The sequence below is a fragment of the Bradyrhizobium sp. CCBAU 45394 genome (assembly GCF_028128655.1).
Lineage (GTDB): Bacteria > Pseudomonadota > Alphaproteobacteria > Rhizobiales > Xanthobacteraceae > Bradyrhizobium > Bradyrhizobium diazoefficiens.
Genome location: NZ_LBIX01000175.1, coordinates 1 through 56,394, shown reverse-complemented (window position 1 = coordinate 56,394; position 56,394 = coordinate 1). Strand labels below are relative to the sequence as shown.

Genomic DNA, 56,394 nt, shown 5'->3' with positions numbered 1-56,394 from the left:
GCGCCCGGAAACAACTCCGCCGACAGCCACGTCGTGGAGACGCAGATCGGGGTGCGGTCGGCTAGGCGTATCGCCTCGATCCGCACCAGCGGGGCGCCGACCTTCAGGCCCAGCTCGCGCGCCAGCTCGCGCGTCGCGACGTCGTCGGACGCCTCGATCAACTGCCCGCGCGGCTCACGGCCGCCGGCACCGACGATCTCCGAGAAGCGCGTGCGCGAGCGCAGCGGATAGGCGATGCGCTGCGCCTCGACATAGGTGCCGCTGCCACGTTCGGCGCGCACCAGGCCGCGCTCGGCAAGGGCTGCCAGCGCCCGCCGCACGGTGTGGCGATTCACGCGATAGGTCTCGGCGATCTCCATCTCGCCCGGCAGCTTGTCGCCGGCGGCGAAGCGGCCGTCGGCGATGCCGCGCTCGATGCCGTCGGCAACGAGGCGCCATAGCGCGACGCCCGTGGAGGCGGTGTCCTGCATGCTCATATCGCCGGTCAGCCTAGCCCGAAAATCACACGCTTGTCACGAAACAGTCATGGCGCTTCCGTATGAAGTTGTCTACTATCATAGACAACTTGAGTTCGGCAAGTTCGGTGGATCGGGTGACGCGGCACAACAATCAGCAAGCCCAGCGCAAGGCCGCGATGGCCGTGCTGGCGCACGCGGAGGCGGGCGAGATCGCCGCTCGCCTCCGCGCTTTCGCCCTCCCGGCCCATCAGGATCTGCGCGCGCCGGAAAACGGCCTCGTCATGCTGCGCGGCCGGGTCGGCGGCGACGGCGCCCCGTTCAACCTCGGCGAAGCCACGGTGTCGCGTGCCGCGGTGCGGCTCGCGAGCGGCGAGGTCGGCTTCGGCTACACGCTCGGACGCGACGGTGAGAAGGCGCGGCTGATCGCTCTGTGCGATGCGCTGGTGCAGTCGCGGGATTTTTCCGCATCGGTCGAGCGGGACGTTATCGCACCGTTGCGCGAGCAGCTTACGATCCGGCGCAAGCAGGCGGCGGCCGAGACCGCCGCGACGAAGGTTGATTTCTACACCATGGTGCGCGGTGAGGGGTGAGATCATGACCACGATTGCGGAACTGCCGCCGGGGTTCGCCGACAAGGTGCTGTCGGCGCAATCGACCTTTCGCTCGGTCATGGACGCGATGGCGCGGCCGGGTTCGGTCCAGCGCATCGTGCCGATGGCGGGCACACCCGGGCCGATGATGCGCGGCGCCGCCGCGATCGCGCTGACGCTGTTCGATCACGACACGCCGCTCTGGCTCGATGCGCGGATGTCGGAAAGCTCGGAAGTCGTGAAATGGCTCAAGTTCCACACCGGCGCGCCGGTGATTCAGGACTCCTCGATCGCGAGCTTTGCCCTGATCAGCGATGGCGCCTTGCTTCCGGCGCTCGAGCGCTTCGCGCTCGGCACCAGCGAATACCCGGACCGGTCGACCACGTTGATCCTCCAGGTCGATAGCCTTGACGCGGGGCGGGGCTTCGAGCTGCGCGGCCCCGGCATCGATGGCGTCGCGACGCTCCGGGCCTCGATCAAGCCCGCCGACTTGTTCGAGCGGCTGCGCGTCAACGAGGCGCTGTTTCCGCGCGGCATCGACGTGGTGCTGGTCGCCGATGATGCCGTGGTTGCGATCCCGCGCACCACGCGCGTCGCGAACAAGGGAAGTGAATAGCATGTATGTCGCAGTGAAAGGCGGCGAACGCGCCATCGAGAACGCCCATCGGCTGCTCGCCAATGCGCGGCGCGGCGATCAAAGCGTGCCGGAAGTCACGCTCGACCAGATCTCGGAGCAGCTTGGTCTGGCCGTGGACCGCGTCATGAGCGAAGGCTCGCTTTATGACCGTGAGCTCGCAGCGCTCGCGATCAAGCAGGCGCGCGGCGATCTGATCGAGGCGATTTTCCTGGTTCGCGCCTTCCGCGCCACCCTGCCGCGCTTCGGCGCGAGTGAGCCGGTCGACACCGGCGCCATGCGGGTGCAGCGGCGGGTGTCCTCGACCTTCAAGGACATTCCCGGCGGCCAGATCCTCGGGCCGACCTTCGACTATACGCACCGCCTGCTCGATCCCTCGCTCGCGGAGGGATTTGTGCCGGACGCGCCGGCGACGGCCGAAGCCTCGACCGCGCCGACGCCGCGCGTGACCGATATCCTGGGCCGCGATGGGCTGATCGAATCCTCGCCGCAGGCCGAGGCCGGCGCCAGCGTCGGCGATCTCACGCGCGAGCCGCTGAACTTCCCGGCCGACCGCGACCTGCGCCTGCAAAATCTCGCGCGCGGCGACGAAGGCTTCCTGCTGGCGATGGGCTATTCCACCCAGCGCGGCTACGGCCGCAACCATCCCTTCGCCGGCGAGATCCGCTTCGGCGAGGTCGAGGTCGAATTCTCCGCCGAGGATGTCGGCTTCGCCGTGCCGCTCGGCTCGATCGAGCTCACCGAGTGCCAGATGGTCAACCAGTTCAAGGGTTCTGCCACGGAAGCACCCTGCTTCACCCGCGGCTATGGCCTCGCCTTCGGCCAGAGCGAGCGCAAGACCATGTCGATGGCGCTGGTCGATCGCGCGCTGCGTGCCCGCGAGCTCGGCGAAGAGGCGCTCGCGCCGGCGCAGGATGAAGAATTCGTGATGTCGCATTCGGACAATGTCCAGGCGACCGGTTTCGTCGAGCATCTGAAGCTGCCGCATTATGTCGACTTCCAGTCCGAGCTCGGCCTGCTGCGCAAGCTGCGTCAGGAGTTTGCCGAGGCCAATGCGCCCGATGCCATGAAGGAGGCCGCGGAATGAACGCGCCCGCCTACAATTTCGCCTATCTCGACGAACAGACCAAGCGAATGATCCGCCGCGCCATCCTGAAGGCGATCGCGATCCCAGGCTATCAGGTGCCGTTCGCCAGTCGCGAAATGCCGATGCCCTATGGCTGGGGCACCGGCGGCGTGCAGGTGACGGCGGCGATCCTCGGTCCTGAGGACGTGCTGAAGGTGATCGACCAGGGTTCCGACGACACCACCAACGCGATCTCGATCCGAAAATTCTTCGCCAAGACCGCCGGCGTCGCCACCACGACGGCGACGGAGGAGGCGACCGTGATCCAGACCCGTCACCGCATCCCGGAGGCCGCGCTGAACGAGAACCAGGTGCTGGTCTATCAGGTGCCGATCCCGGAACCGCTGCGGTTCCTCGAGCCACGCGAGACCGAGACGCGGCGCATGCATGCGCTCGCCGAATACGGCCTGATGCATGTGAAGCTCTATGAGGACATCGCCCGCTTCGGCCACATCGCGACCGCCTACGCCTATCCGGTCAAGGTCAACGCGCGCTATGTGATGGACCCGTCGCCGACGCCGAAATTCGACAATCCCAAGATGGACAATTGCCCGGCGCTGCAATTGTTCGGCGCCGGCCGCGAGAAGCGCATCTACGCGATCCCGCCCTATACGCAAGTTGTGTCGCTCGATTTCGAGGATCACCCCTTTGAGCCGTATCGCTTCAACGCGCCTTGCGCGCTGTGCGGCGCGGATAACTCCTATCTCGACGAGATCGTCACCGACGACAAGGGCGGCCGCATGTTCGTCTGCTCCGACACCGATTATTGCGAGGGCCGCCAGGCCGCCGGCCATCACGAGCGCTGCGCCGTACAAGGAGAAGGCGCAGGAGACATCTAATGGCTGATCACGACATGCTGGACAACGATGAGCCGCTGCTGGTTGCGAATTCGCTCAGCAAGTCCTACGGCCGCATCGCCGCGTGCCGCGACGTGTCGTTCTCGCTCTATTCCGGCGAGGTGCTGGCGATCGTCGGCGAATCCGGCTCGGGCAAGTCGACGCTGCTGCAACTGCTGTCGGGCCAGCTCGCGGCCAGCGGCGGGCACGTCACCTACCGGATGCGCGACGGCGTCACCCGCGATCTCGCCACGCTCGGCGAAGCCGAGCGGCGCTTCCTGTTCCGCACCGACTGGGGCTTCGTGCACCAGGATCCCGCGCAGGGCCTGCGCATGGCGGTCTCGGCCGGCGCCAATGTCGGCGAGCGGCTGATGGCGGTGGGCTGGAATCACTACGGTCGCATCCGCGACACCGCGTCCGACTGGCTCACCCGCGTCGAGATCGACACGGCTCGAATCGACGACGCGCCGCGGACCTATTCCGGCGGCATGCGCCAGCGTCTCCAGATCGCCCGCAATCTCGTCACCGAGCCACGGCTGGTGTTCATGGACGAGCCCACCGGCGGCCTTGATGTGTCCGTGCAGGCGCGCCTGCTCGATCTCTTGCGCAGCCTCGTTGCCGAGCTCAACCTCGCCGTCGTCATCGTCACCCACGACCTTGCGGTCGCGCGGCTATTGTCGCACCGCGTGATGGTGATGAAGGGCGGCCGCGTGATCGAGACCGGTCTCACCGACCAGGTGCTCGACGATCCCCGTGAGCCCTATACTCAGCTCCTCGTTTCCTCGATTCTGCCGCCATGAGCCCACTGATGACCGCCATGATCGACGTCACTGATGCCAAGAAGACTTTTACGATGCACCTGCAGGGCGGCATCGAGCTGCCTGTCGTCAGCGGCGTGACCTTCCACGTCGACCCCGGCGAATGCGTCGTGCTGTCGGGCCCGTCCGGCGCCGGCAAGTCGTCGATCCTGAAGATGATCTTCGGCAACTACCGCTGCGATTCCGGCCGCATCGGCATCCGCCATCGCGGCGCGCTGATTGATCTGGCCACCGCCGAGCCGCGGCAGGTGCTCAACGTCCGCCGCGCGACCATCGGCTATGTCAGCCAGTTCCTGCGCGCGGTGCCACGGGTCGCCACGATCGACGTCGTCGCCGAGCCGCTGATCGTGAACGGCATGGCCCGAGCCGAGGCGCAGCAGAGGGCGGGTACCCTGCTGCACCGCCTCAACATCCCTGAGCGGCTCTGGCAGCTTCCGCCCGCGACCTTCTCCGGCGGTGAACAGCAGCGCGTCAACATCGCGCGCGGCTTCATCTCCGACCTGCCGATCCTGTTGCTGGACGAACCGACCGCCTCGCTCGATGCCGCCAACCGCGCCGTCGTGGTCGAGCTGATCGCCGAGAAAAAGCGCCAGGGCGTCGCCATGGTCGCCATTGTCCATGACGACGAAATCCGCCATTTGATTGCCGACCGTATTGTTGACGTTACCAGCTTTGCCGCCGCCGCCTGAAGGAAATTGAAATGAACGCCAAGCCGAAGGACACCGTGATCGCCAACGCCAGGATCGTCCTGGCTGACCGGGTGATCGAGCAGGGCTGGCTGGCTCTTGCGGATGGGCGCATCGCCGAGATCGGCCAGGGCAGGGCGCCGGCGGGCGCTGAGGATGCTGGCGGCGACCTCATCATGCCCGGACTGATCGAGCTCCACACCGATCACCTCGAAGCGCATTACGTACCGCGGCCGAAGGTGTTCTGGAATCCGGTCGCCGCCGTCGTCTCCTATGACGGCCAGCTCGCGACCTCGGGCATCACGACCGTGTTCGACTCGCTCCGGGTCTGGCGTGAGGACGGCGCTGAGGAAGTCGACGGCCGCGCCGGCGTGCTCGCCGCCGCGATCACGACCGCGCGCGATGCTGATTTGTTGCGCGCCGACCACTTCCTGCATCTGCGCTGCGAAATCCCGATGCCGAGCGTGGTCGAGGAGGCCAAGGAGCTGATCGACCGTCCCGACGTGAAGCTGATGTCGCTGATGGACCATACGCCCGGCCAGCGCCAGTTCCGCGACGAGGGCAAGCTGCGCGACTATTACCGCGGCAAGAACGGCGGCAAGACCGATGCCCAGCTCGACGAGCTGTTCGCAAAGCGCTTCGAGTATCAAAAGGCTTATGCGGCGACCAACATGCGCGAGATCGTGGCGCTGGCGCATCAATACAACATTCCGCTGGCGAGCCATGACGACACCACCGAGGAGAATGTCGCGGACGCCGTGCGCGATCGCGTCTCGGTGGCGGAATTCCCGACCACGCTCGAGGCCGCGCGCGGCCTGCATCAGGCCGGCATCGACATCCTGATGGGCGCGCCCAACGTCGTGCGCGGCGGCTCGCACTCCGGCAATATCGCCGCGGTCGATCTTGCCCGCGAGGGCCTGCTCGACATTCTCTCGTCGGACTACATTCCATCGAGCCTTCTGATGGCCGCGCTGCAATTGCCTGAACATGTGCCCGCGATCAGCCTTCCGGCGGCGGTTCGAACCGTAACGAAAGCGCCGGCCGAGGCGGTTGGTCTCTTCGACCGCGGTGAGATTGCGGTCGGCAAGCGCGCCGACCTGATCCGGGTGCACATCGCGGGCAGCGTTCCCGTCGTCCGCAGCGTCTGGCGCGAAGGAGGCCGGGTCGCATGAGCGAGACCGCGACCATGGCGCAAGGCGAGGCGGGTGCGATCGGCCCTGGCCGGCTCGTGCTCGTGGTCGGTCCCAGCGGCGCCGGCAAGGACACCTTGCTGCAGCTGGCGCAGGCGGCCTGCATCGACGATCACGACGTCGTCTTTCCGCGTCGCGTCGTGACGCGTGAGTCCTCCGCGGCTGAGGACAACATTGCCATGAGCCCGGATGAATTCCGGCGCGGGATCGATCACGGCGATTTCGCCGTGCATTGGGACGCGCATGGGCATTCCTACGCGCTACCGCTCGAAATCAACGACGACATCCGCGCCGGCCGCGCCGTCGTCGTCAACGTCTCGCGCACCGTGATTGCCGCGCTGCGTCAGGCCTATGCCAATGTCGTCGTGGTCGCCATCACGGCGCCGCCGGACGTGCTGGCGCAGCGGCTTGCCGCCCGCGCCCGGCACAGCGACGGCAATATCGCGGAACGGCTGTCCCGCAGCGTCGAGGACGCATCGGCGCAGGCCGATGTCACCATCCTCAACGCCGGCAGCGCGGATTATCACAGCCGCCAGCTCGTGCGCGTGATCAGGAACGAAGGCTGGCGCGAGTAACCGCCGGCGCAAAGGAGAGTGGAAGAATGTCGGTGATCGAAACGGTCGAACAGCTAGAGGCCATCTACGGCGCCACCAACGATGCCTCGACCGTGAAAGTCGCCGACCATGTCACGCCGCTCTATCGCGTCTTCATCGAGAAGGCGCCGTTCGCGGCGCTCGCCACCATCGGGCCCGAGGGCATCGACTGCTCGCCGCGCGGCGATCTGCCCGGCTTCGTTCGCATTCACGACCCCAAGACGCTGATGCTGCCGGATCGTCGCGGCAACAACCGGGTCGATTCCCTGCGCAACATCGTGCGCGACCCGCGCGTGTCCCTGATGTTCCTGGTCCCCGGCTCCGGCAATGCGGTCCGCGCCAATGGCCGCGCGCATCTGTCGATCGATCCCGAGTTGCTGGCGTCCTTCAAGGTCGAAGGCAAGGCGCCGCGCAGCGTCATGGTGATGAATGTGGACGAGATCTACTTCCAGTGCGCCCGCGCCATCGTCCGCTCCGATCTCTGGAACCCCGACAAGCGCATCGACCCGAAGACGCTGCCGACGCCCGGCCAGATCCTCGCCGAGATGAGCCAGAACAAGGTCGGCGGCGAGGAGTACGATCGCGGCTGGGCGGCGCGTGCCGCAGCGACGATGTGGTAGCGTCCGCGCTCTCGTCTCCCTCGCCCCGCTCTTGCGGGGAGAGGGCGGGGTGAGGGGCCTCTCTCCGCACGTGAGATCGCTGTGGGGACCTGTACCCCCTCACCCGGATCGCGCCGGACGATGCTTCGCATCGCCGGGGGCGATCCGACCTCTCCCCGCAAGCGGGGAGAGGTGAAGAGGGCGCCAGTGCTGAACTCATCGCGAGATGAATCTGCCTGCGGGCGCTTGCGGCGGGAGAAGCGGCCGAACGTGTCGCTCGTAAATATGGATAGCCATTTCATTGACCAATCGCGCCGATCGCTCGATATTTACAGCATCGAAACTGCTCCTCGAGCCGAAGCCGCAACATGAGAACCGATCACCAGCGTAATCCGGACGACATGCACCCGTGCATGACGCGGCGCTGTTTCTCGGCGGCGACCGGCACCTGTTGTTGTTGCTGACCGCGACCCTCTCAGCACCTCACATCACAAATCTTAAGCCAGGAACGCCGAGAAATCCGGCGAGCGAGCAGTCATGTCCCAAGCCCAATTCGAAGCCCAGTCCAACGCCTACATCATCGAAATCCACGACCGCGCCGCCGGCATCATCACCCGAGACGCGCGCGGCTTCCGCTTCTTTTCCTCCGAGCGCCTGTTCGACAGCCTCGAAGGCCGCCAGTTCCGCTCGGCGCGCGAAGCCGAGCGGGCCGCACGTGCGGTGTTCTCCGAGCGGAGCCGGCGCGCGAATTCGCAACTCTTCGCCAACTGATCCCACCGAAAGGACCGCGATATGATTACTCGACGACACATACTCGCAACGACACTCCTGCTCGCGACAGCCCTGGCTGCACCCGTGCACGCGGAGGACAAGCCGGCGGAAATCCGCATCGGCACCCAGAAGGGCGGCTTCTTCCCGGCGGTGCGCCAGCGCCAGACGCTCGAAAACGCCTTCAGGCCGCTCGGCATCGAGATCAAGTGGATCGACTTCCAGTTCGGTCCACCGCTGCTGGAGGCGATCAATGTCGGCAGCGTCGATTTCGGCTATGTCGGCGACTCCCCGCCGATCTTCGCGCAGGCGGGCGGCGCAAAGATCCGCTACGTCGCCGCGGTGAAATCGGACGGCAACACCCAGGCGATCGTCGTGCCTAAGGACTCGCCGATTCACGCACTGGCCGATCTCAGGGGCAAGCGCGTCGCCTTCGGCAAGGGATCGAGCGCGCATAATCTGCTAGTCGCGGCGCTCGAGAAGGCCGGCCTGTCCTGGTCCGACATCACGCCTGCGCCGCTCGCGCCGGCCGATGCGACGGCGGCCTTCGTGAAGGGCTCGGTCGACGCCTGGTCGATCTGGGATCCCTATCTCGCGCTTGCCGAGCTGAAGGAGAATGCGCGCGTCATCGCCTTCGACAAGGACGTGCACAAGCCGAACGCCTTCTACATCGCCGGCGCCGATTTCGTGGAGAAGTATCCCTCGCTCGTTGCGAAGCTCAACACGGCCTTCGCGTCCGAAGGCGTATGGGCGGATTCGCACCACGAAGACGTGGCGAAGGCCCAGGCCGAGGCGACCGGCGTCGACATCGAGGCGATCCGCCGCTTCGTCGCCCGCTCCAATTATCGCGTGGTGCCGATCGATGCCGAGGTGGTCAAGAGCCAGCAGGTGGTTGCCGACCGCTTCGCAAAGCTCGGCCTGATCCCGAAGCCGGTCAATGTCTCCGACATCGTCTGGAAATGGACGCCGGGGTCTTGAGCCGGGCTCAGCCTTTCAGCGCGGCCAGCAACTCATCCGGGCGCTCGGCCATGATCATGTGGCCGGCGCCCGGCACCACGACGGTCTTCGCATGCGGGATCGCGGCCGCGAGCGCCTTGCCCGCCTTCGCCGGTGTCATCATGTCGCGCTCGCCGAGGATGAGCGTCGCAGGCACCTTGACGCTCGCGGCGGCGGTGAGCGCATTCGCGTAAGCATTGCAGGCCGACAGATCCCTGAACAGCACGCCCGGCTCGCAAGCCTTCAGCACCGCCTGCGCGCCGCCATGCATCCACAGGCCCGGCGCGAGGCTGCCGCCGAGCTCGGCGTTGAAGCCGAGGCCCCAGATCGACACCATGTCGTTGGCGTCCTGCGAGTTGGCTTCGGCCGCCTTCAAGAGATCCGGGCCGACCGTCATGGTCGCGGCGGTGCCGATCAGGCTCAGTGCGGAAACCTTGTCGGGGTGACGTGCCGCGGTCTCCAGCGAGATCAGCGATCCCATGGAGTGCCCGATCAGATGCGCCTTCGCAGCTCCTGCCGCATCGAGCAGCGCCGCCGTCCAGTCGGCCATCTCGGCGATGCTCGAGAGCGAGGGGCCGGCCGAGCGGCCGTGACCGGGAAGGTCCGGTGCCAGCACGGAAAACCCGTGATGGGCGAACCAGCGCGTATGCAGCGCCCAGGTCGAATGGTCGAAGCCGGCGCCGTGGATGAAGACCACCGCGGGCAGGGACTTGTCGAATTCGCGGCCGCCGGTCGCGACAAATACCTCGGCCCCGTTGACGGAAAGCTTCATGGTGTCAGACCTTTTGCGAGATGCGCAGTGCTTGATTGAGGTCGTCGATGATGTCGGAGGCGGTCTCGATGCCGACCGACAGCCGCACCAGCTCCTCGCCGATGCCGGCGGCCTTGAGCTGCTCGGCGTCCATCTGCTGATGCGTGGTCGAGGCGGGGTGAATCACCAGCGTCTTGGCGTCGCCGACATTGGCGAGATGGCTGATCATGCGCAATGACTCGATGAACTTGCGGCCGGCGGGGCGGCCGCCCTTGATGCCGAAGGAGACGATCGAGCCGGCGCCGCGCGGCAGCAGCTGCTTTGCAAGCTGGTAGTCCGTGTGGTCTTCAAGCGAGGGATGCAGGACCCAGTCCACCGCCTTGTTGGACTTCAGCGCCTCCAGCACCAGATGCGTGTTCTGCATATGCCGGTCCATGCGGACGCCCAGCGTCTCCACGCCCTGCAGGAGCTGGAACGCGTTGGTCGGCGAGAGGCAGGCGCCGAAATCGCGCAGGCCCTCGGTGCGCGCGCGCATGATGAACGCCGCGGTGCCGAACTGCTCGTCGAAGACGATGCCGTGATAGCCGCCATAGGGCTCGGTCAGCACGCCGAACTTGCCGGAGCCGCGCCAGTCAAAGCGGCCACCGTCGATGATGGCGCCGCCGATCGCGATGCCGTGGCCGCCGATCCATTTGGTCGCCGAGTGCATCACGATGTCGGCGCCAAGCTCGATCGGCCGGCTGAGATAGGGCGTCGCAAAGGTGTTGTCGATCAGCAGCGGAATTTTTGCCTCATGCGCGATCGCCGCGACCTTCGGGATGTCGAGCACCTCGAGCCCGGGATTGCCGATGGTCTCGCCGATCACGAGCTTGGTGTTCGGCTTGATGGCGCTGCGGAACGCATCGAGATCGCGCGGCTTCACAAATGTCGTGGTGATGCCGAAGCGCGGCAGCGTATGCGCCAAAAGGTTGATGGTGCCGCCATAGAGCGAGCTCGACGCCACGATGTGGTCGCCGGCGTTGAGCAGCGTCGCGATGGCCAGATGCAGCGCGGCCATGCCGCTCGCCGTGCAGATCGCGCCGACGCCGCCTTCGAGCGCGGCGAGCCGCTCCTCCAGCACGCCGGTGGTCGGATTGGAGATGCGCGTGTAGATGTGGCCGGCGCGCTCCAGGTTGAACAGCGCGGCGGCGTGATCGGAATCCTGGAACACGTAGGACGTGGTCTGGTAGATCGGCACCGCGCGGGCGCCGGTCGCGGGATCCGGATGCTGGCCCGCATGCAGGCTCAGGGTCTCGAAGGCAGGCGGTTTTGGCGCGGGCATGCGTGGCCTCGTTGCTCGGTCGGCGATGGCGGCCCTTGTGCCACAAAACGGCGTGCCAAGTCAGCCCATTGACAGCGCCGTGGGATGGCGCACAGCGGTGACATGATTGAGGCGAGCTCTGTCCGCATCGCCGGTGGGCTCCCTCGCCCCGTTCTTACGGGGAGAGGGTTGGGGTGAGGGGCTCCATCCGAGATCACGGTGACAGTCGGACTCGCGGAGAGTCCCCCTCACCCGGATTGCATCTTCGATGCAATCCAGCTTCTCCCCGCAAGCGGGGAGAGGCGAACGGCGCCGCCTTCAGTTAGCCAACATTGCCCCGGATCGCCTGCTCGATGATCCGCGCCTCCCGCAGCAGGATCTCCGCGACCTCCTGCTCGCGGCGCGGGCCGAGCCTCGTCCGAACGGCGGAGACGGTCATCGCAGCAGTGGGCTGTCCGTCCGGGGTCTTGATCCAGGTCGAGATCGACTTGGTGCCCTGCACCAGGCCGATCTCTCTCATGTTGTAGCCTCGCTTCCGCGCGACGATGACCTGGCTCATCACGGCTGCGACGTCGGTCTGGTAGGCCTCGAACCGCTTCTCGTTGGCTGCGACGATTTTTCGCGCGTCCTGCGCCGGCATCGCGGCGAGGATGGCAACTCCGGCGCTGGAGACGCCGAGCGGCCGGCGCGCGCCGACCTCGATCGACAGCACCTGGATCGGATAGACGCCGATCCTGCGATCGACGCACAGCGTGTCGTTGCCGGTCCGCACCGTCAGGAACAGCGTGTCGCCGATCTCGGCGGAGGCGCGCCGCAGCGACGGATTTGCCGCGACCAGCAGGCTTGACGGCCGCGGCCGTGCCAGCGCCAGCTCGGGCACCTGGTTGCCGATCGCGTAGCGGCCGGTGCGATCGTGCCGCTCGACGATGCCTTCCTCGATCAGCACGTGGACGATGCGATGCACGGTCGGACGGGTAAGGCCGGTCGCCCGCACGACCTCGGCCAGCGGCACGCCGTCCTCGCGGCCTGCGGCAAGAATGCGCAGCACCGCGAGCGCGCGCCGGATCGCCTGCGCGCCCTGTCGAGGTTCCAGCGCGCTGCGCGTGGCTTTCGGAGAAGGTCTCTTGTCCATAATATGGACAAGAACGCCACAATTCACTCGACAGGTAAAGCGCGCATCTGGAGATTGCGCGGCGATCGAGCGCCGTGCGCAACGTCAAGGCGTTCGAAGTGAATTGGAAGCGCCGCCGGGAGGTTAACATGAGATTAATCGCGATTGCCATAGCCGCTGTCACGACGATGCTGGCGGGGCCCGCATCGGCCCAGCAATGGCCGGCGCGCAGCGTCAAGCTGATCGTGCCCTATCCGGCCGGCGGCAATGTCGACAGCGCCGCGCGCATCGTCGCCGACAAGCTCCAGGAAAAGCTCGGCCAGCCCTTCATCATCGAGAACAAGGCCGGCGCCGGCGGCATGATCGCGGGCGAGGCTTTCGCGAAATCGGCGCCCGACGGCTATACGCTGTTCGTCGGCGCCAACGGCCCGGTGTTGTTCGCGACCGAGATCAACAAGCGCGATGCCTATAGCTGGAAGAAGGATTTCCTGCCGATCTCGACCATCTCGATGACGCCGCTGGTGCTCGAGGTGCATCCCTCCGTCCAGGCCAACAATTTCAAGGAATTCATCGACCTCGCCAAGCGCGAGCCCGGTAAGCTGACGATGGCCTCGCCCGGCCCCGGCACCACCAATCATCTGCTCAGCGAATTGATGCAGTCGAATCTCGACCTGCAATGGGTCACCGCGCACTACCGCGGCAACGCGCCGGCCATCAACGATCTGCTCGGCGGCCAGGTGCAGTTCGCGTTCGACCAGCTCACGGTCAGCCTCCAGCACATCAAGGCCGGCCTGTTCCGCGCGCTCGCGGTCACCAGCCCGCACCGCCTGAAGTCGCTGCCTGATGTCCCGACCTTCACCGAGCTCGGCTACAAGGATTTCGACGGCCAGACTTTCACCGGCCTGTTCGCGCCCGCGGGCACGCCGGCGCCTGTTGTCGACAAGCTGCACGAGACGCTGGTTGCGATCCTGAAAGACCCGGGTGTGGTGGACAAGTTCGAAAAGCTGGGCGGGGAAGCCGTCGCGATGACGCCGGACGAGTTCAGGGCCTATCTCGAGCGCGAGGACGCCAAGTGGATTCCGGTCGTGCGCAAGGCCAACATCAAGGCGGACTGAGTGATGCGGATCGATCCCACCGAGCTCGGCGCGGAGCGCATCTACCGGCTGATGACCGGCATCGTGGTGCCGCGCCCGATCGCCTGGGTGACGAGCCTGTCGCGCTCCGGGGTGCTCAACCTCGCGCCCTTCAGCGCCTTCACCTTCGTCTCGCAGAAGCCGCCGATGCTCGCCATCAGCGTCGGCCGCAAGGGCGCGGACTACAAGGACACCGCGCACAACATCCTCGACACCGAGGAATACGTCATCCACATCGCCGATACCCCGCTGATGTCTGCGGTGCACGACAGCTCGATCGAGCACCCGCCTGAAGTCAGCGAGGTCGCGGAGCTTGGCCTGGAGACGCTTAGCTGCGAGCGCATCAAGGTGCCGCGGCTCGCGGCCGCACCTGTCGCGATGGAGTGCCGCTTCCGGCAGTGCCTCGAATTCGGCGACGCGCGCAGCCGGCTGATCGTCGGCGAGGTCGTGATGTTCCACATTCGCGACGGCCTCGTGGAAAACGGCAAGGTCGAGACCCGGGCGCTCGATCCGATCGCGCGCATCGGCGGGCCGCGCTACGCCCGCCTCGGCGAGATCGTGACGCTGAACACCGTCTTTCAAACTCCCAAATCGACCGACTGAGCGCGCGGCCCATCGCGGCCCTTGTGCCCAAGACCATTGGAGAAAACCACAATGCGACTCCTGAGCTATCTCTCGGACGGCGAGGCGCGCTACGGCGCGGCCGTCGCGGGCGGCGTGGTCGATCTGACCCGGCGGATCGGCCGCGACTTCTCCGACGTGAAGGCGCTGATCGCGGCCAATGCGCTGGCGGACGCGCAGGAAGTGATCGCCGATCAGCAACCGGACTACGCGCTCGATGATCTCGTCCTGCTGCCGCCGGTGCTGGCGCCCGAAAAGCTCTGGTGCATCGGCGTCAACTACGCCGAGCGCAACGCCGAATATAAAGACAATTCGGACCTGCCCAAATATCCGAGCCTGTTCGTGCGCAGCATGTCGTCGATGACAGGCTCCGGCCAGCCGCTGGAGAAGCCCAAAGTCTCGGATCAGCTCGACTATGAAGGCGAGCTCGTGATCGTGATCGGGCAGGAAGGCCGCCACATCCCGCGCGAGAAGGCGTGGTCGCACATCTTCGGCATGACGCTGTGCAACGAAGGCACGATCCGCGACTGGCTGCGCCACGGCAAGTTCAACGTCACGCAAGGCAAGAATTTCGACCGCTCCGGCAGCATCGGCCCGTGGATCGTCACGGCGGACGAGCTCGACCCGCGCGGGCCTCATGACATCACCACGCGCGTCAACGGCGAGGTGCGGCAGCAGGACACCACCGAGCGGCTGATGTTCCCGTTCGACTTCCTGATCTCCTATCTCTCCACCTTCGCCACCCTGAAGCCCGGCGACATGATCGTGACGGGTACGCCGACCGGGGCGGGCGCGCGCTTCGATCCGCCGCGCTGGCTGAAAGTCGGCGACGTCGTCGAGGTCGAGTCGAGCCGCATCGGCGTGCTGCGCAACACCGTGGCTGCGGAGCAATAGACCATGCTGGATGCCGCCACGATCGAACGCCTTGCCGCGCGCCTGGACGAGGCCGAGCGCACCAAGGCGCTGATCCCGATGTTCTCGAAAGAATATCCCGGCCTCACGATCGAGGACGCCTACGCCATCCAGCGCGCCTGGACGAAACTCCAGCTCGGGCGCGGCCGCGTCATCAAGGGCCACAAGATCGGCCTGACCTCGAAGGCGATGCAGAACGCGGTCGGCATCTCCGAGCCCGACTACGGCGTGCTGTTCGCCGACATGTTCTATGCCGACGCCACGCCTATCCCGTTCGATCGCTTTCACGCGCCACGAATCGAGGTCGAGCTCGCCTTCGTGCTGAAGGCGCCGCTGCGCGGGCCCGACTGCACCATCTTCGACGTGCTCAACGCCACCGACTACGTGACGCCGGCGCTGGAGATTCTGGAGACGCGGATGCACCGCGTCGACCCTGAAACGGGCAAGACGCGAAAGGTCATGGACACTATCTCGGACAACGCCGCGAACGCCGCGCTGGTGCTCGGCGGCCGACCGTTCCGCCCGATGGATGCGGATCTGCGCTGGATCGGCGCGCTGCTGTTCCGCAACGGCGAGGTCGAGGAGACCGGGCTTGCCGCCGGCGTGCTCAATCATCCCGCCAACGGCATCGCCTGGCTCGCCAACCGGCTCGCGCCGCATGACGAATATCTCAGGGCCTGCGAGGTGGTGCTGGCGGGATCGTTCACGCGGCCGGTGGACATCCGCCGCGGCGACACGTTCCACGCCGACTACGGCGCGTTCGGCTCGGTGTCGTGCCAGTTCGTCTGAACCAACACACAAGAGGGAGCGCACCATGACACGGCGCAAGAGCATCCACATCGGCGGCTTCAAGCACGCCAATCCGATTCCGAACGCTTGCCGCATCGGCAATCTCGTGATGTCGGGCGTCATCCTTGGCCGCGATGCGGCCGGCGCGATGCCCGTGAGTCTCGACGCGCAATGCGCCAACATGTTCGCGCACATGAAGGCGACGGTGGAGGCCGCCGGCGGCACCACCGACGACATCATCAAGATGACGGTGTGGCTGAAGGACCGCTCGCAGCGCGGGCCCGTCAATGTCGAGTGGCTGAAGATGTTTCCGGACGAGCATTCGCGCCCGGCGCGCCACGCGCTGCCGATGGACAACATGGACGGCGGCGCGCTGGTGCAGTGCGACTTCACCGCCGTGATCGACTGAAGGAGATTTGCGCATGCCGACTTATCTGCCGTTCGACCCCAACCCGCGCCGCCCGGTCAAGGCGCCGCCACTGAGGACCATCGACAGCCAGTTCCACGTGCTGGGGCCCATCGAGAAATATCCGGAGCGCCCCGGCGCGGCCTATCGGATGCCGACCGCGACCTGGGAAGCGGCGTTGCGTATGCACAAGACGCTCGGCATCGAGCGCGGCATCATCGTGCAGACCACGACCTATGGCGCAGATCATGCCGTCGTGCTCGACGGCCTCGCGGCGATGGGTCCGAACTACCGCGGCTGCGCCAACGCACTGGTGTTTGCCGAGGCGAACGATTCCTATCTCGCAAAGCTGCATGACGCCGGCGTCCGCGGCGCGCGCTTCAGCTTCCGCCAGGAGCTCGGCGCCGTGCTGTCGGATGCCGATTTCGCCCGCGCCATCGCCCGCATCCGCGAGCTCGGCTGGTACGTCAAGATCCAGCCAGAGAAGGACGGCATCGTCTCCAGCGTCGCGAAGTACGAGAATCTCGACGTTCCCGTGCTGATCGACCACATGGCGCGCCCCGATCCGCAAGCCGGCAAGGACGATCCGAACCTGCGCAAGATGCTGGAGCTGCTCAAGAAGGGCAATTTCTGGGTGATGCTGTCGCTCGGCGAGAAGACCTCGAAGGCCGGCCCGCCCTACGACGACGTGATCCCGATCGCGCGCGCCTATATCGAGGCAGCAAGCGACCGCTGCGTCTGGGCCAGCGACTGGCCGCATCCGGTCTCCGTCAAGCAGCCGCCCAACGATGCCGACCTGCTCGAGCTGATGTACCGCTACGCGGCGGACCAGGCGGAGCTGGAAAAGATCCTGGTGCACAATCCGGCAAAGCTGTTCGGCTTTGCCGACTGATCGACTCCGGTCGCGATCGGGCCTGGCACCTCAGGGCGAGATGATCCGGTCGCGCATGGCGATCATCACGGCCTGCGTGCGGGTGGCTGCGCCGAGCTTCTTGCAGCAGCTCTTGATGTGCGCCTTCACTGTGCGTCCCGTGATGGCCAGGGCGTCGGCGATCTCATCGCTGGATCGTCCGACGGCCGCCAGCGTCAGCACCTCGCGCTCGCGCAAGGACAGTGCGTGCTGCGGAGCCGCGGGCAGGCCGCGCAGCTTCAGCACCCGGTCGAAGGCGTAAAGCGCCATGAGGTGGAGCGCCGGGAGATCGCGCTCCGGCAGATCGATCTCGGCGCCGCCGAACCACACCTGGCCGGTGCGGCCCGTCGGCGAGATGACCGGGATCACCACGCCATCCACCATGCCGAAGTCGCGGGCGCGTCGCACGAGCTCGACGGCGCGCGGCTCCCGTTCCGGATCGTACGGCGCTTCCCTGAACCAGCGGAACGGCTGAAGTGTTGTCCTGCAATAACGCAGCGCGGGATCGTGCCACACATACTGCGCCTCGGAATACATATCGAGAAAGCCGGCCGGCAACCGTTCGGCGAGAACCGCCTCGCGCGGCGATTCGGTCGACAGCGGGGCGACATAGGAGCTGCAGAAATAGTCGAAGCCGTGCTGGCCGAGCGTGCGGCTCATCGCATCCAGAATGCTCGCGACATCAGGAAGCTGCCGCACCGTCTCGACGAAATCGAATGCTCGACTGCGGACCACGTCCATCGGCGGCCTACGATCAGTCCTTGAGGGATCGGCGCTACGCTACCCTTCCAGGCACCGAGTGTAGGACGTCAATGCTGTAACTGCAACCTGCGCGAAACTCGCCAGCTTCATGAACGCGATCCGCGAGGCGTGAGGATCGGCCATACCTGGCTCGGCCGTGTGATGCCTTGATCACCGGGCCGGTTGCGCCGCCAGCCGGCCGCGCACCTCGGCCGCGATCTCGAACGAGCGTAGCCGGGCGGCGTGGTCGTAGATCTGGCCGGTGGTCATCAATTCGTCCGCGCCGGTCTCGGCGATCAGCGCCTTCAGCTTCTCTTCGACCTCGGTGGGCGAGCCGACCGCGGAGCAGGACAGCGACTGGCCGACCATGGCCTTCTCCGCCGGCGACCACAGCGCGTCCATGTCGTCGACCGGCGGCGGCAGCGGGCCGGGCGTGCCGCGGCGCAGATTGATGAACTGCTGCTGCAGCGAGGAGAACATGCGCTGCGCCTCGGCGTCGCTCTCCGCCGCGAACACGTTGACACCGACCATCGCATAGGGCCTGTCGAGCTGCGCCGAGGGCTCGAAACGCGCGCGATACTCGCGCAGCGCCGGCATCATCATCTGTGGCGCGAAATGCGAGGCGAAGGCGAAGGGCAGGCCGAGCATCGCCGCGAGCTGCGCGCCAAACGTGCTCGAGCCGAGGATCCACAGCGGCACCTTGGTCCCCACGCCGGGCACGGCGCGGATCGTCTGGTTCGGTTGCACATCGCCGAGCAACGCCTGCAATTCCAGCACGTCATGCGGAAAATTCTCGGACGTGGTGGCGAGGTCACGCCGCAGCGCCCTTGCTGTGAACTGGTCGGTGCCCGGCGCCCGCCCGAGCCCGAGATCGATCCGTCCCGGATAGAGCGACTCCAGCGTGCCGAACTGCTCGGCGATGACCAGCGGCGAATGGTTCGGCAGCATGACGCCGCCGGAGCCGACGCGGATCGTCTTCGTGCCGCCCGCGACATGCCCGATCACGACAGAGGTCGCCGCGCTGGCGATGCCCGTCATGTTGTGATGCTCGGCCAGCCAGAACCGCTTGTAGCCCCAGGCCTCGGCGTGCTGGGCAAGATCAAGCGAATTGCGAAACGCCTGCGCGGCGTCGCCACCCTGGCGGATGGGAGCGAGGTCGAGCACGGAGAAGGGGATCATGCGTGGGGGTCCGGGTGGAGGGCGATATGCGCCGGGGCTCCATATGTAGTACCTGCCAGCCCGAATGTTAGCGTTGCAGTGTCGATCGGACACCGGCGCAACGATGCCATTCGGAATTGTCGCGGGTGACCGGCGAACTGCCAGATAGCGTTTTTGACCCAGCGGACTCCCAGCGCAGGTTTGATTTACGTCAACATTCAAAACCTGGCTTCATTTTCACTTCCGACATTGGTTGCTTCGATTTCCTTCCTGGAGAGGTACGATGGCCGATCCGACCAAGCTCTCGGTTGAGAAAGCGCTCGAAAAGATACGTCAGCGCGACGAGCCGAAATCAGAGAATTCACGCCTTGATGAAAAAACCGACGCTCTCAATGAAGAGATAAAACGTATGAGAGCACAAAGGCTCCGCCTTGAACGACAAAAGGGCAAGCGTGGCTGAATAGCGCGTAGGATGGGTAGAGCACTTGCGAAACCCCATCATGTTTCGTCGTCGAACAAAGCCTCGATGGGTTTCGCTTCGCTCAACCCATCCCACGAGGCTGTCTGAGCGGCCTGCGCCTCCGTTCACAACACTGTTATTGCGACCTATGGCGCCCTTTGTCGCAACTGGGCGTCTCGTGCGTGTTGTTGTATGCTTGGCAGAGCCACTGAACGGTCGCCAGGAGGAATCGACATGACCATGGTCGTACTCAGCCGCCGCAACCTCCTCGTCGCCGGCGGCTCCGTTCTCGCAACCGGGGTTTTGACAGCCGGCGTTCCCGGGCTCCTGCTGCCGGCCCGCGCGGACGGACTCGCGCCGACCGAGACGATGTCGGGCGGGGCGAACAACTACCGCAAGGGCGCGGCGATCGTGGATCGCATCGGCAAGGGCGGCTTCTGGATGAGCGGCACCGTCCGCCGAGCCGGCGACGGCGCTCCGCTTGCCGGGCAGCGCATCCAGATCTGGGCGCACACGGTCGAAGGACAGGAGCACGAGCCGCAGAGCCATGGCGCCACGCTCACCGACAAGGACGGCAAGTTCCGGCTCGAGATGCCGCAGATCATTCCGATCTTCGGCCAGCCGCATGGTCACCTCGCCTATGACAGCGGTGAATTCATGACCGTCTTCCTGCGGCCGGTGATGCGGAGCGCAAAGGAAACCAGCCTCGAGGCGCACTTCGTTCTGCAGCCGGCCTGAGCGAATTGCGAACGACGGGGTGGAAACTGGCCCGGGTGATCCTGATCTGGGGCGCCTTGGCTTCGGCCATTGGCGTGCCGATCGCTGCTGCCGCAGGAAGCGAGCAGCTCGCATGGCGCGGTCCGGTCTATATCCTTGCCGGGTTTGCGGGGATTATCGCGCTGGGTCTCGTGCTCGTGCAGCCCCTGCTGATCGGCGGATATCTGCCGGGACTGTCGGCCTATCGCGGACGGCGCGCGCATCACTGGATCGGTGGGGCGCTTGCTCTGGCGATCGTGATCCATGTCGCCGGCCTCTGGATCACCAGTCCCCCCGACATGATCGACGCCCTGACTTTCTCGTCGCCGACGCCGTTCTCGCCTTTCGGCGTGATCGCCATGTGGGCCATCTTCATCGTCGCGCTCCTGGCTCTACTGCGCCGGCGCTTGGGACTGCGGCCGCGAACGTGGCGTTTCGTTCATATGCCTCTCGCGATCGTCATCGTCGCAGGCAGCGCGGTCCATTGCCTGCTGATCGAGGGAACGATGGAGACGATCTCGAAGGCGGCGCTTTGCGCGCTCGTCCTCGCGGCAACCGTGAAAGCCATGGTTGACCTTCAGGTTTGGCGAAAGCGAAGGACGCTGCGCGGCGAGAGCATTGCGCGGCAGTGAGCCGCGATCTGCAGGCCGCTTTGTTTCAACACGTTCGGCGTCGTCTGCTCTGCTTGCCGCAGAAGGCAACGAAGCTTATCCTCGCGCGATGGTTGCCCGTGCCCCCGATCTGAAAGCGTTCCTGCTCGCGACGCCGTTCTTCGGCGGTCTTTCGGACACAGGTCTCGACCTCCTGATGTCGATGCTGGTCGAGTGCCGCTTCGAAGCCGGCGCGACTGTCGTGGCGGAAGGCGAGCCGGGACGCTCGATGTTCATCGTCAGATCCGGCCGGCTGGCGGTGAGCAAACGGGCGACTTCGGGAAGCGTCATCCCGATTTCCATTCTGGAGCGAGGGGATTTCTTCGGCGAGATGACGCTGATCGAAATGCAAAACCGCTCCGCCACTGTGGTCGCGGAGAGCTCGACGGTGCTGTACGAGCTGACGGCTCAAAAACTCTACGCCTGCTACAAGGCCGATATCCACGCCTACGTGATCGTCCTGCAGAACATCAACCGCGAGCTTTGCCGCCGGCTGCGCCGTGCGGATGATCGCTTTGCTGGGCATCAGGTGGGTGAAGACAGCTGATCATGCGTAGGATGGGTAGAGCACTTGCGAAACCCATCATGCTTCGTCTGAACAAGATCTCGATGGGTTTCGCTTCGCTCTACCCATCCTACGATCCGGCTCGCTGGTGCGGCTAGAGCAGCGCCATTGAGTGCAGCGAGTTTCTATGAAAGCCGAAGGCAACCAAGCCGGACAGAAGCAGCACAGTCCCAGTCACGATCAGGCAACACGCAAACACTATCGGAGCCTCGGGTTCGTTATGAATGACAAAGACGATAATAGATAAAACTTTACCGACAATCGAAAGGCACAATTAGCCTTACTGGCGCGGACCAACAGGTAAGAACCTCGGCATCAGGTCTGCGGAGTGTCGTCGGGCTTGTGTCTCCGTGCTCGCCAATTTGCCCGTCGGGCAAAACACCCGCCTCCCGCAAAAATCCGTCAACCCTCCTTTGCAAAAATATTCCGCTTTACCGAAATTCGGGTTTGCGGCATTCTCTCGCCATCCCGGTCCTCGGAGAGGGGCGATCGTACGTCGTAACGAACGTGGATCGGGGTGCGGTGGACGCGGCTGCGTCGGGCACGCGAATGCGGGACCAGGGCGAGATGAACCTCGTGAGGTCCTTGCTCGGTGCGGACGGACGGCGCCGAAGTCCGGCGAAGCTGTTAAAGCGAAGCCGGATGAGCTGCGTACGGCAAAAGCGCGTGGTCCTGACCGTCGTTGCTACGGTCAAACCTTGCGGAGATGAATCGGGGCTCGACCGGGTCTCGGGCATCGCCAATTCGCAAGGTGACGGAGGCCAGAAGGAACTCGGCTCCGGGGAGAGCGCGCATACGCCGTCAGCCCATCGCGCAGGGAAGGCCGGGTGTTTTCCGGCCCACCTGTTGTCCCGCCTGCGCATTTGCGTGTGCAAATTCTTCGCGCAGCGGATCGTGGGTGCCAGCCGGCACCCGGCCTTCCCTGCGCCCTCTTCGCTTAAAGAGGGTCAAGGTGAGAACAAAACTCGGGCACTACCTGCCGCGAGAATGCTGATCTGTGCGTGATTTGACCCAGAGAATGGTGCTGCCAGACAGGATTGAACTGTCGACCTCTCCATTACCAATGGAGTGCTCTACCACTGAGCTACGGCAGCATGTGCTGGGATCTAGAATCGGCCGCCACGAGGGGCCTACCAAGCGGGCCGATATCTGCCACAAGCCCCCCTCCTGTGCAAGCTTGCAAGCCCTGCCAAAATGAGAAAATCGGGCCGATATCGGGGTCAAAAGGGCTGTTTTTGCTCGAAACGACCGACTTTCCGTCGATTCGGGTTCCGATTTCCCCACCCAACTGGCCAGTTGGCCGGGCTACCGGATTCGCCTCATTTTGGAGTTTCGCACGATCGGATCGCGCGGGCCTCTTGAGCTGCCACGTTCATAGGGCATGTTATCGCCGACCGCTGCAATGGACCGGTGATGGCTGACGAGAACGACAAAAGCACGAGGCCGGCGAGGGCGTCCCGGGACGACCGGTTGAAATCGGCGCTGCGGGAAAACCTGAAGCGGCGGAAGCTACAGGCGCGCGAACGCGCCGCAAGCGCCGACCCCTCGCAGAACGAAGATGGGTCCCTAAATGAGGGGCCCGCCGGCAAGACCGGCGGCTAAAATCCGGCGGCTGGAAATTTTGGAGTTGAGCGACGTGGCAATGGGGCAAGACGGACAGCAACGAAACGACCGTGAGGCGCTGATGTCGCGGTTCACGCGCCCCGAGCAGACCTTTCCCGCGCTGACATCGGCCGAGATCGAGCGCATCAGGCATTTCGGCGAGCTCCGCACCTATTCGGATCGCGAGCTGCTGTTCGAGACCGGCAAGCCGGGGCCCGGCATGTTCGTCATCCTGAAGGGCCACGTCGCCATCACCCAGCGCGACGGGCTCGGTCATGTCAGCCCGGTGATCGACCAGGGACCCGGCCAGTTCCTGGCCGAGCTCGGCCAGCTCTCGGGGAGGCCGGCGCTGGTCGACGGACGCGCCGAGGGCGATGTCGAGGTGGTCCTGATCCCGCCGGACCGGCTGCGCGCCCTGCTGGTCGCCGAAGCCGAGCTCGGCGAGCGCATCATGCGCGCGCTGATCCTGCGCCGGGTCAGCCTGATCCAGGGCGGCGTCGGTGGCCCGGTGCTGATCGGGCCGTCGAACTCCGCCGGCGTGGTGCGCTTGCAGGGCTTCCTCACCCGCAACGGCCAGCCGCATCATCTGCTCGATGCCGACAGCGAGCACGACGCGGCCGAGGTGATCGCGCGTTATTCGCCGAAGCCGGAAGATTGGCCGCTGGTCGTCACCGCCGACGGCAGCGTGCTGCGCAATCCCAGCGAGATCGAGCTCGGGCGCGCCATCGGCATGATCGGCGGGGCGAAGGATGATCGGATCTACGACGTCGCGATCGTCGGCTGCGGGCCGGCAGGGCTCGCGACCGCGGTCTACGCGGCCTCCGAAGGTCTCTCGGTTGCGGTCGTCGACACCCGCGCCTTCGGCGGCCAGGCCGGCGCCAGCGCGCGCATCGAGAACTATCTCGGCTTTCCGACCGGCATCTCGGGTCAGGCCCTGGCCGGCCGCGCCTTCACCCAGGCGCAGAAGTTCGGCGCCGAGATCATGATCCCGATGTCGGTGAAGTCGCTGGACTGTTCGCGCAGTGGCGGCACCTTCGCCCTCGCGCTGGATTGCGGCGACACATTGCGCTCGCGCGCGGTGGTGGTCGCGAGCGGCGCGCGCTATCGCCGGCCGGAGATCGCAAAGCTCGACACGTTCGAGGGCCGCGGCGTCTGGTACTGGGCCTCTCCGGTCGAGGCGAAGCTGTGCGCCGGCGAGGAGGTCGCCCTGGTCGGCGCCGGCAATTCGGCGGGCCAGGCCGCCGTGTTCCTGTCGGGTCACGCAAAAAAGGTGCTGATGATCATCCGCGGCGGCGGTCTGGGCGCCAGCATGTCGCGCTATCTCATCGAGCGCATCGAAGCGACGCCGAACATCGAATTGATGTTCAACACCGAGATCACGGCGCTCGAGGGCGACGAGGCCTCGCTGCTGCGGCGCATCCGCTGGAAGAGCCGGCTGTCGAGCGACGAGGATTCTGCCGACATCCGCAATCTCTTTCTGTTCGTCGGCGCCGATCCCGCCACCGGCTGGCTCGACGGCTGCGGCGTGACGCTCGATCGCGGCGGCTTCGTCGTGACGGGCGCGCAGTCCGAGCAGAACCAGGGCCGGCTCGTGGCGCCGCTGGAGACCTCCGTGCCCGGCGTCTACGCCGTCGGCGACGTCCGCTCCGGCTCGGTCAAGCGCGTCGGCGGCGCCATCGGCGAGGGCGCGCAAGTCGTCGCATCGCTGCACGGCTATCTCGGCGACGCCGCAAAACCGGCGCTTTAGTCAAGGAGAAGGCAAGGGAATGGCAAGTCGAATCCGGCTTGCCATCTTGCTGCGTCCCACAGACTATCGCCTGGTCGCGAGGCCAATCGCGCGTGGAAAAACAAGGATTCCCAAGGGAGGACTCAATGGCTGAAATCGTCGTGCTCTACAAAACACCCAAGGATGCTGCGGCCTTCGACAAGTACTACGCCGAGACCCACATTCCGCTCGCCAAGAAGCTTCCCGGCCTGAAGAAATACGCCGTCAGCAAGGGGCCGGTCGCATCTCCCGCAGGTCCTTCCGGAATCCATCTCGTCGCCATTCTCACCTTCGACAGCGTGGCCGACATTCAGGCGGCATTCGCCAGTCCGGAAGGCAAGGCGACAGGCGCCGACGTGCCGAAATTCGCCAGCGGCGGTGCCGACCTCTTGATCTTCGACACCAAGGAAGCGTGAACAATCGATTCAATTTTGGTCGAAGCCTGCTGTCGTTTGTGACAGCGATGCAAAAAAAATCAGCCATGCGTTTGTCGATTCGCACGATGACGCATGGCTTTGCCCATGCGTGTGACGACAACGCATGTGGCAATCTCATGAGGGGCGTAATACTAATCTCCATCTCAATGCAGAGAGTAGGAGAGATGTCATGGTTCTTGGGTTGAGCTTGCCCGTCTTCACGATGGTCCATGTCATCATAAGCCTGATCGCCATCGTCGCCGGCCTCGTCGTGATGTTCGGCCTGCTCGGCTCGAAGCCGATGCCGGGCCTCACCGCGATCTTCCTGCTGTTCACGATCCTCACCAGCGCGACCGGCTTCCTGTTTCCGTTCAAGGAGCTGTTGCCCTCGCACATCATCGGCATCATTTCGCTGGTGCTGCTCGCGATCGCCTGCATCGCGCTCTACGGCATGAAGCTCGCGGGCGTCTGGCGCCCGGTCTACATCGTCACCGCGATGATCTCGCTGTACTTCAACGTCTTCGTGCTGGTGATCCAGTCGTTCCTGAAAGTGCCGGCGCTCGCCGCGCTCGCGCCCGCCGTGCCGCCGGCGCCGCCGTCCGGCCCGGTGTTCGCCGTGGTGCAGGGCATCGTGCTGGTGTTCTTCGTGGTGCTGACCATCGGCGCCTGGCGCCGCTTCAAGCCGATGGCGTTTGTCTGATCGCCCGATTCTCGTGGTCTCGGGCGGTGCGGGGCATCGCCCTTGGAACATCGCGCAACCATCTTGATGTCGCCGGCTCGCGGTTCGCGGGCCCCGGAATGATTCTCACTGAAGGAGCCCCACCATGCCCACCATCACCACCAAAGACGGCGTCGAGATCTTTTTCAAGGACTGGGGCTCGGGCCAGCCGATCGTGTTCAGCCATGGCTGGCCGCTGTCGTCGGACGACTGGGACGCGCAGATGATGTTCTTCGTCGCGCGCGGCTACCGCGTCATTGCCCATGACCGCCGCGGTCACGGCCGCTCGTCGCAGGTCGCAGACGGCCACGACATGGATCACTATGCGGACGATCTTGCGGCGGTCACCGCGCATCTCGACCTGAAGAATGCCATCCACGTCGGCCATTCCACCGGCGGCGGCGAGGTCGTGCATTACATCGCGCGCCATGGCGAGAGCCGGGTGGCGAAGGCCGCGATCCTCTCCGCGGTGCCGCCGCTGATGGTGCAGACCGCAGCCAATCCCGGCGGCCTGCCGAAGAGCGTGTTCGACGACTTCCAGGTGCAACTCGCCGCCGGCCGCTCGGCCTTCTACCGCGACATCGCCGCCGGCCCGTTCTACGGCTACAACCGTCCCGGCGCAAAACCGTCGGAAGCGGTGATCCAGAACTGGTGGCGCCAGGGCATGATGGGCGGCGCCAAGGCGCATTACGACGGCATCGTCGCGTTCTCGCAGACCGACTTCACGGAGGATCTGAAGAAGATCAGCGTGCCCGTGCTGGTGATGCACGGCGACGACGACCAGATCGTGCCTTACGCCGATTCCGCGCCGTTGTCCGCGAAGCTGCTCAAGAAGGGCATCCTGAAGACCTACAAGGGCTTCCCGCACGGCATGCCGACGACGCATGCCGAGACCATCAACGCGGACCTGCTGGCGTTCTTCAAAGAGTAAGTCCGCGCTTACCCTCCCCTCCAGGGGAGGGTAAGCGATCACTTCAATATCGCCCTGATCGCATCGAACGTGCGCTTCACGAAAGCCTCCGGCTTCTCCCGCGCACCTTCGCCGATCCAGCTCTCGCCGCCGACGCGCATCGCGCCGGTGGCGATCATGGCGACGAGCCGGGCCTTCAGCCGGTCCGACTTGCGGCCGGAGCGTTGCGTGAGCCCGTCCGCGAGCGCGCGCTCGAGCTTTTCGTATTTGAGCTGGTCGCGCGCGTGGAGCGCGGGATTGTCGCGTTTGAGCCGCGACATCGCTGCCGCCTCGGTCGGATCGATCCGCTTGACCGCCGCGGCGATCGCATTCTCCGCCGCCGTCAGCATGGATTCGTCCGCAGGCCGTGCGAGAATCTCGGAGACCAGCGCGGCCGCGGCATCCTCCTGCCAGGCGGCGACGACGTCCTCTTTCGAGGCGAAGTAGTGGAAGAAGCTGCGGCGCGACACATCGGCAGCGGCCGCGATGTCGTCGATAGTCGTGGTCTCGAAGCCGCGCTCCAGGAACAGCGCCATCGCCGCGCGCTTCAGCCGCTCGCGGGTCTGCTGCTGCTTGCGCTCGCGCAGGCCGGGCGCCGCCGGGGATTTTTCTCCGGAGGACAAGGGCTTGACGCGTCTGCTAGCCTGCTTCGAAGCCTTCAAATTATTTCACCTCTTGCAAATTTGCACTTAGTGCACATTTAGACCGGTCGCGGGCCTTATTCCACCCCTGCTAGCCTGGAGCTATGGCATGACCGACTGGACCACGGCAGACATCCCCTCCCTCAGCGGCAGGACCGCCGTCGTGACCGGCGCGACGGGCGGGCTCGGCTACGAGACGGCGATGGCGCTGGCGGGCGCCGGTGCCATTGTCATACTCACCGGACGCAACGACGCAAAGGGCCTGCGGGCGATCGAGGGCATTTGCGAGCGGTTTCCCAATGCGCTGATCGCCTACGAGCATCTCGACCTCGCCAGCCTGTCCTCCGTGGCCGATTTCGCCAAGCGCTTTGCCGCCGGCAACGAGCAGCTCGACCTCCTCGTCAACAATGCCGGCGTGATGGCGCTGCCGAAACGGCAGCAGACCGAGGATGGCTTCGAGATGCAGCTCGGTACCAACTATCTCGGCCATTACGCGCTGACGGCGCGCCTGTTGCCGCAGCTTCGCCGGGCGAAAGCGTCTCGAATCGTCAATCTCTCGAGCCTCGCGCACCGCTCCGGCGCGATCAATTTCGATGATCTGCAAGGCAAGCGTTCCTATCGTCCGTGGCGGGCCTATTGCCAGTCGAAGCTGGCGATGCTGATGTTTGCCTTGGAATTGCAGCGTCGCAGCCTCGCCGCCGGCTGGGGCGTGACCAGCGTTGCCGCCCATCCCGGCTACGCGCGGACCGATCTCATTGCGAACGGGCCGGGCGCCAACACGCTCCAGTGGCGCGTCGGCCGTTGGCTGCAGCCGTTTATCAGCCAGTCCGCCGCCGAGGGCGCGCTGCCCACGCTGTTCGCGGCGACCTCGCCGGCGGCCGAGCCCGGCGGCTATTACGGTCCGAACGGGTTCTATGAATTGAAGGGGCCGCCAGCGCCGGCGAAGATCATGCCATGGGCCAAGGATTTCGCCGCGGCGGCCATGCTGTGGGATGTCTCGGCAACGCTGACCGGTGTATCCTTCGACGACATCGCGGTCGCCGCATGAGCCGCGACGCTGTTGGGGACGTCCCGATGCAAGTCATCATCTTTGGCGCGACCGGCATGGTCGGGCAGGGCGTCTTGCGCGAGTGCCTGGTCGATGCCGGCATCGACCGCGTGCTCGTGGTCGGCCGCAGTCCGACCGGCGTGCGCAACGCCAAGCTCACCGAGATCATCCACGACGATTTCACGAACTATTCGGCGATCGAGTCTCAACTGACCGGCTTCGACGCCTGCTTCTTCTGCCTCGGCGTCTCCTCGATCGGCATGAGCGAGGAGCGCTATCGTCATCTCACCTATGACCTCACGCTCGCCGCGGCGACGACGCTGGCGCGGCTCAATCCGCAGATGATTTTCACCTATGTCACCGGCGCCCGCACCGACTCCACCGAGCAGGGCTCGCGGATGTGGGCGCGGGTCAAGGGCAAGACCGAAAACGATCTGCTCAAGCTGCCGTTCAAGGGCGCCTACATGTTCCGGCCCGGCGCGATCCAGCCCCTGCATGGTGCCCGCTCCAAGACCGCCTGGGTGCAGGCCGTGTACGCCGCAACCTGGCCACTCTGGTCGGTGCTGCGCCGGATTTCGCCGCGGCTCGTCACCTCCACCGAGCAGATGGGCCGCGCCATGATCCGCGTCGCCCGGGAGGGGTATCCGCGCAAGGTGCTGGAGATGGAGGATATCAATAGCCTCTAGTCCGCCGGGTCGTTAGTTCTAAGGAAATTTCCGCGGCCGCGCGCGTTGGGCCGTATCCGCCCCCCCAGGAGAAATGCCGGCGATGTCGCCCCAGCTCAAACTGATCGCGCTCGATGCCGACGATCTCGCCGTGATCTCCACCCATGTGCAGGATGCCCGGGTGCAGGCCTCGGACATCATCTGGCGGCAGAGCGAGAAGCGGCTGGTGGTCGGCATGAGCCGGCTGGACTGGGAGCAGACGCTGGACGGCGAGACCGAGCCGCGCCGGCTGGTCGCCGCGCTCCGCTTCGATCGCGTGCTTGCCTGCAAATCGCGCAACATCGACCTTGGAGCCCCGGACGAGGTCCTGGACCTCGTCGGCATCGAGTTTCACCCCCAGGACGGCCACGACGAGGAGCCCGGCGGCAGCGCACTGCTCTTGTTCGCCCAGGGCGGCGCCATCCGCCTCGATGTCGAATGCCTCGAATGCGAGCTGACCGATCTCGGGGCGGACGAACTGGGGACGGGGATCGAAGCGGAGGGGTGAGGAATGGGAATGACCCCACTCCTGCTGTCGTCCTGGCGAAAGCCAGGACCCATTACCACCGGTGGTCGTGATGGAGTGGGCCGGAACCACATCCTGCTTCAATTACAACAAGTTGGGGTAATGGGTCCTGGCTTTCGCCAGGACGACATCGAAGCAGGATGACGATGGGCGACGACGACGTCTCGCAAGGGTTGACGGCGGGAGGCCGCCGCGCCATTGAGCAGGGGACCTGGTGCGCCAATCGCCCCGAGAAACCAGCCAGAAGCCAAGCCAGACATGCCCGTTCGTCTCGACCGCAGCAGCGCCGATTTTGACCAGCGATTCGCGGCCTTCCTCGCTGCCAAGCGCGAGGTCTCGGCCGACGTGGAGGCCGCCGCGCGCGCGATCGTCGACGACGTGGCGAGGCGCGGCGACGCGGCCCTGCTCGAGGCCACGGCGAAGTTCGACCGGCTGACGCTGGACGCATCCGGCCTTCGCGTCTCGGCCGCCGAGATCGAGGCTGCGGTGAAGGCCTGCGATGCCGCGACGCTGGATGCCTTGAGCCTCGCGCGCGACCGCATCGAGACCTATCATCGCCGCCAATTGCCGAAGGACGAGCGCTTCACCGACCCGCTCGGCGTCGAGCTCGGCTGGCGCTATACCGCGATCGAGTCCGCCGGCCTCTACGTGCCCGGGGGAACTGCCGCCTATCCGTCCTCGGTGCTGATGAACGCGGTGCCCGCGAAGGTCGCCGGCGTCTCGCGCCTCGTGATGGTGGTGCCCTCGCCGGACGGCAAGCTCAATCCGCTGGTGCTGGCGGCGGCAAAGCTGGGCGGCGTCACCGAGATCTACCGCGTCGGCGGCGCGCAGGCCGTCGCCGCGCTCGCGCACGGCACCGCCACCATCGCGCCGGTCGCAAAAATCGTCGGCCCCGGCAATGCCTATGTCGCCGCAGCCAAACGGCTGGTGTTCGGCAAGGTCGGCATCGACATGATCGCCGGTCCCTCCGAGGTGCTGGTCATTGCCGACGACACCGGCAATGCCGACTGGATCGCCGCCGACCTGCTCGCACAGGCCGAGCACGACACGAGCGCGCAATCGATCCTGATCACCGATTCCGCACGGCTTGCCGCCGATGTCGAGAAGGCGGTCGAGGCGCAGCTGAAGACGCTGCCGCGCACCGCAATCGCGAGCGCCTCCTGGGCCGACTTCGGCGCCATCATCATGGTGAAGAATCTCAACGACGCCATCCCGCTTGCGGATGCGATTGCCGCCGAGCATCTCGAGATCATGACGACCGATCCCGACGCGCTCGCCGCAAGGATCCGCAATGCCGGCGCGGTGTTCCTCGGCGCGCATACGCCGGAGGCGATCGGCGATTATGTCGGCGGCTCCAACCACGTGCTGCCGACGGCGCGCTCGGCGCGGTTCTCCTCGGGCCTCTCGGTGCACGACTTCATGAAGCGCACCTCGATCCTGAAATGCGGCCCGGATCAGCTTCGTGCGCTGGGACCTGCTGCGATGACGCTTGGCAAGGCGGAAGGGCTGGACGCCCATTCGCGCTCGATCGGATTGCGCCTCAATCTGTCATGACAAAGCCGCCCGAACAGGACGACTCCAACAATCGCATCGTCGCGGTCACCCTCGACGAGGAATCGATCGGCCGTTCCGGGCCCGATATCGAGCATGAGCGCGCGATTGCGATCTACGACCTGATCGAGCAGAACCTGTTCGCGCCGGAGGGCGCCGACGGGAAGGGGCCGTTCACGCTGCATATCGGCATCACCGGCAACCGCCTGATGTTCGACATCCGCCGCGAGGACGGCGCGCCCGTGGTCGTGCATCTGTTGTCGCTGGGGCCGTTCCGCGGGATCGTGAAGGACTATTTCATGATCTGCGACAGCTATTACCAGGCGATCCGCACCGCGACCCCGGACAAGATCGAGGCCATCGACATGGGCCGCCGCGGCATCCATGACGAGGGATCGCGCACGCTCCAGGAGCGGCTGAAGGGCAAGGTGCGGGTCGACTTCGAGACCTCGCGCCGGCTGTTCACGCTCATTACTGTTCTGCACTGGAAGGGGTAAGCGCGGATGGCTGCGCCCCCACGCGCACGCGATCCGCAATCGGTGCTGTTCGCCTGCGCGATGAACAGCGTGCGCTCGCCGATGGCCGAGAGCCTGCTGCGGCACATGTTTCCGCAAGGCCTCTACGTGAAGTCGGCCGGCGCCAGGAAGGGCGAGCTCGATCCTTTCGCCGTTGCCGTGATGGCCGAGCTCGGCCAGGACATCTCCGTCCACAGGCCGCAGACCTTCGAGGAGCTGGAGGACTGGGAGGGGCTGAACTTCGACCTCATCATCACGCTGTCGCCGGAGGCCCATCACAAGGCGCTGGAGCTGACCCGCACGCTCGCCGCCGACGTCGAATACTGGCCGACCCACGATCCCACCACCATCGAAGGCAGCCGCGACCAGAAGCTCGCCGCCTACCGCGAGGTCTGCGACCAGCTGCTGATGCGCATCCGCCGGCGCTTCGCGAAAGTGGGCGCAGCGAGCGGGTAGCATCCGGCGGGCGTAACACCCGCGTCACAGACTGCAGGCACAGGCATGTCGGAAACCTCGAATCAGCAAAGTCCGGGTTCCCGGGTTGTGAAATCAGCCCCCTTCCGATAGGTTCCGCGCGCAATTCACCCCTGCCTCATCCCCAAAATCACCTGATGCTTGGCCGCCCCAAATTCGTACTTGCCTCCGGTTCGCCGCGGCGCCTGTCGCTGCTCAACCAGGCCGGCATCGAGCCGGATGCGCTCCGGCCGGCCGACGTCGACGAGACGCCGAAGCGGGGCGAGCTGCCGCGCGCCTGCGCCAATCGCCTCGCAAGGGCCAAGGCCGATGCGGCGCTGAAATCGGTGCAGCTCGACGACGAACTGCGCGGCGCCTTCATCCTCTCCGCCGACACGGTGGTGGCGGTCGGCCGCCGCATCCTGCCCAAGGCCAATCTCGTGGACGAGGCGGCGCAGTGCCTGCGGCTGCTCTCGGGCCGCAATCATCGCGTCTATACCGCGATCTGCCTCGTCACGCCGCGCGAGGCCTTCCGCCAGCGCCTGGTCGAGACCCGCGTCCGCTTCAAGCGCCTGTCGGAGGACGACATCCAGGCCTATATCGGCTCCGGCGAATGGCGCGGCAAAGCCGGCGGCTACGCCGTGCAGGGTATCGCCGGCTCCTTCGTGGTGAAGATGGTGGGGTCCTACAGCAACGTCGTCGGCCTACCGCTCTACGAGACCACGACGCTGCTCGGCGGCGAGGGCTTCCCGATCCGCTTCGGCTGGCTCAACGCCACCGCCGTGTGAGCGCGAATGCCGCGCCGGACGGGTCTTAACAAAAATCTCGAAAACAACCCCATGCACAGTAGAATTGGCCCGCGGGACCCGGGCCGCGACGCCTGCGCGTCCGCCCGAGGAACCTGTTTGCGGACAGGCTCTTGAACGTTTTCACCCCGTGTAAGCTGCCGACATCATGGACAACCAGGTCAAAATGCCCACCGGCCCGCTCAAAACCTGCCCGATCTGCGGCAAGCCCGCCGTGCAGGCCACCCACCCGTTCTGCTCCTCGCGCTGCCGCGATGTCGACCTGAACCGCTGGCTGAAAGGCTCCTACGTCATTCCCGGCCGCGACGACGAGGTGGATGACGTTGAGTAGACAAGCAATATCAATTACTTAATTGAGTTTCCAGCGTGCCGCACGCCAGCCGCGGCAACGCCACCCCACCTTGTGCACAGCCGGGCCGCGCCCGGCGTAGCCTTCAGGCGAAGCCGGGTGGACAGGCGGCCTTCAGCCCACTATAAACCGCCCGCTCGATGGGCCTTGACCTTCTCTTTGGGTCCTTCCCTCAGCACGCCCAGGTAGCTCAGTTGGTAGAGCATGCGACTGAAAATCGCAGTGTCGGTGGTTCGATTCCGCCCCTGGGCACCATTCCTGAACAGATTTACGAACCCGGGGCGTCGGTTGCCCGTCCGGTCCAAAGGTGGACCGGATGTTGTCGTTTGAACCGACGATCCGGATCTTGTCTTCGGACACGATGATCGCGTCCACCATGCTCGAAAGATAGGCCTTCCGCGCTGCGACATCGCCGGAGATCAGCTGTTCGCGCATCAGGCGGGTGAACCGATCGACAGCGACAGGGTCAATCTCGATCGGCGCTGCGCTCGACTTGTTCGCATAATCCAGCGCTTCGACCGCTCTGTCCCGGGAGGCTTTCAGAGCCGCAACGCGCTCTTTGAGAGTCGGATCGGTGCCGTCAACGGTACCCGCCTCGATCGCGCCGTAGAGGCGCCCCAACCGCTCTTCGGCCTCAGAAGCCTGGCGGGCGAGATCGACGATCCGGCGATCGGCGGAAGCCTGCCGCTCGTCGCGGCGGGCTTTCAAGGCGAGCAAGATCGAAGTCACCCGGTCCGGCTGTAGCAACTGATCGGTCAGAGCCTCAACAACCAGCTTTTCGATGACCGGACGGGGAACCTTTCGGTTGACGCAGCTCGTCCCGTCGCCCTGCTTGTGGCGCGCCTGCTTGGTGGCCTGGATGCACTTGTAGTAGGCGTAGATCTTTCCGGTCCTGGAGGTGCCTGTCGCGGTCGTCAACGCGCAAGATACTTCGCAGTCACAGCGCACCAGTCCGCCGAGCAAGGAGGGCGCCGAGGTCAGACGCGGCCCTTTGGCTCGCGGCTGCCGCGCAACCAGAAGGGCCTGGACTTCGTCGAACAAGGCACGATCGATGATCGTCGGCACATCATATTCGACGATTTCGTCGGCGTCCTTGCGTTCGCCATCGCCCTTGCGGTTGAACTCATTGAAACGGCGAACCCCTGTATAGGCGTCGCGCGTGAGAATCTCGTGGACGGTTCCGGTGCCGAACAACGAGCCGTTCCTCGAACGGAAGCCGCGCTCGTTCAACCAGATCGCGATCTTCTTGGTGCCGAGCGGGCCGGAGTTTCCATCGCCGTTCCGGGCAAGGTCGAAGGCGCGAACGACAATCTCGGCCTCGACCGGTTCGATCGCGAGCTTTTTCTTCTGCTTGTTTCCGATGATCTCCGCGTCGACGGACTTGTATCCGAATGGAATGATGCCGCCGTTGGAAAATCCACGGCGCGCGTTCTCCTTCATGGTGCGCGTCGTCGCGCGGGATGTCTCCGCGGACTGGAATTCGTTGACGATACCGATGAACTTTCTGAACAGGTCCCCGCTCGCGTCGTTGGTCAGCGGCTCGGCGAATGAAATCAGTTCAACCTTGTGCTTGCGCAGTGCGCGGACGGTGAGTTCTTGCTCGAACTGGTTTCTGAACGCGCGGGAAAACGAATAGACGAGAATGGCGTCGACCGATCGCGTGCCGTCGGTCGCGCGCGCGATCATCTGTCCGAACGCCGGCCGCTTCATGTTCGTGGCCGTCTCACCCTCGTCGCGGAAAATGCCGACGACATTCTCGCCGTCTCGCTTGCAGCGAGCAACCAGTTGGTTCTCCTGATCCATCAGGCTGAGGGCATTCTGGGCCTGAGCGTCGGTCGACACGCGCACGTAGATGAGCACGTTTCGCGTCGCCTTGACTCCGTTCGTCGAGGGCGTTTCCAATGCGTGAAGATGCTTGCGTGCCATGAGAATATTGCCCCTGCCTCAAGTCATGGATCGAGTCTAGCGGGGCGGTACGAGCTTGTGAAGCAATTCGATCGCAGCTTTGCTGCGCATCTTGCTCACATCGATCATCTTGCCGTGGCGCCGCGTCCATTCGGCGCGGAAGGCTTCGTGCAGCATCTCGGTGTGCGTCTCACACAGGCCCTGGAACATGGCCTGCGCGCCATTATCCGGAAGCCTGAGAAAGCCCTCAATGAAGATCTGGTGGCGCAGCTCCTCGTTCATTGCACGAAGCTGGAAGATCGCCGCCTCCCGGTGCCGGGGCTTGTAGACGTAGCGGGTATCGGGCGTGAATTCACCGTTGGTCGAGGGACCCTGCGCCAGGACCTCGCCAACCAGCCAGACACCGCTGTCGACGGCGATGTCGGCGCATTTCTCCAAGTCCATTTTCAGGATGCGGGGCTCGTAGAACGGATGGGTGGTCATCGCTTCTCTCCTTTTCGAGGTGCCGTAGTCACCCCCGGCATCGTGCGGGGTTTGGGATCGAAGACCGCGTCGAGCAGGTCGCCGAAATATCGCTCGATTGCGTCCAGCTCGGCCTTCGAGACCGGGATCGGATCGGGCAATTCGCTCTCCACGGTCCAGAACTCCGGATCGGAAGGCCGCGGCTTCGCTGGAGAGCGATTAGAGCTCATGGCCGAGCTCACGCTTCTTGCGATGCTGTCGATCGCGAGCGACAACTGCGGTAGCATCCGCCAGTTCGGACGGCTCGATCGTGCTCGTCTTGGTGCTCTCGCGAGAAAACAATTTCAGCAGGAGGGCGCGACGCTCCTTGGCAGTAACGTCGTTCTGCCTGGCCTCTCGCGAACGCGCGGCTCTGACATGGGCATCGACCTCGGCGACGTCGACGACCAGCGACAAGGGTCCACGCGCCCGGCTGGCGGCCACATAGAGCGAATTCCGCACGTAGTGGGCATCGATCACAGCCGTGCAGGTCTCGGCAGTCAGCCCCTGTGACTGGTAGACCGTCGTTGCGTAGTCGTGAGCGAGACGTGCGTGGCCGTGCTCGTCGGCTACCGCCCTCGTCGAGAAGGAGACGCGGGAGCGACCGATGCGCGCGGTGATGTTGGCGTGGTCGCGGCCGTCCTGCTCAAGATGCTCAATTTTGCCGCAGGTGCCGTTGATGATCCGATGACCAGCCAATTCGGCCCGGCGACCGAACCTGATCCGGTCCCCGACAGCGAGGCGCAAGACATAGGGATCGCCTGATGCTGACGACGCCGTGACCGATACGTCCCGCCCCTGGATATCGCCGGTAGCGCGAAGCCGCTTGCGGATCTCGGCATTGAGGCCGCGCACGGTGGCGTTGGAGCGGGCAATCAGGAGATGATCCTTGCCGGGTTGCTCCCGCCGGGCGTCAAACCATCTGTCCACAGCAGTCGAGTTGGTGGATTTTTGACCATCGGTCTCGACGATGCAGTCTTCCCTCTCCAGAATCTTGAAGGCCTCGTCGACCCGGCGGTGTGCAAGGTGCTCCACCGCGCGGCGCATCTTCGGATCACGCTGCCGGACGATCTTCTGCAGCACCGCCGCTTCGGTCGCGAGGTGGACGAGCTCAAGGCCGGCCGACGCCGCGATCGGCTTGAGCTGGCTGGAGTCGCCGGACAGCACCAGCTTCACTTGTCCGGTGATCGGACCGACCGATGTCCGTTCGCAAGTCGCCGCGTCGCTCAGGGCTTCCTTGAGGATCGCGTGAGTCGCCCGTGCTCCAAGCAGCCCGACTTCATCGACGATGAGCACGGTCTTTGGATCGAGAAAGCGGCCGCCGGTTCGTGCAATGGCCAGCCAGGAATCGATGGCACGCGCCTCGACTTGCAATTCGCTCGCGAGCATCTCGGCTGTGCGCCAGGAGGCGGCTGCCGCAATCACGCGGTGTCCGTCCTCCTTCAACTGGCCGACCAGCGGTTTAAGTGAATATGTCTTTGCCGTTCCGGCTTTGCCCTGAAGCAACGCCAGGGCGCGCCCGTCAGCCAGCGTGTTGACGGCGGCGACCTGTTCGCTCGACAGGCCGACCGCGACCGCCTTCTCGTTCAGCGCGACAAGGTCTGGACCAGACCAGCGCCGATTCGCCAGCTGCTTTGCAAGATCAATCGTCTCACGTTCCAGGCGGACCATTTCCGGGGTCGAATAGACGGGCTCCTTGAGTTGATCCTTTCTGATTTCGACGATCCGGCCGCTCGCGATGAGGCGATCGACGCGTTGCATCAGATGCGCGGGATCGGTCGCGGTCCCAACGTGGGCGGTCGCGACAGCACGGATCACGTCGATCCGCGAAAACGTCGCCTCATGCTCCGTGAGCTGCTCGGGAATTTTCGCGAGCGCGGCTTCGAACGTCTCATCCCGACCGCCGCGGTCGAGGTTCGGGGCCACGCGCAGATTCTCGACGCAGAGCCCGGGGACGAGGCCCAGCTCGGCGGCCTTGCCCTGCCAGAGTTCGAAGCGATCGGTGCCATCATCGCGCTGCTTGCTGCGACGCGTCGACAGCGTGGCTGCCGCAGCTACTGCAGGTGCGGAGGCGGAATCCTGGCCGCTCTCGGCGAGCTCGTCTTCGATCTGATTCCTGCGGCTGGAGAAGAATTTTCGGATTTCGGGATCAAAACCCACCTCGAAGGTGCCGTGCTTTCCGATCTCCCGAATGACGAAACCAAGCTTGCGCAGTTCGTAGGCGGTATGAGCTGCATGGATCGATCCCAGGCAGGTCTTGATCTGTCCCAGACGCGTGTCGATGCACCCAATGGAAGCATCATTCCGCATGGCCAGGTTGAACACGACGGAATGGGTGTGGAGCTGGGGGTCCGAAAAGACCGATCCATCCAGGTGGGGCGCCGGCCGCGCCGTATCGTGGGTAAACAGCGCGCCCGTCAGTCTGACGTGCTGGCGGTGGAGCCCGTCGCGGCCTCGGCGCGCGTAAGTCGCTTCGTCCTCCAGAATCTCCAACGCGCGGTGGACGCCCGTCAGGTGGGCGTCGAGGACGGCCCGGCGAAGCTCCAGATTCGTCGTGAGCGCATAGACGAGGCTCACGCTTTTGGACGGCGAAAAGGTGAAGTCGACGCCTTCAACCTTGCGGCTGCCCGTCGTCAGCAGCCAGCGCCCCTCCTGGTCGAGGCCCGCGTGGAGCTGAGCAAAACGCTCGATGTCGACGGCCCCACCATGCGTCAGACCAAACTGCGAGCCACGCGCGAACCATGTTGCCGCGATCTGCCGTTCGCCGCCGTGATAATAGTCCCGGGCGTAGTACGTCGAGGCGGTGCCGATTTGGAGCGATGCAACCATGATGGAGGAAGCATCCCGGAGATCGCGCACCGATCGGTCCCGTGACCCCCCACAAAATCCGCAAGCTCAAAAAATGAGAGCCGCCCGGAGGCGGCTCTCGATTGGACTATTCAGGCCCGCGTTTTGCGCGGGAGCCAGCGATGCAAGGGCCAATCGACGATGGGAATGTCAGCGAGGCCGAGCACGGCGGCCCGGATGAAGGGACGTCCCCACAGGTCGAATTTCAGGCCGAGGTCGGACTGATATTCGGAGACCGTAACCGGCGGAATGGTCCACTCCTGTTGACGCTGGTCGGCGTGCGCGGGGATGCGAGCGTCGCGAACCGTGCGCTGTGCGACCCATTCCTTGGCGACGCGCTGCGCGCTTTCACCGGGCGCCAGACCGCATATGATTTGTAGCCCGAAGTTTTCCCGGAACGCCTCGGATTCCCTCAGCTGGGCCGGGCTTTGGACCGTAACAATCGTGCGGACCCCGCGCGACCGTCCCAGCGCCGCCAGATCCGTGATGGCCGGGCTCTTGTCGATCCCGATCCGCGAGACCTCGTCCAGGAACAACCATATGCGCCAGTCATGCTCGTCCTCGACGTCTCCGCCCAGGATGGTTCCGGCAAGAATCCGCAGCACGAGCTTGACGAAGGCGGCCGAACGGTCGCGCCGCTGGAGGTCGTAGCGCAGGATGATCGGCCGGCGCCACTGTCCGGCAACGGCCCAGGCACGCAACGATCGAGGTCGTGTCCCGTCCTGCTCCAACTTGGCGAAGCGGCGGGCGGTGGCGCCCACATGGGCGATCAGGTTGAATTGGAGGGATAAGATAAAATTCGCCGGCTCCTCGCCGCGCGTCATGATCATGCCGGCGACATCAGGGGCGATTTTGCGGATCATGGGCTCCAGTTCGCCCGGCGGCTTTGACAGCATGTCGTGCAGATCACGCCAGCCCCACCGTTGGCCGCGCTCGGATTGCAGGTGCTGGATGATCGCGCTCAGGATCAGTCGCGATCCCTCAGCCCAGACCGGATCCCGGGAATCCGGGATCAGGCTTGCCGCGAATTCATCGGCGTCGGCATCATCCAGCAGGTCTCGGCCGATCGCCCACACCACCGAATTTGCTCCCGCGAGGTCGAAGACGAGCGGCCGGTATCGCGCAAACCGGGCGGCAAGCTGTCCCTTCACGTCGAGGGCCAGTACCCGATCGCGACGCCCCAGGGCCTGATTCATCAGACCCTCCGCAATCACGGACTTGCCCGACCCGGGCGGCCCCATCAGCAGGATACCCTCCTTCTCAGTGACGATAGGCAAGCGTGTTCCCGGAGCCAGGAAGATGCCCTCGCCGGTTTGCCGACGCAGCGGGTGGAAGGTCGCGTTTAGATAACCGGCACCTGACGGACTCCACAGCGGCCGTGGCCCATTGACGTGAAGCGCTGCGATACGTTTTGGGCTGACGTCACGCACGCGTCGAAATACCGTTCGCGCCGCGGCAACTCCGATTGCGCAGGCCACCGCAAGCCGGAGAACGAAGGGCATGACGAGATCGCCCGGCGGCATGGCGTCGATGAGGGCGGCCACGAGGCGCAACGGATACGCCGCGAGCTCGCCGATCCCGCTCGTCTCCAGATGAGGCATCTTGGCCTGCGACCAGAGGTCGGAGAGGTGCACGGTAACTGCCGCATCGTATGGATGCCACCACACGAGGGGCGGGATCAGCGTGCAGAAGGCGACGCTCATCGACAGCAGCACAGCAAGGAACGTCATGCTGCCAAAGAGGCGCGCGCCGGAGAGCGAGGGGAACGGTTCGGTCGGATGGGGTTTGATCATGATGTCACCTGAGGTTGATGCCAGTGCGGCGCGGGACGTAGAGGCGCGCGCCTTGGGGCAAGAGGATGCTGGAGTCGAACGAGGGGTTTGCCGCGGCCAGGACGGCGAGCGGCAAGCCGAGCTTGTCGGCGGCCGTCGACAGGCTCAGGCCCGTCGAACCGACGACATAGGTGCAATCGCCGGTCCAGGCGTCGAGCCTGCCGCAGACGCGCGGCGCCGACGGCTGAACCGTCAATTCGGGTAGGATGCGCTCGACGAACGGGACCGACACGATGATGAGACCGCCGATCGCCGCCGAGATGGACGTCTTGCGCGTGCATTCCCACCACAAGGGCTGGCGCCGGCGGAGCCGGGTCAACCACGACACGCTCTTTTCCGGCATGTTGCGCGCGGTGCGAACCGGGCGGGCGGGCTCTTGGGGGGCGGGCGAGCCACCCCCCTGAACGCGGATGATCCGCGAGCGTTCGGCCAAGAGGGCCATCCCGCGCGGGCCGAGCCGGGCGATCACCCAGCCGGGCACACGCCGGAGCTGATGGAAGGGCATCGTGGCCAACCGCTCGACGATTGCGTGGCGCCCGGCTTCCCCGCGCACGCGCAACTCGCGCAGGCGGCGCAGCCAAGCATCGAAATCTTCTTCGGGCCGGGGCTGCTGTTGCTGGTCGTTCACCTGATCAGGCATCGTGGCCTCCCTGATCAGCGGTCGCCAGCACCTCGATGCCACCCCACATGATCTCGAGCCAGCTCGCGACGTCGCCCTGCAGGACCGCGGCGATCGCGCGCGACACGTTGAGCCGCTGGGCGATGTCGGTGTCATCGGCGTTGATGATGTCGACGAACGTCATGCCGAGCTGTTCGAACGGCACGAGCGCGCCGGCCGCGGCCGCCGGCATCTGCAGGATGCGGCGGCTTTCCAGGAAGGGCGCCACCGCTTCGCGCCAGACGTCGTCGGAGGAGGAGCCCGGAAAGAACTTGAATCGGCCGCTGCGCTCGTTCAGGACGGCGACGATCTCTGCCGAGGGGCATGCGATCGCGAGCGCCTTGCCGAGGGCGGCGCTCTGGCCCATCGCCGCGAAATCGGCCACGAACACCAGCCAGACCACGGCCTGCACGCCATTGTTGCGCAGGTGCGCATCCAGCCGGGCCTTGCCGATGTACTCGACCGTCGCCGCGGCCGACGGCCCGCCGCCAACATCGACGACGACCGGCACACCGTCTGCGAGCGAGGCGTCGATCGCGGCCGACAGCGGTTCCATCGCGGTCATTGCGGCCAACGGATCGCTCCGCATCTCCTCGGTGCCGGGCAGATGAACGACGGACACCAGATCGGCGTAGAGCCTGGGCAGGAGAGCGGTGCGATCCACCTGCACGATGCGGACGCCGCCGCCCGTCAAGCGATGCTTGTCGATCAGCAGCCGCGCCAGAGTCGACTTTCCGATTCCGCCCTTGGGACCGATGACGAGGTGAATGATGGGACCGGTCCTGGCCCGCTCTTCGGCCTCACGCGCGCCCTTGACGAGCCTTACAGCCTTGCGCTGCAGGCGCTTTTCCTTGCGATCCTGATCGTTCATAGCAGTCCTCTTTCCTGGTTGAAGGAACTGCGAAAGAATCAGGCTTGGCGTACCGATGGGTCCCGTGACCCCCCACATTCGAGGGGCAGCGCTTTGAGTGGGAGAGCGCGTCTGGGCGCGCGGCAAGGACCACAAATCCTTGCAAGGATGGCTAGCCCTCGGTCCTTGCGAAGGGACTTGTGATCAGTCGATTTGGACCGCAAACATGAGAGGCTCCACCGAACACGCGCGACAGATGCGCCAAGTTACAACGCATTCGACACGAGCAAGTGCGTCGAAAGCGTTTTCAGGTTTCGATCCAGCGGTCGGCTGGATCAGCAAAGTCCTGTTCGATCATATGTCACGTCGAGGTTTTCGCCCGCTTCGAGCGCCGTCCATCCGATCGAGAAGCTTGAAGATCCTGCCCAGCCGGGCATGAATCTCCACATTCGAATGAAGAGGGCTGAGCAATTTCAGCAGCCGCGTGCTATCCACATCGGCAAATTGCGACGCGCCTTTTCCGAGAGGATAGCGCGAGCGCAGTATGTCGATGTCCAACATCGCTGCCAGCTGGTTATTTCCGCGGTACTTTGCGTCGGACGAATAAAATATGCCTCTGCGATACTCGTCTTCGCAATCCTTGCGCCAGACCGCCGCTGCATTCCTTGCGAATTTCTGGAAGTAATCGCGATCATCGACCAGCTTCGGGTTGGACCGCGCTAACGCGGCCAAGCGAAGGTTCCATCGACTGAGCGTCTCGACGTAGTCACCGAGAATGACGATCTGCTCGCGATGCCTCACGATTCTCGTTGCGAAGTCATAGGCGACTTCAAGAGCAACATCGCGCCTCGCAACACGAGCGCCGGTACCGTCGGCTCGCTTGCGTTTGATGGTCCATGCGCCGTCGGTCCCGACCAAAGGGTCGAAGTTCCCGACACCACATCTCAGCGCGAATTCCGGCATGAGCTTCATCGCGGCGCGGATGAATCCCGCAAACCTGCCTTCGAATGAGTCGCTGCTCTTGTCGCCGGCCAAGAGCCGCACCTGCACACCTGGCGGCTCTCTCGTGGTTTTGGCGCCGATTTCGAGAGCTTCAGCGATCCATTGATAGATCGGCGGCCTCTTGTCGAAATCGGTCACCGTTCGGTTGCGTTGGGAATCCTTCTCCTTGCTTCCCCACATCTCGGTCGCGCTTTGAAGCTGGAAAGCAACAATTCGAGCCCGGCTGCCCAGGTTCAGAATGGCCTCTGGCCCGAGAATCTCAACGAAATCCCGGATCGGGATGTTTTGCGTGCAATCTTGTGACCTGTGCGAAAGCTCCTGAATGACGCCCGCCAGTAGATTTCGCGGTTCAGGCAGAATGAGCCGGTAAGATTTGACTGTCGTGCCCTCGGCAGCGGCGAAGGCCCGCTTAATGACGTCAATGTCCGATGGAGCGAGTTCGCGCGGATTCCAGTTCGCGGCTAGATCTTTGTCTGGAATTCGAAGCGGGCGGATTCGATCGCCGAGCAACTCTTCGCAAGCGTACTTGCTGAGGTTGCGGCGGCCTTTCAACGGGCCGATCTTGAGGGCCTGCCCTGCGGGCCGATCGACATTTGCATTCAAAAAATCAGCGAAGTGATGAAGCTCCGCGATCAGATCCTTTCGCCGCCTTGACGGATAGCGTTGAACACGTCCTTTACCTCTCTGTTTTTCGGAATGTTCAGGCAGATCGTCGAGCCAATCGTGGACATCCGCGGCAAAGGTGTTGCATGCCGCCACGAAATCCATCGCCGACGATAGCGGATCGACGGCCTGCTCGCCTCGGTAGAAGTTCAGGGCAAGCCCCAAGAGCTCAGCCGAGACGCGGTCACGTTGCCTTGCTCTGGTAACGGAGGCTGGCTTTGCAAGCTTCATTGATCGTCCAGGTCGAGCGGACGCGGCCGCGTCTTCAGAATCTCGGCGAGCCGGCTCGACGACGACGCCGGCGATCGGGGAACTGTGACACCAGCGCTCTTAATGATTGGTTTGCGGCCGTGCTCGATTTCGAGGAGGCGGTGCGTCGTGACGCGTCCGTTTCCCTCATGGGCGTCTGGCTCGGCGGCAAGTCGCGCGTACTCGGTTCGCAGGTTGTGCGCGGCAATGGCCCGACCGGATTTGTCGCGAGCGCCGGCTTGGGTCAGGCGCGCGGCAATCTGCTCCCAGGTCAGGCCGCGGCCGCGCAAGGCGTCGAAATTAGCCAGGCAAGACCGCACCGCTCGCCGCAGCGGGATGCGTTCCGCACCCGCTCCGAGCGTTTCGACGATCGCCTGAATATGCTGGCCAATATCCATGTCGAAGATGTGTGGCTAGGGATTGTAATCGCAAGGTCGGTGCGCCCGCGTAACACCGTCAAAGCTGCGTGTGAGAGCAATTGTCATCGCGCCTGTGCAGCTGATCGATGCGCTAGGAGGCAACGCGACAATCTCGCCGCCAGATGGACGTGGGCACCGTGCTGCTTCGTCTTTCGAAATGAACGGACCAGATTCGGCATGCATGCCGCGAAAGCCGATAGTTCTCTGCGTCCTTCGTGCTGGCTGGATTGGATCGGGTCGTCGAATGATCTTAGCCGAGGCGGGAAGCGGCGATGGGTGCTCCCCATCGCCGCTTCTCGGCTACGCCGTCAGCAAGGCCGGGTGCACGAGCCAGTTCTGTGCGGGCCGGCCCAGGCCGACCCGCTCCGCCGGCTGGAGGAGGCCGCGCAGCTGCAGCTCGCGCAACGCATCCTGGATCGCACCGGCATCGCGCAGCGGCGATCCGCGCCCACGCAGGATGTCCTCGCGGGAGTTGATCGTCGCCTTGCCCAGCCGGCGCAGGTGCCGGGCGAGCTGGGTGGTGGGGGCCTCTTCCTTCTCTCGCGTCACCGTGAGCGTGCGCTCGGCCATCGGCAGGAAGAATTCGGCCATCAAGCCGACCGCGCGCTCCGCATCCTCGCCGGAGACCGCAATCGGCTGCTGGCCCTTGCTGACCGCCTCGGTGACCGCGAACACCGCGCTGATACGCCGTGCCTGCTGGGCGGCACGGACGTAGACATCATGCAGGCGATCGCCGAGATCGTCGAGGCCAGCGGTGAAGGTGCGGCTGGCGCGGTCGAGCACCGTGCGCGCCTCGTCCGACATCGCGATCGTGTCGTAATACTGGCCAGTCGAGTCGCTACCGCCCGAGCGGACCAGGTCGACCGCCAGCTTGCGCAGGAGATCCACGGGGCCAGCCTCGCTGGGCAACGCGTGGATGGGCGTCACATCGGGATAGCTCCACAGGAAGCGGGCACACAGCCCATCCCCTTGCGTGATGTGACCGATCGACTGCGGGTGGACCGCGGCCAGAACGGTCAGCAGCAGCGCCGGCACCACGATGAACCCGGACTTCAACTTGACCGGGTAGCGCGGCCCGTCGAAAGCCTGCAGCAGGATCGTGCGGCCGCGATGCCCCTGGCCGGCCATCAGCCCCGTGAGCACGCCGCGGAATTCGGCCGACAGCAGCGTGCGGCCGCGCGCATCGTGCTTCAGCTCGTCGATGAAGCCCGCGCCCGTCGCATCGCACAGGACCAGCGGGGGCCCGGAAGCGGCGTCGTCCTCATCCAGATCCGCCGGGACGGCGCCGCTGCGCAAGATGCGCTTCATCGCGCTCGAGGTCTGCCGCGCCTGATGCGCCGACATCTCCTGCGAGCCCGCCGAGGAGCGCGGCGTGTTCGCGCCATGGCCCGTGATCGCAGTTTCGGCATGCTGAAGCGCGTCCTGGGCGATCTCGATCACGGTGCTGCGGCCGGAGCCGGGCCGGCCCACCATCGCGGCGAACAAGGCGAGCGGCTCGGTCTTGGCCGACGTCAGTCCGATCCGCCAGCGATTGCCGATCGCGCCGGAGACGGTGGCGAGCACGGTGGGGCCGACATAGGCGGCGCTCAGATGCTGCGTATCCGTGAAACCGCGGACCAGCGCCTCGATGGCCGGGGTGAGGTGCTGCAGCGGGAACACCGGAGCCGGCGTCGACTGCGGCTGCATGAACGTCAGATCGGCCGCGGGCCAGTTCGTGCCGATCGCATCTCCGTTCGGCGGAGCATCGGCCTCCGCCTTGGTCGTGGTACGCTTCTTCGCCATGATGATGCCTTCCGTTTGAGACCCACCTCGTGTGGGCGGCATCTGATCTACAGGCGACTTAAACCCGATGAGTCCCGTGACCCCCCACAAAATCCAATGTTCCGCGCTCCAGCGGCACGATCGTGCCTGGGCTTCCGAATATGACCGTCAGGGTTGCAGCCCGACGAAATGACAAAATGACAATACTCAGGATGCGGTGAAGGTACGAGACCACCCAGAGAGTCGGGGCCTGACAGAATGACGAAATGACAAAAATGTCCAGGAGCAGGATCGAAGGCCGAACCGATCACCCGGTCGCCGGGTGATTGTGTTCATCCTCGTCTGAAAAGACTGGCCCTGTTTCGGCCGGGAGCATGCGAGCTTTTCGTCAGAACTGGCGCTATCTCGCACGAGGATTGCGAGACCGCCCGGACGTGCAGGGTTCAAAGGGATCTCGGACGTTGGAATCCTGGCTGACGAATATTGGCATTTTGTCATTTCGTCGGACCATGCGGTGGGGATCTGCCAAGTCTCCTCGTCGCGGGAGAACTTCGCGAGTGCAAGAACCCCGCACTGGTTGCGCCAATTCCCACCGGCCCCTTTGCCGACGTGATCCGACGAAATGACGAAATGACAGAAGTAATAGCCGATCACGGCTCGACGGCATTATTTGTAGGTCGATTGTCATCAGGCTGGTGCGACCTGCTTTCCATAATGGTGTTGCTCCACCGTCGCCGCCGATTTGGTCGCCATCTGTGGCAGATGTCTCAGGTTGCATATGGTGTCCCTCGCCGGAGGCACTCGGTCCCGGGTCCCGCCGCGTTCCACGTCGGCGCTATGCTGACCCTCCTGCGGGTGCCTTTTTAACCGGTCTCGGGACTGCAGTCGGTCCCGCGTCCCGCCAGGGGCGGCGCTATGCTGACGCTCTTGCGGCTGCCTTTCTTGCTGGTCCTGTCGGAGGATGACTTCATTTCGATCGAGACGACTATCTCGTTTTGAACTCGCGAATGGGCTCCGCCCCTCGCGCGCGCCAGGGTGAAGCGCCGGCTCATGCCGGCGCCTACCCGGGCGGCCTCCCCGGTCTTCCGCGCTGTCCCTAGACGACGAACCATCGCGGGCTTGCCCATTCGCTTGTGCAGACCCGCTTCCAGAGAGCGGCCCTATCGGGCGGGCGATCCCCCGCCGCCCGGCTCGCCCTGGCACTTGCTACCCCCGGTCTCGCCGACGGGCAGGGGCGCAGGCGCGGAGTGCGCGCTCTGCGCCCGTGAAACAGCAGGAGAGATCGATCATGTCGGCCAAGCAGGTGAAGACCGTCCCCGCAAGCGGGACGGAGATTTTCGTTCCGCTCAGCAAGCTCAAGAAGTCACCGAAGAACGCACGTAAGACGCCGCATAGCGAAGCAGCAATCGAAGGCTATGCGTCGAGCATCGCCGCCAAGGGCATTCTGCAAAATCTTGTCGTCGAACCTGAGCTTAATGCGGAAGGTGTCGCGACCGGATTTTACTTCGTGACCATCGGCGAGGGGCGGCGGCTGGCGCAGCTCTTGCGGGTGAAGCGGAAGGAGATCAAGAAGACCGAGCCGATCCGTTGCATCGTCGATACCACGAACGACGCCTTCGAAATCAGTCTTGACGAAAACGTCACCCGGGAGGACATGCACCCGGCCGACCAGTTCGAGGCCTTCAAGAAGCTGGCGGACGAACGCGGGTTTGGTGCCGAAGAAATCGCCGCGCGTTTCGGCGTAACGCCGAACGTGGTGCGGCAACGCCTGCGGTTGGGTGCGATCTCGCCGAAGATGATGCAGGCCTATCGCGATGGTGAATTGTGCCTCGACCAACTGGCGGCCTTTGCCATCACCGACGATCATGTCCGACAGGAAGCCGTCTATGAGCGGCTATCCTACAATCGGGACGCCAGTACGATCCGCCGCCTGCTCATGGAAACTCACGTCCCCGCCACCGACCGCCGCGCCCGCTTCGTCGGGATCGAGGCCTATACGGAAGCGGGCGGCACGGTCCTGCGCGATCTCTTCACCGAGGATCGCGGCGGCTATCTGGAAGATGTTGCCTTGCTCGATGGCCTGGTCACGGCAAAGCTCGACAGCGAGGCCGAGGCGTTGCGGGAGGCCGAGGGCTGGAAATGGACCGAAGCCCAGCTTGATTTCCCGCACGCGCACGGCATGCGGCGGATTTATCCGCATTCCGTCGAACTCTCGGCAAAAGACGCGCGCGCTCTGGAGGTGGCCCAGAGCCAATTCGACCAACTGACCGAACAGTATAAAACCGTCGAAGAGCTTTCCGACGACGTTCACGCGCAGTTCGGCGAGCTTGAAGCAGAAATCGAACGGCTGGAGGCGAAGCGGCAGGCCTACGATCCTAACGACATCGCGCGCAGCGGAGCCTTTGTGATCCTCAATCACGACGGCACCATCAGAATCGAACGCGGCTTCGTTCGCCCGGGAGACGAAAAGCTGCAGTCCGAAGCTGAGCGGGAGAGCGGCGATCGGTCGAGGAACGGGAGCCATGATGCGGACGGCCAGTCCATGCAGGATAACGCAGGGGGAGCAGAGGCCGCCAGCGAGGAGGCCGACGACCGGCCCTTGTCCGACCTTCTCGTCCGGGACATCACCGCACATCGCACCTTGGGACTGCGCCTCAATTTGAGCGAACAGCCCGAAGTCGCCATCCTGGCGGTCACGCATGCGCTCGCGGCTCAAATATTCTATCTCGGTGCGGATGTGCATATCGTCGGCATCCGGCCGGTCAAGACCGACCTCGCCGCGCATGCAGAGAGCATCGAGGATACTCCCCCCGGCAAGGCTTGGGCGGATCGTCACGCCAATTGGGCACGGCAGATGCCGCGGGACGTCACGGAACTGTGGACCTTCGTGGCCGAGCTTGACCACGACAGTCGCATGAGCCTGTTTGCGCATTGTGTCGCGCTGACTGTCAATGCGGTCATACTCCCGTTGGAGCGGCGGCCGCGCGCGTTGGCAACGGCCGACCAATTGGCGGAAGCCATCTCCCTCGACATGACCGGATACTGGCGTCCGACCGTGCGCAGCTATCTCGGCCGCATCACCAAGGCGCGCATTTTGGAGGCGGTCAGCGAAGGCGTGAGCAACGAGGCCGCCGAGCGCATCGTCGATATGAAGAAGGCTGACATGGCGGAAGCAGCCGAACAGTTGCTGGCGGCGACCGGATGGCTGCCCTCCCCGCTGAGAACGGCCGAACCTCGGCACAAGGTCATGGATACATCAAACGCTGCGCGAGACGGCGACCTCATATCGGAGGCCGCCGAATGACGCCAACGCTGGGGCCGCTTATGCGGCCCCAGCCCAGCAATAAAAATTTGCCGTGCGCCCGATCGGCGCGCGGCAAATTCATGGATCCAGCAATCCCACTCCGGGCACAAAAGGCCCCCCAAAGGGTGGACCATGTATCATGGGTGCCGGCCGCCTGGCTGACCGGATGCGTTATGTCACCCGCACTTTTCGACGAGAGGACCACCCGTAACAGCGCAGCATTGGATCATGCATGAAATCGAGGGCAGATCGGCCGTCGCAGAGCGACCAAGGTGCGCGACCTTTCGTGCCGCGCGAAAACCGCCAAATCTGATCGCCAACCTGCCTTAACTTCACCGCCCGGCCCTCGAAACGTGTGTATCGCCCATGTCCCCGAGAAGACCGGTTTAATCCCCCTGCAATCCAGCGCCATGCGCCATGATTGTGTCCGTTTGCCTGTCAACGGCGCGCGTCCTGCGCAGCCTCGAATGAGCGGATCAAGCCCGAGGGCCGGCTTCGCCTCGATCGCCTTCCCGCAACTGGTACGCCAGCTTTTTTCCCCTGCCGCGAAGCGGCGGCATTCCTCGCGAGAAGTCAAAAAAGCCGGCTGACGCAGTCCTCCGCGTGCGCTGCGGGCCTGACGGCTGCGGGCCGATCGCTCCCCGGGCCAACGATCGCCATCGAGGCAGCGATGGTCGCGGCCCGAGTAACAAATGGAGACTATCATGGCTCAGATCGGCACCTTCACCGCGTCGGAAACCGGCTATATCGGGTCCATCAAGACCCTTACGCTCAACTTGAAAGCAAAGCTGGTCGCCAATTCCGAAACCGGTAACGACAAGGCGCCCGACTACCGGATCGTCGCGGGCACGGTCGAGTGCGGGGCGGCCTGGAAGAAGGTCGCACGCGACAGCGATCGCACCTACCTCAGTTGCAAGATCGATGATCCGGCGCTGCCTGGTGCAATCTACGCCTCGCTCGTCAAGATCGATGGTGCTGACGAATTCGCTCTGATCTGGTCTCGCCGTAGCGGCGATTGATCCTTCGGGATTACCGGCCCCGCCTCCTCGGAGGCGGGGCCTTTTCGATTCTGCCGCTGATGCGGATCAAGGAAGCGCAATCTTTCTTGAAAGCGGACTGCTAAGGGCTCCGCCCTCGCGCAGGCAAGGGTGAAGCACGGCACGCCGTGCCGGCCGGAACGGTATCCCCGATCTTCCGCGCCTTGGATCGCGACTTCGTCGGGGCGCGTGCAGATGCGCCGCACGCGGCGCCCCTTCGGGCGGGTGATCCCCCTCCGCATCCGACCGCCCTTGCCCTTGCTACCCCAGGTCTCGCCGACGGGCAGGGTTGCAGCGCAGCGCTGCGCTTCAACCTCAGCCCATAGGAGTAACGAGATGAACATGATGACTTTGCAGCAAAGCGAACGGCCAGCATCGAGCGGCTTTCGGGTGGATGTGTCGCGCGGCCAGCGGATTGGGCGCGTATCGTCGGAATGGTTTGCCCGACCGGATGACGAGCGCTATTTGAACCTGTCGGACCTGTATAAGGCCGTCCGTGGCCGGGCTGAAGGCGCGCAGACGCGCACCGTCGAAAGCCGGGCGATCCGGGTGGAGGCAGACCGGGATGATGCGGAGCGATTGGCATTGGTTGTGCCTGGGCGTGACGAGCCCGTGGCGCCGACGCATTGGAGCTTTGGCCAGTTGTGCACGCTGACCGGCGCGCCTTCGTCCTATCTGCGGCAGCTTCCCGCAGCGCTATCGGCCATCAACCTGCAGCATGGCCTGATCTCGCATCGCGCAGAACTGGTGAAGACATTGGAGGCCGATAACGGGCGCGTCGAGCTCCGCGCGGTGACTGGCCCCGAATACGGCCGTATTTGGGATCATGAGCTTGTCGCTGCCACCATGAAAATCGCGGGCAACGGCACGGGCGATACCCGCTGGAAAGTGCCGGGCGTGCTGGATTGGGCGACCATGACTCACAATCCCTTTGTGGACGTGACCAAGAACTCGACGACGCTCTATGCCAGTGACCGCGACGTGTTCCTGTTTCTGGTCGACGACACCAATCCCATCGAAGCCGGGAGGTTGGCGGATGGATCGCCGGATTTGTATTTTCGGGGTTTCTATTGCTGGAACAGTGAAGTTGGCAGCAAGACGCTAGGCATCGCCAGCTTCTATCTGCGCGCCGTCTGCATGAACCGCAATCTCTGGGGCGTGGAGAATTTCGAGCAGATTACCATCCGTCATTCGAAGTTCGCCGCGCAACGATTCGCACATGAAGCCGCACCAGCATTGACGAATTTTGCAAATTCTTCACCGGCGCCATTCGTGGCCGGCATCAAGGCCGCGCGACAGCGGATCGTTGCTCGCACCGACGAGGACCGCGAAAGCTTCCTCCGCAAGGGTGGTTTCTCCAAATCGGACACGACAAAAATTATCGAGACGGTTCTCGGCGAGGAAAGCCGTAAGCCGGAAAGCATCTTTGATTTTGTGCAGGGGATCACAGCGCTGGCCCGCGCCAAGTTGCACCAAGATGCTAGGCTCGAGTTGGAAGGGAAAGCGAAGCTGCTCTTGGAGCGCGCATGTTGACAGTGCAAGCCGCGTGACCCGGCTCGGGTCACGCGGCCATACAACCAACTACTGCAACCGCGCCGCCGATCCGGTCACCGGATCGGCGGCTTCGACGCGAATCCGCGTCGCGAGCTCGCCGGACCTAACGGCCCGGCTCGCGAACTCCACAATTGTCAAACGCCATCCGGAACTGCCCCCTTTGCGTCATGAAGAACTGCCCCCATCCTCGGGTTCATGATGTCGGTTGAAGGTTAGCTCCGCCGCTGACGGGACGGAGGGAGGCGGAGCCGACCGGAGGGCCGTCAGCGGCGGGCGACTTGATGAGGCCGCTCTTGCGCTTGGCGCGGAGCCGGTAGCCGTCGCCGCGGATAGTCAGCACGTGACTGTGGTGCAGGAGCCGATCGTCAGGTCGTCTCCACCGAAGATCTGACCGTCCTCACGCAGCACAAGACCGCGCTCAAACCGTATCTTGGCCGTTTGCGGTGGCTCGGCCAGGCCGGATCGTTGTCGCCAGCCGTCAGCTCCAGGTTCGCTTGCGCCCTGTGACGGACATGCGGCTTGCATTCGAAACGGTGAAAACGATCATGATGGTAGACTTTCGGGTTCGCTACTAAAGCGACCCTCACTCACTTACGCGGGCAAGCGTTTGGGCGATGCCTTCGGCCCGCGCTCTACTCGTCGCTTCGCTCCTCACCGAGCCACCCTATGGGTGTCTCGGCCCTTCGGGTAACGATCGCTATCGCACATGCTCGCAAACAGTGGGGGCTTCGCAAGTCAACCGCCAAGTTGCGGCGGCTCTTTCGCAAAGAATCCGGCGATCCGGATGCGCTCCACAGTTCGAGCGCAACAAAGTGCAACAAAACGCAAGGTTGCGAAAAGATGCTATCACACCTGTGCATCTACGGTATCCTTATACCATAGATGCGAGACTCCGACCCTGCGCTCTTCAGAATTGACAAGGCTTGCTGGCGCTTTGGCGACCGCGTTTCGCGGCCTCTGCAGGCAGCGTGACTAGAACTGGATAAGCTAACAGGGGCCAGTTGTTTGATGGGGACAATATAACGCGCGGCCTCCGATCAATATCTCAATCGGTTGATCGCCACTCACTTTCCGGAACCTACCCATTGCCGGATCGACCCCCCTCAGTTCGGGCTCACGTGGCATGCCAGCTGCCTCGATTTCTGGCAAGGGGCCCCCGCAAACATCTGAAGCCACAGTCACAGTGTACGAGGGACTGCGGCCGCTAAGAAAGAACCGGTCTGGCTACCGAAGCAACGTGCCCGATGCTCGAGATCGCACGCAAACCGGTACCGAGAGCTCCGCGTTTGAGGACAAGCGACCGCCATCAGCCCGTCGGTGTGGCTCGCCGGTTACATATTCCGCTGCGGAGGCGGAATATTATCAGAGAGGTTTGGCTGGCGTTTGGTGAAGCCGACGCCCGCTTGCCAGAAGGCTCCTGTCTCGTCTGAAGACCGGATCGATGCTGCTTGGGGGCATGTTTGACATATTCAGTTATTATACCACAAATTGTCTTCAAAGGTCAGACGGTACTCATCAAGTTCGACGGAATTGATGCCTCGGACGAGTATCACTTTATTTATACCCCGCCCAGCGGCAGCTGGGATCTGACGCCGGCCTATACGTCGGAAGGAAATGCGCTTCTCCAAATCGCTTCGACTGGCTGGTACAGCATTGGCGCGCAGTCACGCGACGCCACGACGCAGGGGCAGCTTGACAACCGGTATGTCGGCCAGTTTTACAGCTACGATCCGGTCCAGGCGGCTGCGTTGCTCGATGATCACGCAAGTCGTCTGAACTACAAGGCCTATGACAGCAACATCTCGCTCCAAGCCTCGGGGACGGACTGGCGGGCGGGCATCGACTCCTGGCAGGAATTTGCGCAATACGTTGATGCACAGTACCAAAGCACGACGCAGAGCACTGATTTCACGCCAGAGCAGGCGCAAGTTTTCTTTTACCTCCAATGGGTCTCCGGCCTGTGGTCGTATGGCAATCCTACTCAACTCCTGGCAACCGGCGCAGTCGTCGATAATGAAATCAACGGTGTAACTGATCCGGCAGACGTCACTGTTCGCACGTTCCTCGATTCTCCGATCGGTTGCTGCACCGATTACACGACTGTCATGTCCTATCTGTTGCTGGAAGCCGGCATCGAAAGCCGCGTGGTCAGCGGCAACGCTCACGTCTTCAACGAAGCGTTAATCGATGGCGAGTGGTGGACGATCGATGCCAATCTGGGGCTTGCCTATGAAGGTGCCTGGGACCAGGTAATTTCCACCGATCAGACGATCAATGTCTTTCAGTTCGATCATGCTGGCAAGATGCAAGGGTCGAGCGTCTATCGCGACAGTTTGGTCGACTTTTTCAACACATTCACACAAGACGTTGCCGTCGGGCAGTTCACCGACGGCTATCGCCGAGATCCCGTTACTTTCTATCAAAGCTTGGCTTATGGCCACACTTTCCTCGATGAAACTGGTCTTGTGCAGTGGTCCGGTACAGGCACGAAATGGAGCGGCTCTGTAACTGCTCCTAAGGGCTGGACGATTGGCGATTTTGACGGGGATGGAAAGACCGACGCCCTGCGCGCGACATCCGGCTCGCTGGGCGCCGAAGTCTTTCTGTCGGACGGATCGCAACTAACGGCCGGCGCGGTCTGGTCGACAACGGTCAATGCCGGATCAAAGGGATGGATCGTTGGTGATTTCAACGGTGATGGCCGCGATGATTTGCTGTCCTATCAGTCGGGCACTTCGGCTGCTTATGTCTATCTATCGACTGGCAGCGGCTTTTCGGCGGGATCGAGCTGGACAGCTGAGAATGACGGGAGTCTTGGCTGGTCGGTCGGCGATTTCAATGGCGATGGCCTGACGGATATCCTTCGCACTGTGAACGGCGTGACGGGGGCGGAAGTCTTTCTGTCGAATAGCTCCTCGTTCGTCTCGGCGGGCAGCTGGACGGTTGCCGGCTCGGGCAGCCAGAACTGGTACGTCGGCGATTTCAACGGTGACGGACTTGACGATCTCGCTGCCTATACTGCGGGCGTGGGCACGACTGTCTTCCTCTCGACCGGGTCCAGTTTTCAGTATGCGGGCTTATGGACCTCGGCCGGACAGGGCACCGCGGGCCAATGGTACGTCGGCGACTTCAACGGTGACGGTCTTGACGACCTCGGCCGCCAAGTCGACGGCATCGGCTTCGAATATCTGGCGTCTATCGGAACGGGGTTCACGGATCCGGTGCTGTTGGCCTCGGACACCAATGCAGGCGACCACACGCTCAGCATCGGCGACTTCTCGGGCGATGGTCAGAGCGATGTGTTCTCTGTCTACAGCCCATACAACAGCGGCGCCCTTGAACCGATTGCAACATCTGCGGACCTGAATGGCTATACGTTGGACCAGTTCAATCTCCTGGTGTCGTTCACGGCAGCCCGGCTTGACCTTTCTTATGTCCAGAGCCCGGCCGATATCGAGGCGAGCCTGCAGACGTGGCGTCCGGCCTCGGTTGATACTCTGATCGAGCTGGAGCGGGCGATCTCGTCGGCCTATACGGCAGCCTCGAGCGCAGGCTATCTGGCCTCCTTTTCGAGCTCCGTCGCCCAGGTCCTGTTCTTCGCGCAGTGGATCGGGAGTATGTGGAGGACCGGCGATAGCATCGGATCCTCGACGGCAGAAACCGTTGCGTCGAACTCTGTCGACGGCACCACACTGCCGGCAGATGTGGCCGCCAGAACCTATATCGCCGCATCGATCGGGTCGCAGGCGGATGCAGCGACGTTGCTTGCAGCCATGTTGACCCATGATGGTCTCGAGAACACTGTCGTCACTGCCGGCCAGTACACCATCAACGAGGTCTATGTGGACGGCAGTTGGTGGTCGATCGATGCCAGCCTCGGGATTGCCTTTAACGCCCGCTGGGACCAGGTGATCGATACCGCGGTCTCGCCAACCGGATATGTTTTCGACGTGTCGTCGATGCAAGCGGACTCGTCCACATACAGCGCTGCGGCCGCCCAGCTCCAGCAGAACTTCGTCATGAAGGCCGGCGTAGGTCTATTGTACGACTTCACCAGAGTTGAAGGCAGTGACTGGCTCTCGTCCCGCCCGGACAGCAACATCTTCGCCGCGTTTGACAACTTGGCTCTGTCCAGTGTCGAGCCGACGGCTTGGTCCCTGCCGACGCATAGCGGTCTCACATGGTACACGGGTGATTTCAACGGCGACGGCA

General features: G+C 64.3%; 53 protein-coding genes, 2 tRNA genes and 3 pseudogenes (1 of these 58 only partly in view). 39 read left to right on the top strand and 19 right to left on the bottom strand.

Annotated elements, in window-relative coordinates:
- On the bottom strand, positions 1-476 hold the 5' portion of the coding sequence (gene phnF / locus WN73_RS35520) for a phosphonate metabolism transcriptional regulator PhnF (RefSeq protein WP_011084038.1). Its footprint begins 256 nt before the window's first position; only the first 476 of its 732 coding nucleotides appear in the window; its start codon is at positions 474-476; its stop codon lies beyond the left edge, outside the window.
- Positions 477-583: 107 nt separating this feature from the next.
- On the opposite strand from phnF, the gene phnG reads away from it, so the two are divergent.
- From phnG to WN73_RS35465, 11 genes and pseudogenes are all read left to right on the top strand, one after another.
- Positions 584-1,048, top strand: coding sequence for a phosphonate C-P lyase system protein PhnG (gene phnG / locus WN73_RS35515; protein ID WP_271556883.1), 465 nt, complete (start codon positions 584-586; stop codon positions 1,046-1,048).
- Between the two features lie 4 nt (positions 1,049-1,052).
- Positions 1,053-1,664, top strand: a complete 612-nt coding sequence (phnH, locus tag WN73_RS35510) for a phosphonate C-P lyase system protein PhnH (protein WP_038965300.1) — start codon at positions 1,053-1,055, stop codon at positions 1,662-1,664.
- Position 1,665: 1 nt separating this feature from the next.
- A complete protein-coding gene (locus WN73_RS35505) occupies positions 1,666-2,769 on the top strand; it encodes a carbon-phosphorus lyase complex subunit PhnI (protein ID WP_271556881.1) in 1,104 nt (367 codons plus the stop codon).
- Positions 2,766-3,654: pseudogene (locus WN73_RS35500) on the top strand (alpha-D-ribose 1-methylphosphonate 5-phosphate C-P-lyase PhnJ). The gene WN73_RS35505 and the pseudogene WN73_RS35500 overlap by 4 nt, the downstream one beginning before the upstream one ends.
- Positions 3,647-4,444: a phosphonate C-P lyase system protein PhnK gene (gene phnK, locus WN73_RS35495; RefSeq protein WP_011084043.1), complete on the top strand. Its 798-nt coding sequence runs from the start codon at positions 3,647-3,649 to the stop codon at positions 4,442-4,444. The pseudogene WN73_RS35500 and the gene phnK overlap by 8 nt, the downstream one beginning before the upstream one ends.
- Before the next feature lie 8 nt (positions 4,445-4,452).
- Positions 4,453-5,151 carry a phosphonate C-P lyase system protein PhnL gene (phnL, locus tag WN73_RS35490; protein WP_271556878.1) on the top strand — a complete coding sequence of 233 codons (699 nt, stop codon included), beginning with the start codon at positions 4,453-4,455 and terminating at the stop codon, positions 5,149-5,151.
- A gap of 11 nt (positions 5,152-5,162) precedes the next feature.
- Positions 5,163-6,320 carry an alpha-D-ribose 1-methylphosphonate 5-triphosphate diphosphatase gene (locus WN73_RS35485; protein WP_271556863.1) on the top strand — a complete coding sequence of 386 codons (1,158 nt, stop codon included), beginning with the start codon at positions 5,163-5,165 and terminating at the stop codon, positions 6,318-6,320.
- Entirely contained in the window at positions 6,317-6,913 is a 597-nt protein-coding gene (gene phnN, locus WN73_RS35480) for a phosphonate metabolism protein/1,5-bisphosphokinase (PRPP-forming) PhnN (RefSeq protein ID WP_271556861.1), read from the top strand. The genes WN73_RS35485 and phnN overlap by 4 nt, the downstream gene beginning before the upstream one ends.
- Before the next feature lie 26 nt (positions 6,914-6,939).
- The gene (locus WN73_RS35475) at positions 6,940-7,551 is read left to right on the top strand and encodes a pyridoxamine 5'-phosphate oxidase family protein (protein ID WP_028173667.1); all 612 of its coding nucleotides are present in this window, start codon (positions 6,940-6,942) and stop codon (positions 7,549-7,551) included.
- Between the two features lie 516 nt (positions 7,552-8,067).
- Positions 8,068-8,301, top strand: coding sequence for a hypothetical protein (locus WN73_RS35470; RefSeq protein WP_161533116.1), 234 nt, complete (start codon positions 8,068-8,070; stop codon positions 8,299-8,301).
- Positions 8,302-8,322: 21 nt separating this feature from the next.
- A complete protein-coding gene (locus WN73_RS35465) occupies positions 8,323-9,276 on the top strand; it encodes an aliphatic sulfonate ABC transporter substrate-binding protein (protein WP_271556857.1) in 954 nt (317 codons plus the stop codon).
- Between the two features lie 7 nt (positions 9,277-9,283).
- Here WN73_RS35465 and WN73_RS35460 read toward each other — a convergent pair whose 3' ends face one another.
- From WN73_RS35460 to WN73_RS35450, 3 genes are all read right to left on the bottom strand, one after another.
- Entirely contained in the window at positions 9,284-10,066 is a 783-nt protein-coding gene (locus WN73_RS35460; RefSeq protein ID WP_060909332.1) for an alpha/beta fold hydrolase, read from the bottom strand.
- A 4-nt stretch (positions 10,067-10,070) separates the two neighbouring features.
- Entirely contained in the window at positions 10,071-11,366 is a 1,296-nt protein-coding gene (locus WN73_RS35455; RefSeq protein WP_271556854.1) for an O-acetylhomoserine aminocarboxypropyltransferase, read from the bottom strand.
- Positions 11,367-11,667: 301 nt separating this feature from the next.
- Entirely contained in the window at positions 11,668-12,477 is an 810-nt protein-coding gene (locus WN73_RS35450) for an IclR family transcriptional regulator (RefSeq protein ID WP_271556852.1), read from the bottom strand.
- A gap of 128 nt (positions 12,478-12,605) precedes the next feature.
- On the opposite strand from WN73_RS35450, the gene WN73_RS35445 reads away from it, so the two are divergent.
- Genes WN73_RS35445 through WN73_RS35420 form a run of 6 tightly spaced genes read left to right on the top strand, consistent with a single transcriptional unit; the run spans position 12,606 to position 17,209 of the window.
- A complete protein-coding gene (locus WN73_RS35445; protein WP_271556850.1) occupies positions 12,606-13,571 on the top strand; it encodes a Bug family tripartite tricarboxylate transporter substrate binding protein in 966 nt (321 codons plus the stop codon).
- Positions 13,572-13,574: 3 nt separating this feature from the next.
- The gene (locus WN73_RS35440) at positions 13,575-14,192 is read left to right on the top strand and encodes a flavin reductase family protein (protein ID WP_028173662.1); all 618 of its coding nucleotides are present in this window, start codon (positions 13,575-13,577) and stop codon (positions 14,190-14,192) included.
- Between the two features lie 51 nt (positions 14,193-14,243).
- Positions 14,244-15,104, top strand: coding sequence for a fumarylacetoacetate hydrolase family protein (locus tag WN73_RS35435; protein WP_028173661.1), 861 nt, complete (start codon positions 14,244-14,246; stop codon positions 15,102-15,104).
- A gap of 3 nt (positions 15,105-15,107) precedes the next feature.
- A complete protein-coding gene (hpaH, locus tag WN73_RS35430) occupies positions 15,108-15,911 on the top strand; it encodes a 2-oxo-hept-4-ene-1,7-dioate hydratase (RefSeq protein WP_271556847.1) in 804 nt (267 codons plus the stop codon).
- 25 nt (positions 15,912-15,936) lie between these two features.
- Complete coding sequence (locus WN73_RS35425; RefSeq protein WP_011084059.1) at positions 15,937-16,320, top strand: RidA family protein; 384 nt, start codon at positions 15,937-15,939, stop codon at positions 16,318-16,320.
- A gap of 13 nt (positions 16,321-16,333) precedes the next feature.
- Complete coding sequence (locus WN73_RS35420; protein ID WP_271556844.1) at positions 16,334-17,209, top strand: amidohydrolase family protein; 876 nt, start codon at positions 16,334-16,336, stop codon at positions 17,207-17,209.
- A gap of 30 nt (positions 17,210-17,239) precedes the next feature.
- Here WN73_RS35420 and WN73_RS35415 read toward each other — a convergent pair whose 3' ends face one another.
- Both WN73_RS35415 and WN73_RS35410 read right to left on the bottom strand, forming a co-directional pair.
- On the bottom strand, positions 17,240-17,968 hold the full coding sequence (locus tag WN73_RS35415) for a helix-turn-helix transcriptional regulator (protein ID WP_161533123.1): 729 nt from the start codon (positions 17,966-17,968) through the stop codon (positions 17,240-17,242).
- 171 nt (positions 17,969-18,139) lie between these two features.
- Positions 18,140-19,147: an LLM class flavin-dependent oxidoreductase gene (locus WN73_RS35410; protein WP_271556841.1), complete on the bottom strand. Its 1,008-nt coding sequence runs from the start codon at positions 19,145-19,147 to the stop codon at positions 18,140-18,142.
- Between the two features lie 262 nt (positions 19,148-19,409).
- Between WN73_RS35410 and WN73_RS35405 the strand changes: the two genes are divergently transcribed.
- From WN73_RS35405 to WN73_RS35390, 4 genes are all read left to right on the top strand, one after another.
- Positions 19,410-19,586 (top strand): hypothetical protein, encoded by a 177-nt coding sequence (locus WN73_RS35405; RefSeq protein WP_271556839.1) that lies wholly within the window; start codon positions 19,410-19,412, stop codon positions 19,584-19,586.
- 234 nt (positions 19,587-19,820) lie between these two features.
- Entirely contained in the window at positions 19,821-20,324 is a 504-nt protein-coding gene (locus WN73_RS35400; protein ID WP_271556837.1) for a Twin-arginine translocation pathway signal, read from the top strand.
- Between the two features lie 35 nt (positions 20,325-20,359).
- Positions 20,360-20,974, top strand: a complete 615-nt coding sequence (locus tag WN73_RS35395; RefSeq protein WP_271556835.1) for a ferric reductase-like transmembrane domain-containing protein — start codon at positions 20,360-20,362, stop codon at positions 20,972-20,974.
- Positions 20,975-21,062: 88 nt separating this feature from the next.
- Entirely contained in the window at positions 21,063-21,539 is a 477-nt protein-coding gene (locus WN73_RS35390) for a cyclic nucleotide-binding domain-containing protein (RefSeq protein ID WP_271557210.1), read from the top strand.
- Between the two features lie 1,037 nt (positions 21,540-22,576).
- On the opposite strand, the gene WN73_RS35385 is transcribed toward WN73_RS35390, so the two are convergent.
- Positions 22,577-22,651, bottom strand: a tRNA-Thr gene (locus WN73_RS35385).
- A gap of 319 nt (positions 22,652-22,970) precedes the next feature.
- Between WN73_RS35385 and WN73_RS35380 the strand changes: the two genes are divergently transcribed.
- The 5 genes from WN73_RS35380 to WN73_RS35360 all read left to right on the top strand — a co-directional run bounded on the left by WN73_RS35380 (position 22,971) and on the right by WN73_RS35360 (position 26,989).
- Complete coding sequence (locus WN73_RS35380) at positions 22,971-23,159, top strand: hypothetical protein (RefSeq protein WP_271556834.1); 189 nt, start codon at positions 22,971-22,973, stop codon at positions 23,157-23,159.
- A 40-nt stretch (positions 23,160-23,199) separates the two neighbouring features.
- Entirely contained in the window at positions 23,200-24,906 is a 1,707-nt protein-coding gene (locus WN73_RS35375; RefSeq protein WP_161536947.1) for an FAD-dependent oxidoreductase, read from the top strand.
- A 125-nt stretch (positions 24,907-25,031) separates the two neighbouring features.
- Positions 25,032-25,340 carry an EthD family reductase gene (locus WN73_RS35370; RefSeq protein ID WP_028173644.1) on the top strand — a complete coding sequence of 103 codons (309 nt, stop codon included), beginning with the start codon at positions 25,032-25,034 and terminating at the stop codon, positions 25,338-25,340.
- A gap of 190 nt (positions 25,341-25,530) precedes the next feature.
- Positions 25,531-26,040 (top strand): hypothetical protein, encoded by a 510-nt coding sequence (locus tag WN73_RS35365; protein WP_028173643.1) that lies wholly within the window; start codon positions 25,531-25,533, stop codon positions 26,038-26,040.
- 124 nt (positions 26,041-26,164) lie between these two features.
- Positions 26,165-26,989 (top strand): alpha/beta fold hydrolase, encoded by an 825-nt coding sequence (locus tag WN73_RS35360; RefSeq protein ID WP_028173642.1) that lies wholly within the window; start codon positions 26,165-26,167, stop codon positions 26,987-26,989.
- A 38-nt stretch (positions 26,990-27,027) separates the two neighbouring features.
- On the opposite strand, the gene WN73_RS35355 is transcribed toward WN73_RS35360, so the two are convergent.
- Positions 27,028-27,669, bottom strand: a complete 642-nt coding sequence (locus WN73_RS35355; RefSeq protein WP_028173641.1) for a TetR/AcrR family transcriptional regulator — start codon at positions 27,667-27,669, stop codon at positions 27,028-27,030.
- An 88-nt stretch (positions 27,670-27,757) separates the two neighbouring features.
- On the opposite strand from WN73_RS35355, the gene WN73_RS35350 reads away from it, so the two are divergent.
- The 9 genes from WN73_RS35350 to WN73_RS35310 all read left to right on the top strand — a co-directional run bounded on the left by WN73_RS35350 (position 27,758) and on the right by WN73_RS35310 (position 33,855).
- A complete protein-coding gene (locus WN73_RS35350; protein WP_028173640.1) occupies positions 27,758-28,696 on the top strand; it encodes an SDR family oxidoreductase in 939 nt (312 codons plus the stop codon).
- Positions 28,697-28,722: 26 nt separating this feature from the next.
- The gene (locus tag WN73_RS35345; protein ID WP_028173639.1) at positions 28,723-29,382 is read left to right on the top strand and encodes an NAD-dependent epimerase/dehydratase family protein; all 660 of its coding nucleotides are present in this window, start codon (positions 28,723-28,725) and stop codon (positions 29,380-29,382) included.
- 82 nt (positions 29,383-29,464) lie between these two features.
- A complete protein-coding gene (locus WN73_RS35340) occupies positions 29,465-29,908 on the top strand; it encodes a DUF2948 family protein (protein WP_028173638.1) in 444 nt (147 codons plus the stop codon).
- A 276-nt stretch (positions 29,909-30,184) separates the two neighbouring features.
- Positions 30,185-31,480, top strand: a complete 1,296-nt coding sequence (hisD, locus tag WN73_RS35335) for a histidinol dehydrogenase (protein WP_271556833.1) — start codon at positions 30,185-30,187, stop codon at positions 31,478-31,480.
- Complete coding sequence (locus WN73_RS35330) at positions 31,477-31,974, top strand: UPF0262 family protein (protein ID WP_011084075.1); 498 nt, start codon at positions 31,477-31,479, stop codon at positions 31,972-31,974. The genes hisD and WN73_RS35330 overlap by 4 nt, the downstream gene beginning before the upstream one ends.
- Before the next feature lie 6 nt (positions 31,975-31,980).
- Positions 31,981-32,448, top strand: a complete 468-nt coding sequence (locus WN73_RS35325) for an arsenate-mycothiol transferase ArsC (RefSeq protein ID WP_271556832.1) — start codon at positions 31,981-31,983, stop codon at positions 32,446-32,448.
- Between the two features lie 155 nt (positions 32,449-32,603).
- On the top strand, positions 32,604-33,233 hold the full coding sequence (locus WN73_RS35320) for a Maf-like protein (RefSeq protein ID WP_011084077.1): 630 nt from the start codon (positions 32,604-32,606) through the stop codon (positions 33,231-33,233).
- Positions 33,234-33,399: 166 nt separating this feature from the next.
- On the top strand, positions 33,400-33,582 hold the full coding sequence (gene yacG, locus WN73_RS35315; protein WP_271556831.1) for a DNA gyrase inhibitor YacG: 183 nt from the start codon (positions 33,400-33,402) through the stop codon (positions 33,580-33,582).
- A 197-nt stretch (positions 33,583-33,779) separates the two neighbouring features.
- Positions 33,780-33,855 (top strand) — tRNA-Phe (locus tag WN73_RS35310).
- Positions 33,856-34,674: 819 nt separating this feature from the next.
- On the opposite strand, the pseudogene WN73_RS44765 reads toward WN73_RS35310, so the two are convergent.
- The 10 genes and pseudogenes from WN73_RS44765 to WN73_RS35260 form a co-directional block, all read right to left on the bottom strand.
- Positions 34,675-35,403, bottom strand: a pseudogene (locus tag WN73_RS44765) (recombinase family protein); the annotation flags it as partial.
- Between the two features lie 159 nt (positions 35,404-35,562).
- A complete protein-coding gene (locus tag WN73_RS35300; RefSeq protein WP_271556830.1) occupies positions 35,563-35,988 on the bottom strand; it encodes a hypothetical protein in 426 nt (141 codons plus the stop codon).
- Positions 35,985-36,128 carry a hypothetical protein gene (locus WN73_RS35295; RefSeq protein WP_249759315.1) on the bottom strand — a complete coding sequence of 48 codons (144 nt, stop codon included), beginning with the start codon at positions 36,126-36,128 and terminating at the stop codon, positions 35,985-35,987. The genes WN73_RS35300 and WN73_RS35295 overlap by 4 nt, the downstream gene beginning before the upstream one ends.
- 58 nt (positions 36,129-36,186) lie before the next feature.
- Positions 36,187-38,835 (bottom strand): MobF family relaxase, encoded by a 2,649-nt coding sequence (mobF, locus tag WN73_RS35290; protein ID WP_271556829.1) that lies wholly within the window; start codon positions 38,833-38,835, stop codon positions 36,187-36,189.
- Positions 38,836-38,945: 110 nt separating this feature from the next.
- On the bottom strand, positions 38,946-40,646 hold the full coding sequence (locus WN73_RS35285) for a type IV secretion system DNA-binding domain-containing protein (RefSeq protein ID WP_271556828.1): 1,701 nt from the start codon (positions 40,644-40,646) through the stop codon (positions 38,946-38,948).
- Between the two features lie 4 nt (positions 40,647-40,650).
- Positions 40,651-41,325 (bottom strand): hypothetical protein, encoded by a 675-nt coding sequence (locus WN73_RS35280; protein WP_271556827.1) that lies wholly within the window; start codon positions 41,323-41,325, stop codon positions 40,651-40,653.
- Positions 41,318-42,340 (bottom strand): hypothetical protein, encoded by a 1,023-nt coding sequence (locus WN73_RS35275; protein ID WP_271556826.1) that lies wholly within the window; start codon positions 42,338-42,340, stop codon positions 41,318-41,320. The genes WN73_RS35280 and WN73_RS35275 overlap by 8 nt, the downstream gene beginning before the upstream one ends.
- Before the next feature lie 207 nt (positions 42,341-42,547).
- On the bottom strand, positions 42,548-44,089 hold the full coding sequence (locus WN73_RS35270) for a hypothetical protein (protein ID WP_271556825.1): 1,542 nt from the start codon (positions 44,087-44,089) through the stop codon (positions 42,548-42,550).
- Complete coding sequence (locus WN73_RS35265) at positions 44,086-44,505, bottom strand: hypothetical protein (protein ID WP_271556824.1); 420 nt, start codon at positions 44,503-44,505, stop codon at positions 44,086-44,088. Before WN73_RS35265 ends, WN73_RS35270 begins: the two co-directional genes overlap by 4 nt.
- A 321-nt stretch (positions 44,506-44,826) precedes the next feature.
- Complete coding sequence (locus WN73_RS35260; protein WP_271556823.1) at positions 44,827-46,308, bottom strand: DUF3987 domain-containing protein; 1,482 nt, start codon at positions 46,306-46,308, stop codon at positions 44,827-44,829.
- 1,267 nt (positions 46,309-47,575) lie between these two features.
- Between WN73_RS35260 and WN73_RS35255 the strand changes: the two genes are divergently transcribed.
- From WN73_RS35255 to WN73_RS35245, 3 genes are all read left to right on the top strand, one after another.
- A complete protein-coding gene (locus WN73_RS35255; protein ID WP_271556822.1) occupies positions 47,576-49,591 on the top strand; it encodes a ParB/RepB/Spo0J family partition protein in 2,016 nt (671 codons plus the stop codon).
- 704 nt (positions 49,592-50,295) lie between these two features.
- Positions 50,296-50,610 (top strand): DUF736 domain-containing protein, encoded by a 315-nt coding sequence (locus WN73_RS35250; protein WP_271556821.1) that lies wholly within the window; start codon positions 50,296-50,298, stop codon positions 50,608-50,610.
- Between the two features lie 354 nt (positions 50,611-50,964).
- Positions 50,965-52,161 (top strand): DUF932 domain-containing protein, encoded by a 1,197-nt coding sequence (locus WN73_RS35245; protein ID WP_271556820.1) that lies wholly within the window; start codon positions 50,965-50,967, stop codon positions 52,159-52,161.
- A gap of 214 nt (positions 52,162-52,375) precedes the next feature.
- Here WN73_RS35245 and WN73_RS35240 read toward each other — a convergent pair.
- Positions 52,376-52,546, bottom strand: a pseudogene (locus WN73_RS35240) (ATP-binding protein); the annotation flags it as partial.
- A 1,096-nt stretch (positions 52,547-53,642) separates the two neighbouring features.
- Here WN73_RS35240 and WN73_RS35235 point away from each other — a divergent pair.
- The coding region (locus WN73_RS35235) for an FG-GAP-like repeat-containing protein (protein ID WP_271556819.1) at positions 53,643-56,394 on the top strand (2,752 nt) is incomplete at its 3' end.

Bases quoted from the DNA above. Each gene is read 5' to 3' on its own strand.
- WN73_RS35415 (WP_161533123.1), bottom strand. From the start codon at position 17,968: ATGGACGTGGTCCGCAGTCGAGCATTCGATTTCGTCGAGACGGTGCGG.
- WN73_RS35365 (WP_028173643.1), top strand. From the start codon at position 25,531: ATGGTTCTTGGGTTGAGCTTGCCCGTCTTCACGATGGTCCATGTCATC.
- hisD (WP_271556833.1), top strand. From the start codon at position 30,185: ATGCCCGTTCGTCTCGACCGCAGCAGCGCCGATTTTGACCAGCGATTC.
- WN73_RS35330 (WP_011084075.1), top strand. From the start codon at position 31,477: ATGACAAAGCCGCCCGAACAGGACGACTCCAACAATCGCATCGTCGCG.
- WN73_RS35465 (WP_271556857.1), top strand. From the start codon at position 8,323: ATGATTACTCGACGACACATACTCGCAACGACACTCCTGCTCGCGACA.
- WN73_RS35410 (WP_271556841.1), bottom strand. From the start codon at position 19,147: ATGATCCCCTTCTCCGTGCTCGACCTCGCTCCCATCCGCCAGGGTGGC.
- phnN (WP_271556861.1), top strand. From the start codon at position 6,317: ATGAGCGAGACCGCGACCATGGCGCAAGGCGAGGCGGGTGCGATCGGC.
- WN73_RS35250 (WP_271556821.1), top strand. From the start codon at position 50,296: ATGGCTCAGATCGGCACCTTCACCGCGTCGGAAACCGGCTATATCGGG.
- WN73_RS35425 (WP_011084059.1), top strand. From the start codon at position 15,937: ATGACACGGCGCAAGAGCATCCACATCGGCGGCTTCAAGCACGCCAAT.
- WN73_RS35375 (WP_161536947.1), top strand. From the start codon at position 23,200: ATGGGGCAAGACGGACAGCAACGAAACGACCGTGAGGCGCTGATGTCG.
- WN73_RS35340 (WP_028173638.1), top strand. From the start codon at position 29,465: ATGTCGCCCCAGCTCAAACTGATCGCGCTCGATGCCGACGATCTCGCC.
- WN73_RS35440 (WP_028173662.1), top strand. From the start codon at position 13,575: ATGCGGATCGATCCCACCGAGCTCGGCGCGGAGCGCATCTACCGGCTG.
- phnL (WP_271556878.1), top strand. From the start codon at position 4,453: ATGACCGCCATGATCGACGTCACTGATGCCAAGAAGACTTTTACGATG.
- WN73_RS35505 (WP_271556881.1), top strand. From the start codon at position 1,666: ATGTATGTCGCAGTGAAAGGCGGCGAACGCGCCATCGAGAACGCCCAT.
- WN73_RS35450 (WP_271556852.1), bottom strand. From the start codon at position 12,477: ATGGACAAGAGACCTTCTCCGAAAGCCACGCGCAGCGCGCTGGAACCT.
- WN73_RS35285 (WP_271556828.1), bottom strand. From the start codon at position 40,646: ATGATCAAACCCCATCCGACCGAACCGTTCCCCTCGCTCTCCGGCGCG.
- WN73_RS35260 (WP_271556823.1), bottom strand. From the start codon at position 46,308: ATGGCGAAGAAGCGTACCACGACCAAGGCGGAGGCCGATGCTCCGCCG.
- WN73_RS35390 (WP_271557210.1), top strand. From the start codon at position 21,063: ATGGTTGCCCGTGCCCCCGATCTGAAAGCGTTCCTGCTCGCGACGCCG.
- WN73_RS35400 (WP_271556837.1), top strand. From the start codon at position 19,821: ATGACCATGGTCGTACTCAGCCGCCGCAACCTCCTCGTCGCCGGCGGC.
- WN73_RS35445 (WP_271556850.1), top strand. From the start codon at position 12,606: ATGAGATTAATCGCGATTGCCATAGCCGCTGTCACGACGATGCTGGCG.
- WN73_RS35255 (WP_271556822.1), top strand. From the start codon at position 47,576: ATGTCGGCCAAGCAGGTGAAGACCGTCCCCGCAAGCGGGACGGAGATT.
- WN73_RS35420 (WP_271556844.1), top strand. From the start codon at position 16,334: ATGCCGACTTATCTGCCGTTCGACCCCAACCCGCGCCGCCCGGTCAAG.
- WN73_RS35485 (WP_271556863.1), top strand. From the start codon at position 5,163: ATGAACGCCAAGCCGAAGGACACCGTGATCGCCAACGCCAGGATCGTC.
- WN73_RS35345 (WP_028173639.1), top strand. From the start codon at position 28,723: ATGCAAGTCATCATCTTTGGCGCGACCGGCATGGTCGGGCAGGGCGTC.
- WN73_RS35455 (WP_271556854.1), bottom strand. From the start codon at position 11,366: ATGCCCGCGCCAAAACCGCCTGCCTTCGAGACCCTGAGCCTGCATGCG.
- yacG (WP_271556831.1), top strand. From the start codon at position 33,400: ATGGACAACCAGGTCAAAATGCCCACCGGCCCGCTCAAAACCTGCCCG.
- WN73_RS35460 (WP_060909332.1), bottom strand. From the start codon at position 10,066: ATGAAGCTTTCCGTCAACGGGGCCGAGGTATTTGTCGCGACCGGCGGC.
- WN73_RS35350 (WP_028173640.1), top strand. From the start codon at position 27,758: ATGACCGACTGGACCACGGCAGACATCCCCTCCCTCAGCGGCAGGACC.
- WN73_RS35470 (WP_161533116.1), top strand. From the start codon at position 8,068: ATGTCCCAAGCCCAATTCGAAGCCCAGTCCAACGCCTACATCATCGAA.
- phnK (WP_011084043.1), top strand. From the start codon at position 3,647: ATGGCTGATCACGACATGCTGGACAACGATGAGCCGCTGCTGGTTGCG.
- WN73_RS35265 (WP_271556824.1), bottom strand. From the start codon at position 44,505: ATGGATATTGGCCAGCATATTCAGGCGATCGTCGAAACGCTCGGAGCG.
- WN73_RS35325 (WP_271556832.1), top strand. From the start codon at position 31,981: ATGGCTGCGCCCCCACGCGCACGCGATCCGCAATCGGTGCTGTTCGCC.
- hpaH (WP_271556847.1), top strand. From the start codon at position 15,108: ATGCTGGATGCCGCCACGATCGAACGCCTTGCCGCGCGCCTGGACGAG.
- WN73_RS35320 (WP_011084077.1), top strand. From the start codon at position 32,604: ATGCTTGGCCGCCCCAAATTCGTACTTGCCTCCGGTTCGCCGCGGCGC.
- mobF (WP_271556829.1), bottom strand. From the start codon at position 38,835: ATGGTTGCATCGCTCCAAATCGGCACCGCCTCGACGTACTACGCCCGG.
- phnH (WP_038965300.1), top strand. From the start codon at position 1,053: ATGACCACGATTGCGGAACTGCCGCCGGGGTTCGCCGACAAGGTGCTG.
- WN73_RS35270 (WP_271556825.1), bottom strand. From the start codon at position 44,089: ATGAAGCTTGCAAAGCCAGCCTCCGTTACCAGAGCAAGGCAACGTGAC.
- WN73_RS35360 (WP_028173642.1), top strand. From the start codon at position 26,165: ATGCCCACCATCACCACCAAAGACGGCGTCGAGATCTTTTTCAAGGAC.
- WN73_RS35245 (WP_271556820.1), top strand. From the start codon at position 50,965: ATGAACATGATGACTTTGCAGCAAAGCGAACGGCCAGCATCGAGCGGC.
- WN73_RS35435 (WP_028173661.1), top strand. From the start codon at position 14,244: ATGCGACTCCTGAGCTATCTCTCGGACGGCGAGGCGCGCTACGGCGCG.
- WN73_RS35370 (WP_028173644.1), top strand. From the start codon at position 25,032: ATGGCTGAAATCGTCGTGCTCTACAAAACACCCAAGGATGCTGCGGCC.
- WN73_RS35405 (WP_271556839.1), top strand. From the start codon at position 19,410: ATGGCCGATCCGACCAAGCTCTCGGTTGAGAAAGCGCTCGAAAAGATA.
- WN73_RS35300 (WP_271556830.1), bottom strand. From the start codon at position 35,988: ATGACCACCCATCCGTTCTACGAGCCCCGCATCCTGAAAATGGACTTG.
- WN73_RS35280 (WP_271556827.1), bottom strand. From the start codon at position 41,325: ATGCCTGATCAGGTGAACGACCAGCAACAGCAGCCCCGGCCCGAAGAA.
- WN73_RS35380 (WP_271556834.1), top strand. From the start codon at position 22,971: ATGGCTGACGAGAACGACAAAAGCACGAGGCCGGCGAGGGCGTCCCGG.
- WN73_RS35475 (WP_028173667.1), top strand. From the start codon at position 6,940: ATGTCGGTGATCGAAACGGTCGAACAGCTAGAGGCCATCTACGGCGCC.